Raw genomic sequence first — 57,671 nt, forward strand, 5'->3', positions numbered from 1 at the left:
GCAAATGATTCTCTGCGAGCGTTACCGGTGGGCTTTGCATCCATCAAACGGGCATTGGTCTTATCTTGCATGTAACCTTTTAAAATACCCTTTTCAATCAGTACATTATAACCTGCTGGCGTACCTTCATCATCTATATTTAAAGAACCTCGTCGGTTAGCCATGGTGCCATCGTCCACGACCGTGCATAGTGATGACGCCACTTGCTCACCCACTCGACCACTAAACGCAGATGCCCCCTTGCGGTTAAAATCACCTTCCAAACCATGTCCTACAGCTTCATGTAATAGTACTCCCGGCCAACCAGCGCCTAAGACCACAGGCATGGTACCAGCGGGAGCATCAATAGCTGTCAGGTTAACCTGTGCTTGTCTTACCGCTTCTTCGACATAACTCATCCAACGAGGCTTACCGTTTTCAAGCTCTTTAAAGTATCCGTAGTCCAAGCGCGCACCACCACCGGCACTTCCCCGCTCTCTGCGTCCATTGTTTTCCAATAACACAGAGCAATTTAAACGAACTAAAGGACGAATATCTGTGGCAAACGTACCATCACTCGCCGCTATCAATACTTCTTCATATACCGCCGCGATAGAGCAAACGACTTGCTCTGCATCCGGGGCCAAATCTCTAATTGCACTATCGACTTCTCTGAGCAATGAGATTTTCTCTTCATCACTCATACTCAATAACGGTTGAACTGGCTGAAATTGAACTGGTGCCTGTATATCAGTAAACACTTGCACATTTTGCGATTTGCCTTGTTGAGCAATCGATCTCGCCGCCTCAGCAGCTTGATTAATGGCTTCCAGATTGATGGCATCAGAATAACTAAACCCAGTCTGCTCTCCACTCACTGCTCGCACACCAACACCACGCTCAATGTTATAACTTCCCTCTTTGATCTTGCCATCTTCAAGTACCCAAGTTTCATGATAGCTAGATTGAAAGTACAGATCGGAATAATCCACATTGTGCTGGTGAATGTAGCTGAGTGTTTGCTCTAGCTGTTCTCTAGTTAACTGGCTATCAGCTAACAAGCTTTTTTCAACTTGATTCATATAATATTGCTCTTAAATCGATTGTGCTTGAACACAGGCATAGACAGCCTGATGTTGTCCAGCTCGGCTAAATTTAACCGTCTTTGTATTGGCTGCAAAGATAATTCACTATTATCTTGTACCTCTCCCCAAGGAGAAATTATCACGCTGTGACCAAATGTTGCTCGTCCATTTTGGTGCTCACCAACTTGCGCCGCGGCGATAACAAAACTCTGTGTTTCGATGGCCCTAGCTTGCAATAACGGTAACCAATGTGCCTTGCCCGTCACGGTAGTGAATGCGCTGGGGATCAGTAATATAGAGGCACCCTGCTCGCGCTGAACCTGATATAGTCCTGTAAAACGCATGTCATAGCACACACTTAAGCCTAGTCTACCAAAGGGACTATCTACAACTACAACTTCATTCCCAGCTTCGGTGTGTTGAGACTCTCTATACTGCTTTGATTTGTCATGTACATCAGCATCAAATAAATGGATTTTATTGTATTGAGCGACGAGCTCCCCTCGTTCGTTAAACAGGCAGCTCGCTGCATAGTATTTTTCAGAAGTGCACGGGATAGGAATAGTTCCTGCACTTAGCCATATCTTATTTCTCCTACATAGCTGCGAGATTTTCTCTATCCAATACTCGCTGCTACTTGCTATCTTGAAGGTATCAGCACCACTTTTGCAAAACGCCAACCAAGCTTCGGGTAAACACACTAAGGTCGGCCCCTCTATGGTGAGTGCTTCTAACTGTTGTGCGACATAGTCAAAGTTTTTTTCAGGATCTATGCCTGAACACATTGGGAGCACAACTACATTAGCATCATTTACAGTCATAAAATTCATATCACTTTAAGTCAAAGATGTACGGTGTTTCAGCTTTACCACTCGACAAACTGCCCTCATCAGCCGTGATACTTTGCTGTGCTTCGCTGTCAGACGATGTGATGGTTGGAGCTTCAACTACGCCATTACCAAGCTGTTTGAGCTTTTGTTCAGTCTCAGAGGGATTGGCTTTTGTATCTGAAGGGTTTTGTTGCTGGACAGGGGCCTGTATAGGCACGGTATTTTCCATATCCTTTTTAGGCCCTTCAGGATTTTCATTATCTGGCTGTTTTGTGTCGTTAGACTCAGTTGAAGCTGGAGGCTTTACACCAGGGAGTGTAACTTCCCTGCTCTTGCGGTCCACTTCGGTGACAATGGGCTCTTGCATTGTGCCGGTTACTTTAAAGTTAATTTCAGAGATCACTCGAGCAGAATGGATAACTTTATCAATTGCCAATGCGGCAAGACCGGTCACAGGATTAACCATCCAGCCCACAATAACCGGTAGGCTTGAAGTAACTTGGGGCGCAATTGCCAAATCATAATTGATTTCGTGAGTTTTTAAATTGGCATAACCTGAAATACTAAGATCGGCAGGCACACCATCCATTTTAGTGTCTTGGGTATAAGCAATGCCGTTATCTAATTGCAAGCTGCCTTCCATTTGATTGTAGAAAAACCCTTTTGCAAATACATCTCGAAAGTCGAGCTTCAATTTGCGTACCAAAGAGTCGAGACTCAGCAATGAAAAAACACGCGCGCCTTGATCACTGATGTCAGTTAAATGCCCCTCTCCTAATCGCCATTTAATATCTCCGCCTAATGTTGCCCACTGAAAATCATACGGCGCTGCTTGCCAGTTTAAATCAAAATCAATATTTGCTTGGGAATCCTTAACAGTAGAGGTGATATCAAACTCTTCCATCAAGTCACCAAAATCAGCGCTACTTAAATTACCACTTAATTGTGAGCGACCACTTTTCCAGCTGCCATTAGCTGTCAAAGAATGTGCGCCCTTATCAATGTTAAGATTGCTGATCGTCAGTTGCTCACCGTTACCAAGCATGGACAAGGTCACTCTATCTAATTGATATTGGTTCACACGGCAATCATCACAGCCAAATTCTATTGCCGGAATATTGGCCAGCCAGCTATCATCTTGTGGTGAATTAGTTTGGCCTTCCTCTTCTTGAGTTGGTTGTTTTGAGTTGAGCCTTAGATAATCTGCCTGCACTCTTATCGGCGAAGTTTGCTGCGTGGGAAACTGTACTTGTGCCCTGAGCTCCTTGCCATTTAAGCGCATTGACAAACCTTGATCATTCGGACGCATCACCATTTCAACATCGTTAAACAGTACATCTCCGACAGATAGCTCACTGAGATTAGCTCGGATTTCATTGAGTGCAGGTAATAGACTTTCAGCATCCCTGTCTGAGTTTTCGCTTTTTTCTATTATCCTATCTAAAAATGCAAACCACTCATCTAGTTGTAACTGAGCATGGTCGATAGTTACGTTAAATCCCGACTGCTCTAAACCACGATTTTGCTCGCTCACAATCAAATGTGCTTTGCTAAACTGGCCACTTTGGTTATCTAAAATGCCATTGAAGTAGAGTAAATCATTTACGTTTGCGGTGATCAGATTGGAAATATCATCACCTCTCACTTCGCCAATTAGCTTCCCTTTGGTACCAGTCTCTTGGCTATACGGCGCGGGTAACATGACAGACACATCACTTAAATCGGAGCTAAAACTCGCTAAATAGTTAAAACCTTGCTCAGCAAAATTTAACGTTAGCTGGGTTTCCAACGCCGCTTCACCTGCAATGAAACCATCCATTAAACCATGCCCATAGGGGAGTAAATGCTCACTTGATGCCAGTAAGTTAGTCGACACACTCACTTCATAACTGTCTTGATCGCCACTGCCATTGACAGAAAAATCCATTGGCATATTAAGCCAAGTTGCTTTGGCATTAAGGAGTGCTATTTCATCATCATGGAAGGTCAATTCTCCAAAAACACTGTTTAATTGCATACCCGGCTTACTCAGGAATACACCAATACCATTGAGGTCAACAACACCTTTGGCGACAACGTCGAGATTATTAAGGTCTATGTCGAGTTCAATATTGCCAGATACTTGACCTGAGCCTTGTACGATTTCAAATACATTGACGAGTGGATCTGCGATTGGCGTGGCCGCAAAAAATGACAGTAAACTTGCAGCCTCTGTTTGCTGTTTTATGTTGACATAAAGATTGTCGGCTTGCTCAAGATCGGGAAGACTTACCACCACTTCACCGGCTATCGATTGATTTGCTAATTGCCCTGAGCCCGCCGTAATATCCATACGTTCATTATGAAAATGCAATTCTACGCCCGCATTTTTCACACTAGGCCAATCCGGAGCAAATAAAAATTCAGCCTCATCAATGAGCGCAAGCACTTCAAATTGCCCTTGTTTATCTCGAAACGGAAACGCAGCCAAAGGCCCTGAAAACAGCACTTGAGCATTAACATGCTTACCAGCAATGATGCCGCGTTCAAGGTATTCCACTAAATTGCTATGCATAAGATCCAATGGAAAATATCGCCCTGCAATAGACGCGTCTTTACCGTAGGCCTCTGCGTATAAATCCAGCTCAGGCTGCTCAAATAGCCGAGTATGAAACTCTAACGCTACCGCAAGTTGTGAATTACTCAGCCATAAATTATCGGAATCGACATGCCACTTAGCATTACTGTCCTGCCAAAAGTGGATGTCACCGTTGAGCTCATCGATGTCAATCGGCGCTACAAAACGCGGCCCGGTAACCAGCTGACGTTGATGCGCACTGACGCTCACGACACCACGCTGCGCGTGCCAATTAAGCTCTAGGTTAAGCCCCTCTAAGCCAGGGGCTGCTTCGGTTTCTTGCCAACCAACATCCAGTAAGGAACCCCAAATACTTAAACCTTCCTGAGCACCCCATTGCAACCTTGCTTTGCTCAAAGTGCCTTGAAAATCACTTTTACCAACTTCCTTTGCCCAGTTATAGTGGGTAAGAGCAAGTGCATGTGCAAACGGCTCTAAGTTAAGTTGTTGAAGCCAAAGGGCTCCTTGATCGACAGACCATGACCCTTGAAAATGCGCGGGTTGATATACTTGCTCAGCGCTACGAAATATAAATTCCGAACTTGAAAGTGACCAGCCTTGACCTGACGGCTTGAGATAGAATTGGCCACTATCTAGACCCAGTTTATTAGGCTTATTTTCGGACAACCAAGTGATGTAACTCGGTTCAAATTGGACCAAAATATCTTTTAATTTGCCCAACTCTAAACTGGCCCACAATTGCCCGTTTATACTTGCACTTAAGTCGCGATGGTTAGTATTGAAATGCTCACCGATTAAGTCTAAAACATTGAGTTCACTGGCTTGCAGATAAATATCACCCTCAATGCTTTGTAGAGTTTCCCCTTTGAGTTTGACTCGTGTATTTAAGCTTCCCAGTGAGAGGCTTGGGAATATTAAGCGACCTTCACCGTGATGTGCACTGACGCTGTTCTGCCACACCATATCTTGAATAAGCACACTATGGTGTGGTCTATTTTCTTTGAATAAGTTTACTTCACTGTTTTGTACTGCAAAGTGCCCCGTTTCCCCCAAAAACAATCCTTCGATCAATGCTTGCTGCTCAAAATCTCCAGAGTCTCCCTGCAAATCGAGCCTATCAAGGTGAATATTTGCTTTGAAGCCATCTAACACGAAATAGTTTGACACCAACTGCCATTGCCTAAGAGATTGCACGACATTGACCTGTAAACTGGTGTTGTCAATGTGCAGAGAAATCGGTGCGTTTTGATTGTCTTCAAAACTGACATTTTCGAGTAGTAAGGCAGGCCCTGTTCCTTGCCAGCTGGCGCTGATAGAGCCGATACTCAATTCAACATTAAGTTGCCTGTAAATCAAAGATTCAATGCTATTTTTGTAATCATTGGCATATGGCAGGCTTAATTTTAGCAACGAAACCAATACCGCGATCATAACCAAAGTGACAGCAAAGATTTGCCACACTTTTCTGATACAAAAAAAGCAGATTGTTTTGGGGTGCATATTGGCCTACATCATTACCACATCAAACTGCTCTTGGCTGTACAAGTTCTCAGTTTGGATACTCACTTGCTTTCCGATGAACAGCTCAAGCTCTGCCAAATTATGATACTCATCATTCACCAACGCCTCACTGACTGCCGCAGATGCATACACCATAAACTTGTCAGCATCATAGGCCCTATTTACCCGCACTATCTCACGTAATATCTCATAACATACTGTTTCTACTGTTTTGAGTGAACCTCTGCCTGAGCACGATGGGCAAACATCACATAAAATATGCTCTAAGCTTTCTCTAGTGCGTTTACGCGTCATTTCTACAAGACCGAGTGCAGATAAACCATTAATATTTGCCTTAGCACGATCTTTTGCCAGCGCAGCTTCTAATGAATGCAATACGCGCCGCTTGTGTTCATCGGAAATCATATCGATAAAGTCAATAATAATAATACCGCCAAGGTTCCTTAACCTAAGCTGACGAGCGATTGCGGATGTCGCTTCAACATTGGTATTAAAGATCGTTTCTTCGAGGTTTCTATGGCCTACAAACGCACCGGTATTCACGTCTACAGTTGTCATTGCCTCTGTTTGGTCAATGATCAAATACCCGCCAGATTTTAACTCCACTTTACGATGCAGCGCCTTTTGAATTTCGGCTTCTACATCAAACAAGTCAAAGATAGGGCGTTCACCAGGATAATACTCAAGTGTTTCTGAGAGTTGCGGAACAAACTCTTCTGTAAAAGACTTTAGCTGTTGATATGTGAGCTTTGAATCCACTCTAATACGCTCCATATCTTCACCGACATAGTCGCGTAAAGTACGAAATGCGAGTGTTAAATCTTCGTGCAGTATGCTCGCTTTGCTGGTTTTTCTGCGCTTACTGACTATTTTTTGCCAGAGTTTTTTTAAAAATTCAGCATCGTGTTTCAATTCAGCCTCAGCTGCACCTTCAGCTGCTGTACGAACAATAAACCCGCCATTTTCATCGTTATACTGAGCGACAATGCGTTTTAAGCGATCGCGCTCTTCTTCTGTTTCAATTCTTTGGCTGACTCCAACATGGGTGGCATCAGGCATAAATACCAGATAGCGAGACGGAATGGTTATATCTGTGGTCAAACGTGCCCCCTTGGTACCTATAGGGTCTTTGACTACCTGAACCATAATAAACTGGCCCTGCTTAACCAGCTCTCTAATATCTTGTACTTTTTTTACCGGCTGTTCATCAACAGCCTCTTCTATAGACGCACTGCTGACAATATCGGAAGCATGTAAAAATGCAGCTTTTTCCAAGCCAATATCTACAAAAGCAGCCTGCATACCAGGTAAGACTCGACTCACTTTGCCCAAATATATATTGCCAACAATGCCTAAATTGCCAACACGTTCTACCTGAACTTCCTGCAATACGCCATTTTCAATTAGTGCGACGCGACTTTCGCTTGGTGTCACATTGATCAATAATTCGCTACTCATCTCGTTCCGCCATAAAAGATTGAATTAGTTCGTCTGTTTCGTACAAAGGCAGTCCCACTACAGCAAAATAGCTACCACTCAATTGCGTCACAAACCGACCGCCTAAGCCCTGAATTCCATAACCGCCAGCTTTGTCTAGCGGTTCACCGCTTGACCAATACTGTTCTATTTCTGCCGTAGAAAGTACTTTAAATGTTACGTCAGTTATCACTGTTTTGCTTATTACTGCATGCTTATCGGCCACTGCTATTGCCGTCATCACTTGATGAGTTTTACCTGAAAGTATTGTCATCATTGACATAAAGTCAGCTTTGTTCTGTGGCTTACCCAAGGCTTTTCCATCGGCCACAACAACAGTATCACTGCCTAGTACGGGACGGTCTTCATCACCAATACCAACTCCACTTTGTGCCTTCAAACGCGCGAGGCGCTCAACCAAGGCATGTGGCTCCTCATTTGGGTGTGCACTCTCATCGGCATCAACAGAAAATTGCTCAAAGGTGTATCCCAGTTGGCTCAATAGCGCTTTTCGGCGTGGAGAAGCCGAAGCCAAATATAATTTTACTGCCATTAACGGATCCTAAAGTGTCTACGGTATTTTCTCAGCAATAGAAATATCCAAGGCCAACATAACATGCCAATCAATGCTGGCCATAAGTATGCAGGGTTAAAATAAATATCTAATAGGAAATGATTTAACCAAAACTGCAATAAGTGGTATAGCGCTAAAAACAAGCCAATTAACATGGCTTGTTGCCACAGTGAGAAATTTCTTAGTTTCTGGAAATTACTGACCGTAATATAAATACATACAGAATAGGTCAATGAATTTATACCCAATGGCGAACCTACGGCCAAATCCATGATCAGTCCTGTACACCAAGCCCAGCCTATATTCACTCTATGCGGTAGCGCGATAGACCAATACATCAATACCAGTAAGACCCAATCAGGCCTAAAAGGTTCTAATGAGAAAGGTAATGGCATTAATGCCATGATAAGTGCCAAAAAAACACTAAAGGTAATAAAAGAAAAACTACGGCTCATCACTGACCTCTGTGGAGTTCTCTCCCAAAATTACCAGCAACCTAATCCTATCGAGCTGAGCAATTGGTTCAGCATAAACTTTGGCAAAAGGCAGTCCCTCATCTCTATCGATTTCTGTAACGACGGCGACAGGATAACCTTCAGGAAAACGACTACCGAGCCCTGAAGTGACCAAAATATCGCCGATGCGAATATCCAAGCTATGGGAAACATGTGCCAATTGAACTAGGTTAATTTTACCTATCCCTTCAACCACCATGCTGACATCATTTCTCAGTATTCTTACCGGTGTCGCATGGGTTGTATCTGTCATGAGTAAAACACGGGATGTCGTTGTGCCTACATGTGTTAGTTGACCTACTAGTCCTAACTCATCGATAACTGCTTGTCCCTCCGACACTCCATCAATGGTGCCCTTATTAATGACTACTTGGTGGTTATATCGATTGGAACGCACAGAAAGCACTTGCGCAATTTGTCGGTTATGGGATTGACGCGCAGACGCACCTAGCAGTGCCCTTAGTTCATTATTTTCTTTGAGCAGAAACTGGTACTGTTGAAGTTGCTCGCTTTGCAATAATTGCTTGGCCCTGAGCACTTCATTTTCATCGAGCAATCTATCTCTGGTATGCAAGCTTTTTGCCCCAACGTTAAATAACTCATAGGGTATATTTGCTGCATACAAAACAGGGCTTACTAACGTATTTAGCGTGGTTCTGACAAACGTGCCGCCAGAGGTGTATCTATCGCCTATGATCAGGACAATACTAAGCACAACTGCGACAGTAAGTCGCAGTTGTAAAGATATGCTTCGGCCAAACAGTAAATTCATCAGTCGTAACTAAATACGTCGCCACCATGCATGTCTATCATCTCTAATGCTTTACCACCGCCTCGTGCTACACAAGTGAGAGGGTCATCAGCAACCACAACTGGGATACCTGTTTCTTCCATTAATAGACGATCAAGGTCTTTCAGTAAAGCCCCACCACCAGTTAACACCATACCATGAGCAGAAATATCTGAAGCCAGTTCTGGTGGCGATTGCTCCAAGGCAACCATAACAGCACTCACAATGCCCATCAAAGGCTCTTGCAACGCTTCCAAAATTTCATGGGAATTCAAGGTAAACGAGCGCGGTACACCTTCAGCAAGGTTACGACCACGTACCTCTATCTCAATTGGTGTTTCACTCTTAAATGCGGAGCCGATTTCATGCTTAATATGTTCAGCAGTAGCTTCACCGATCAGACTACCGAAGTTACGTCTTACATAATTAATAATGGCTTCATCAAATTTATCACCACCTATGCGCACTGAGGACGAGTAAACCACACCATTGAGCGAGATAATTGCAACCTCAGTAGTACCACCACCGATATCAACAACCATCGAACCTGTCGCCTCAGATACCGGTAGGCCAGCTCCAATCGCTGCTGCCATTGGCTCTTCAATCAAATATACTTCGCGGGCGCCTGCACCCATTGCAGATTCACGGATCGCACGTTTTTCAACTTGTGTTGCACCACACGGTACACAAATCAAAACGCGAGGACTTGGGCGCATAAAGTTGTTATTGTGAACCTGTTTTATAAAGTGTTGAAGCATCTTTTCAGTAACATAGAAATCGGCAATAACACCATCTTTCATAGGTCTGATGGCTTTAATATTCCCAGGTGTTCTGCCTAGCATTTGTTTTGCAGCAGTACCTACTGAAGCAACACTCTTTGGCCCGCCGGCTCTCTCCTGACGAATTGCCACCACCGAGGGCTCGTTTAGTACGATACCTTCTTCTTTTACATAAATCAGTGTATTAGCCGTGCCTAAATCAATAGACAGGTCATTTGAAAATAATCCACGTAGCTTTTTAAACATGAGGCTGGGTAACCTTAAAGAATTCTTTTAACCAAGCCAAAGCAACTGTGCGCTAAGGCTGAAATATTTAAGTCTACAAAATGCAAACTGCACTTTGACTGAACGTGCCCTTATTTCAGGGCACGTTTTAGTTATCTTTCTCGAACCAATCTAAAACCAATGTAGTTGGCTCTAAAATCAGGCGCTAGCGCTAGGCGAGTCGACACTCGAGCCAAGCTAGGTGCAAAATTCCATGCACCACCGCGTACCGTTACATCCTCTTGTGAAGCTCGCTTTTGCGTCCACTCCCACACGTTGCCAACGGTATCATATAAACCATAGTTATTTGGTGAAAATTCACCTACAGGAGCAGGACTTTTATTTGACCACTCACTACCACACCAACCGCAGTTAGCGAGCCCTCTACCAATCTCATTGCCCCACGGGTACTCTGAACCAGTGCCAGCTCTCGCTGCGTATTCCCACTCAACTTCATTGGGTAGACGATATTGGATCCCCTGTTCGGCTGACAACCAGTTGGCATAAGCCTTTGCATCTTCGTATGTCACGCAAACAACAGGAAAGTTATCTGCCTGCTCAAAACCTGGGTTGCTCCAATTGTATTCACTTTCCCAAATCGGCTCACCATTTTTGTAGTGAGCACATCCAGCGCCTTTTTCTGCTTCAGTTTGAAATCCTGAGCTGGTGACAAACTGTCGAAATTCAGCAACCGTCACTTCATTACTTTGCATTGCATACGAATGACTGAGCACTTTTTCAACAACAGGGCGCTCATTGGCTAGTCCATTTCCCGTCAAATCCCCCATTTGGAAGGACCCTGCTGGGATAATGACCTCTTTGTTTTTAATCAAGTTAGGAGTCACCGATTTTTGTACCGCTGCTTGGCGCTCAACTTGCTCTCTTTTGGGTGTCGGTGCAGCAATCGACTCAGGCTTTTTTATGAGCTTCGCGTTAATCGTTCGAGCACGTCGTACATCGACTCTTGCCGTATATGACTCATAACCGAGCTTGCGAATTTCAATATCGTATGAGCCAAGTGGTACACTCACAACTAACTTGGTCGAGCCGTAGCTTACGCCATCAATAAACACTTCATCATCATAGACATTTGAACGTAATGTCAGATCAACTTGTCTGTCTTGTGGTGATTGCTGAATAATTTGTGATTTGATTTCAGCCTTTGGCTGCAATGTAGTAACACTAGGAATACTTGTTTCAGGTTTATCTAACTCATCTTTGAATGTGAGCTGGCTATCACTAAATGTTGTTGGATAACTTGCTTGATATCCAACTGACAGCGGTGTGCCATACTCACTACAAAAACGATTATCAAGTGTCAACAAGCCACACAGGCGACTGTTGTTCACGTCACCACGCATTGTGACACTTAAATTAACGCTGTAATTACCTTGACCGCTAAACGCACTGCCTATTACATGGCTACTGACAACCTGCACTTGAGCACCTGCTAGGTGCCTTTTTGGTTCGACAATACGCTGCTCGGTTAAGTTGGCAAAGATTTGATCGATAAAGCGCTTGGTCGCTTTTTGCAATCCTAGCTGTTGGCCCCTCTGTTCACACGCTGCCAGTGTCTCGGTGCGCTTACAGTTAATGGTATGCTCAACTTCCAATGTCCCCTCTCGAGTAAACTCATTGCGAAGTCGCTCAACGCGCGCCGTGCTCAGCTGGTCTTTTAAGCTAGCAAGTGTGTTAACTAAGGTGTGTTTGCTAACGCGAATTTGCTCAATATCTTTACGGTGCGATGCTATGGCCGCTAACTGCATCGCAATATCTTCTTTGTTAGACTTATGATCAGCCACTGATTGCTGATATCTCGTCTGTGCAGAGGAAATATCGATAGAAGGATCGTCGATAAGGCGACGATACAAGTCATTCATGGCATCTAGTGCCTGATTTTTTTCTTTGTCCAACTCTGTCGAGTTATTCCTCAACAGTTCAAGCTGTGATTGTAAACGGGCTTCTTCAGCCACGTGTTTGTCTAATACCTGAGTATATCTATCTAACTCAGCTTGTTTCTCGGAGCGCTCTGACTCGATAGCTGTCACAGTCGCAGTATCTTGTGCCCAAACACTTACAGACAATAAGGCGGCAGAGACAAAAAGAGATAAAGGAGCAATTCGCATATATTCCATTCCCAACAGCGGCAGTTGTTTTGGTCTTTGTTATTTTTAATGTTTTAATGCTTAATGCTATGTACTTACGAAGTAAAACACAAGCCTTGCACAATTAATATCTGAGTTTACAACTAATAGTCACGTCCTTACCAGTGTTCTGAGCACATTTTCATGAAATAATAACCTCAAAGCGCCTATTTATAGATAATTCGAAAATCATATGCTGACCTCAAGCCACACAGAATCGCCTCTTCAGACCATTAATCACCCATTATTGGTAGAAAAGAAAATCGACTTAATTATAAAAAGAGACGACCTACTTCACCCTACAGTACAAGGTAATAAATGGCGAAAACTGAAATACAACCTCCTAGAGCTAAAACGTCAGCAATACCAATCGCTCCTTACATTTGGTGGCGCATTTTCCAATCATTTATACGCCACAGCAATGGCGAGCAAGGTATTTCAGATACCTGCCCATTTCATTGTCAGAGGTCCAAACCTAGACCCCAAAAATCCAACACTTCGCTTTGCAAAAGCCTGTGGCGTTAATTTGCTTCCAGTTACCCGTGTCGAGTATCGCCAGCGCCATGAAACAGACTATTTGGCACAACTTCAGCGTCAATTTCCAACCGCGTACATCATTCCCGAAGGCGGCAGTAACAAATTCGCCCTACAAGGTTGTAAAGAGCTAGCCCAATCTCTCCCTAGAAGCGACTACCTTTGCTGTGCTGTCGGCAGTGGTGGAACACTCGCGGGGCTACTAAACGGTATTGATGATGCAACACACGTGCTGGGACTTGCGGTACTAAAAGGCGCTCACTATCTCAATGAAGAGGTCACTAAATTGAACCCCAGTGCTGCAACAAAACCAAACTGGCAGATACTTTCGCAGTTTCACGATGGAGGTTATGGCAAATTTTCAGCTGCTTTGTGGCAGTTTTGTCAGCACATGAAACGCCAATACCATCTCCCTCTAGAACCTATTTATAGTGGAAAAATGCTCTTTGGCCTTTGGCAACTCATTCAACAAGATTACTTCCCTCGCGGCAGCACCATCGTCGCCATACATACAGGTGGTTTGCAAGGGCTTGATGGTTTGCGTTATCGACAACTAATTTAAACTGTTTTCCAACTCTAACAGCGGAGCACTGAAGAAATAGCCTTGTGCTCCATCTACACCCAATCGCTTGATACAATTAAACTCATCCTGTGTTTCAACCCCCACTGCATAGACTGGGATCTGCAACTTTTTCGCTTGATTCACGATTTGTTTGACGACCGCCCTGCGTTTGGCACAACTGTTAATGTCATGAATTAATTCAAAGGCAAGTTTGATCCCCACCACATTATGCAATGTATGGAGCTGCACTATGTCTAGCGGTTTAATAACATGATCCAATACCACATTCGTTCCTAATGACGCCAGCGAGCTAAAAAACTGCTCAAAATAAGCCTTATGTTGGTAAAAATCATTAATCATTAATTCCAAGGTCACTTCGCTCGCTCGACCCGATTCTTTCAGCGTCACAATCAGCCAGTTTAAAAAATCACTATTGGACCAATTCACTACGTGTAAATTTACACTCACAGAAAACCCTCTAGGCTCTTTTGCCAGCACTTTTAACGCCTGTACAACGATGGCTTTATCAAGTTCAATTAAGTGTTCATTAAGATGTATTTTATGGATAAATTGACCAGCGGTGATCAGCCCCAAGGTTTTATGTCTTACACGCAACAGCGCTTCACTTTGGATCACATCCTGTGATTTAAAATCAAACAAGGGCTGGCAAAATAACACAAACCGACCTGCTCTAATGTCTTCCATGATGTTGATTTCAGCATCCAATAGGCTTTCGGCTAAGGTGTGATTGAGCGGTAACATATGAATATGCTGCCAAACGTGATTTTGCGCGACACTGAGGGACGACCTCGCAATTTGATATACTTGTGTTTGGTCTGCTCCTTCGCTGTAAAAGCATGCTCCACATTTTACCGCGCTGCGTGATAAATCCCCCCTGAAAGCTAGCAAAGCCTGATACACCACTTCATGCAATCGTTTAACAGTTTGCTCTACTTCATCTTTATTTAATACGCTGAGTGTGACGGTGAGTGTACCTGACGATAGATACTTGGCCGAACAGTACTTATATTTGTTAAAACACTTGGCCAATGTCACGCTAAAATGGCTTTGTGGCTCGATATGTTTGGGTAATTCACAACGCCACTTAAACATCGCAAACATGGTTACTTGCTGCTCTGTAGCAACATGCATTACATCTGGGCTGGCACTCATCGTTTTTTCGCCAATCAGTTTGCGCCTACGATCAGGGGACTTAGCCCGCTTCGACATAGCAATCCAGCCCAATACACCTGCGCTCACTAATACTGCATTGAGCCACAAACAGCACGTAACAGCCCAATTGATCATATTACTTGGATAGAGGCTCATTGAATGCTCACCAACTTTAAAATGATAAGGACTTGAAAGCCAAGCTATTAACACATCATTGCTGGGGAAAATACTAAACCCAAATTGCTGGACCAGCACACTTAACTCTTGAGCTGGAACGGGTACAATGTAGTACGCCAATTGAACATTTAGACGATTTGCTTCTTCTGCTATCCAAGTGCCGGTAAACTGGACTATCGCCAAGTTTAATACTATGAATAACACACACCACGCCCCCAAAAACACGTACTCACGTTTAACTGAGTGTTCTGTAAGCGCAAAGTGAAACATGATAAAGCTGCCATTAATGATTCTGATTAAAGTTTTGTTCAATCTAATACAAAACTCAAGGAGACCTGATTAAGAATCCTAAAAGCTGCTGATCTTGCGTGTATTATTTTTAGTGGGTTTGAACCTCATTACGTCTTAAGAGCCAAAAACAAAAAAGCCTCGTATCAAACGAGGCTTTTTCTGTTGTATCAACAGTCGATCTCAGATAACGCTTAGAACGGAATATCGTCGTCAAAGTCGATTGGTGGCTCCATTGGATTAGAAGCACTGCCTTGCTGCTGAGGTGCAAAACCGCCCTGTGGCTGACTGCCTTGAGCTGGTGCACTTTGAGACTGGCCACCAAAGTTGTTGTTTTGTGGTTGAGGTGCATTTTGTTGAGGTGCTTGTTGCTGAGGAGCAAAGCCACCTTGCTGAGCCGCAGGCTGCTGACCATATTGCTGTTGGTTGTTTTGCTGAGGTGCAAAACCGCCTTGCTGCTGACCATAACCACCTTGGTTACCACCAGACTGATATTGACCACCCTGCTCGTTGCGACCGCCTAACATTTGCATTTGGCCGCCCATATCAACGACAATCTCCGTGGTGTATTTATCTTGACCACTTTGATCAGTCCACTTACGCGTTTGCAAACGGCCTTCAATATAAACCTGAGAACCCTTGCGTAAGTATTCACCAGCCACTTCAGCTAATTTGCCAAACAACACCACTCGGTGCCATTCAGTACGCTCTTGCATCTGGCCTGTATTTTTGTCTTTCCAACTATCAGTGGTAGCAATACTAATATTCGCCACACCATTACCGTTGGGCATATATCGTACTTCAGGATCTTGGCCTAAGTTACCCACCAAGATTACTTTATTCACACCGCGTGCCATGGCACCCTCTCCTCACACAATTACAAGCATTGCTTAGTTATATTCTACAACACGATTGTATAACGATTGCGCTTCGAATTCGACTTCTCATCGCAACCAAGTACCCGTTACGCAGGATATAAAATTTGCTTAGCTTGGTTTAAATCAAATTTACTTTCGTCCACTTTTAGATAAGCGCGATTTTCTTCACTGACAACAGTCGCCTCTAACACGCCCGGTAATGTAACCAGTTTATCAGCAAGTGTTTGTGCATGCTGAGGTTTATCGAGTTCCGTTACAAAGCTCAGCGCCTTACTACGTGGAGGGACTTGCATGCGCCATGCAATAACCAGCCATATTACCCCAATTCCTGCCGCAGCGGCAAATACAGATTGCGTTTCGTAGTTTTGCGCGAGATACCCTCCCAGCACACCACCTAGAAAAGCCCCCAAGAATTGGCCGGAAGAAAACACGCCCATCGCTGAACCTTTTTGTGTAGCAGGCGATATTCTAGATACCAATGCTGGCATTGTGGCTTCTAGGAAGTTAAATGCGATGAAGTATAAAGTCATAGCCAGTGCAATGCCCCACAGTGAATGTGATAGCCAAATCAGCAGAAAAGTGCTTATGCTTAACATCGCAATTGCGCCCAAAAAGACCTGCTTTTCTTTTTGTTTTTTGATCGCAACAATCATCATTGGCGCCATCAACACAAAAGCTAAAATGAGTACTGGGATATATATTTGCCAATGAGACTGTGCGTCCAGACCATCGTCGATTAACTTGGCTGGTAACACCACAAACAGGGTTGTTAGCGTTAAATGTAGCATTAACACCCCAAGGTCAAGACGCAGCAGTTGTGGGTGTTTAATAAGGTTCTTGATATCTGACAAGGATGCCACCGTATCGCCTTTAGGTGCTTTGTGCACTGCATTTGGAACCACAAATAACACAATCAAGATGCCCACTAAAGCCAAAATTGCAGTTAACCAAAATACCCCCGCAATACCAAAAGCAGCTGCGACCATGGGGCCCACTAACATCGCCACCGCAAAGCTTAGCCCGATACACATACCTATTACGGCCATCACTTTTGGTCGCTGCTCATCACGGCTTAAATCAGACGCCAAGGCAAGTAGCGCACTGGCAATCGCCCCCATACCTTGAAGAGCCCTGCCGGCGGTTACCCAGTAAATAGACTCAGCCGTTGCCGCTATCACAGAGCCGATAGCAAAAACAACTAACCCACCAATAATAATGGGTTTACGCCCGTACTTATCCGATAGCCACCCCATTGGTATTTGCAATAGCGCTTGGGTCAAACCATACGCCCCAATGGCCAAACCAATCCAAAGCGGTGACACATCTTCGAAAGAATCACTATAAATCGCCAACACAGGCATGAGCATGAATAACCCGAGCATGCGAAATGCGAAGACACCCGCTAACGAAAATGCGGCGCGTTTTTCAATTTGGTTCAAAGATTGATTGGACATAAAGCAATGTAAAGTCAAACAGTAAAAAATCGCGAGCTAGTTTAGCAAAAACTCAGTCTAACTGATATTTTTTTAATATCTCACTTAAACGCCCAGATTTATTTAATGAACTAAAGGCTTCAGTCAACTGCTTTAATTGCTTCTCAGACACACTTTTTTTGCTAAATGCATAATAGACAGGAGACTGATTGATTATTAAAGGCGCGATCTTGATGGTCATAAAATCAGGGTGATTGGTTGACTGAAAAATGATGTTAAATTTTTCTTCCAAAAATCCGGCTATGCGCCCATGTTTTAGTAAACTTAGCTTAGTTTGATTATCGGGAACAAAAATAAATTGAGTACCTTTGTTTAATTGTTTTTCATACCGCTGTGTGAATCTAGGGCCATAAAATGCCCCCTGTTGAATAGCTACTGGCACAGGTAGAGAAAATAAGTCTTCCATTGTTTCCACATCAAATAACCGCTCTGCATTCATAGCAAATACAATAGTTTCCATCCGTTGTGGGCCAACAAAGTGGGCAAACTTGGTACGTTCTTCAGTTTGCGTAACACTCAGCACCAAATCAATATTACCTGCTTCGAGCATTTTCAAAGATCGGCCCCAAGGAATACTGACAAATTTATAACTACACCCAGCTTCATCAAGTAATGCCTTAGCAAAGTCTACATCCATGCCATGCCAGCCTTTTTCTTCATCCAAGCGCGATTGTGCGGCGTAATTTTCAAATCGCACCGTCATCTCACACGCCCACACTGGCGACAGAAAAAAAAGACTCAAAAGCAAAAAGCGCACACACACAACTCTGTTGCCAATACTCAAAAACAAGTTTAGTTGTTTATTTTTACAAAAGCTTAATTTTGTCTTTGCGATGCGATACCATGCAGGGCTTAATCCAGCTAGTTTTGCAATCTACCTCATTTGAGTGAGCCATCACAGCGCTTAGCACGTAGCAAAGGTAGAATAACCACAGCTTTTATGTATACTGTATGAGTATACAGCTACCCATAATTTAGTTTGCATACCCATTGAATGATCACTTAGCTTCAAATAGTGTCATGTAAGGTATACATATCTCAGCGCAGCGGTGAAATATTAAAAATAAGCGAATGTGATATACACTCCAAGAATTGGTTGCAAGCACATGAGATTCACAAAAGGCCACTATGGATAAAATAGAAGTAAGAGGTGCGCGAACGCATAACCTCAAAGACATCTCTTTGACCATCCCAAGAGACAAATTAATCGTCATTACAGGACTATCTGGTTCAGGGAAGTCATCGCTCGCTTTCGATACGCTATACGCTGAAGGCCAAAGACGCTATGTAGAATCTCTTTCCGCTTATGCCAGACAGTTTTTATCTCTGATGGAGAAGCCTGACGTTGACCACATTGAGGGGCTATCCCCTGCAATTTCTATCGAGCAAAAGTCAACTTCGCATAACCCGCGCTCAACAGTTGGTACCATCACTGAAATCTATGATTATTTGCGACTGTTATTCGCCCGTGTTGGAGAACCCCGCTGCCCGACCCACGATCTCCCTCTGAAAGCGCAAACTATCAGCCAAATGGTTGATACAGCTCTGGCTCAACCTGAAGGCAGTAAACTCATGTTACTCGCCCCGGTAGTTAAAAACCGTAAAGGTGAACATGTTAAGTTATTAGAGCAGTTGGCAAGCCAAGGTTTCATACGAGCACGGATCGATGGTGAAGTATGTGACCTGTCAGATCCTCCGACATTAGAACTGCATAAAAAGCACACGATAGAAGTTGTGGTCGACCGATTTAAAGTCAAAGATGGCCTGCAACAACGTTTAGCTGAATCCTTTGAAACTGCGCTGGATTTAGCAGATGGTATTGCACAAATTGCCAGTATGGATGACCCAGATGCTGAAGACATTATTTTTTCAGCCAATTTTGCCTGCCCAACCTGCGGCTACGCAATGGCGGAGTTGGAGCCTCGGCTGTTTTCGTTTAACAATCCAGCCGGTGCTTGTCAAAGCTGTGATGGTCTAGGTGTAAGGCAGTATTTCGATCCAAATCGAGTTGTACAGAATCCTGAGTTAAGTCTTGCTGGCGGTGCAATTAAAGGGTGGGACAAGCGTAGTTTCTATTACTTTCAGATGCTCAGCTCTGTTGCAGAGCACTACGACTTTGATTTAGAGCTTCCCTTTGGCGAGCTGCCCGAAGCGGCGCAAAAGGTTGTCTTAGAAGGCTCTGGCAACACCAAAATTGCCTTTAATTATCGCAATGATAGAGGTGATCTGATCACCCGAAATCACGAGTTTGAAGGCGTGTTAAATAATATGAACCGCCGCTATCATGAAACCGAATCCACTTCAGTTCGTGAAGAGCTCGCAAAATACCAAACCAGTCAAGCATGCCCAAGCTGTAATGGTTCACGCCTCAGAGAAGAAGCGAGACACGTCTTTATTGGCGATACTAATCTACCAGTCGTCACAACGATGAGTATTGGTGAAGCATGTCAGTTTTTTGAGTCGTTGACGCTCACGGGCCAAAAAGCACAAATCGCTGAAAAAGTATTAAAAGAAATCCGCGATAGACTGTCATTTTTAATCAATGTTGGACTCAACTACTTATCTCTCGAGCGCAGTGCTGACACTTTATCGGGTGGTGAAGCTCAACGGATCAGGCTGGCAAGCCAAATAGGAGCCGGGCTGGTAGGCGTTATGTATGTACTCGATGAACCCTCAATTGGCCTACACCAAAGGGATAACGATCGACTTCTTAGCACACTGACACATTTACGTGATCTCGGAAATACCGTTATTGTCGTCGAACATGATGAAGACGCAATACGCGCCGCGGATCACATTATTGATATAGGCCCTGGTGCAGGCGTTCATGGTGGCCATGTGGTAGCAGAGGGGAGTCGAGAAGACATTATTGCAAACCCAGACTCTCTAACAGGGCAGTATTTAGCAGGTAGTAAAGAAATCGCAGTACCAAAAGAGCGACACCAGTCAAATGATAAATGGTTAGAGCTGTTTGGAGCAACTGGTAACAACTTAAAAAATGTCGACTTAAGGATCCCATTTGGCTTGATGACGTGCATCACAGGTGTATCAGGTTCAGGTAAATCGACCCTGGTCAATGACACTTTATATAAACTGGCGCACCGTGCTTTAAATGGTGCTACAGTGTCAGAGCCTGCACCACATAAGGACATTAAAGGTCTGGATCACTTTGACAAAGTCATCGACATTGATCAAAGCCCAATAGGCAGAACTCCGCGTTCCAACCCCGCAACTTACACAGGTATCTTTACTGCGATCCGAGAACTATTTGCAGGTACTCAAGAGGCCCGCTCTCGTGGTTATAAAGTGGGTCGATTTAGTTTTAATGTCAAAGGTGGTCGCTGTGAGGCTTGTCAGGGTGACGGGGTACTCAAGGTAGAGATGCACTTTTTACCAGACGTCTATGTTCCCTGCGATGTATGTACAGGTAAACGTTATAATAGAGAAACTCTAGAGGTGTTATACAAAGGTAAGAATATCCATGAAGTTTTGGAGATGACCGTTGAAGATGCCAGAGAATTTTTCGATAAAATTCCCGCTATCAACCGCAAGCTACAAACTCTTATGGACGTTGGTTTATCATATATCCGTCTCGGTCAAGCAGCTACAACACTCTCTGGCGGTGAGGCACAACGAGTTAAGTTAGCTCGTGAGTTATCCAAGCGGGATACAGGTAAAACACTCTACATTTTGGATGAACCAACCACAGGCCTGCATTTTCACGATATTCAACAGCTACTAGTAGTACTGCATCGGCTTCGAGATCATGGCAACACGGTTGTGGTTATCGAGCACAACTTGGATGTCATTAAAACCGCAGACTGGATTGTCGACCTTGGCCCAGAAGGAGGCTCAGGCGGAGGTCAAATTTTGGTGTCAGGCACACCTGAAGAAGTGGCACAGCACCCGCAATCCCATACTGGTCGTTATCTTAAGCCTATGTTATAAATACTGAGGTGCAGCGGCGTATACTCGCCGCTGCAACTTGGTTTTAACAGTAGGGATGATAATAACAATGAACCACCCCGCTTGGATCGCAATGAAGCAAGCTGCGACAAAAATAAGCGCACCATTCGAACGCTTTTGGCATTCACTTAACACACCACAACGACTTTACTTTTCAGCTTTTTTTATTAGCATCTACGCAATAGTATTTGCAAATCAGGATAATACCGGCTGGGTGAATTTGGTTGCAGTACTTGTTCTGTGTGCCATGACCTATGAATTTTGGCCAAAATTTTTGGTGTTTTGGGAGAGTTTACCTGGTAAGGCAATTATTTTACTCTTTTATGCCTTTATCGCTAACTATGCATTGGTACAAGCCGCTGGCATGATCAATGACATTACAGGTGTCAGTTCAGATCCTTTGCCATATAGCCATAATCTCAGTGTCCTTCTCTCGCTGCCAACATGGTTTTTTCTTACCACCATTGTATTGTTGCTGCTCTTACAAATCATTCAGCCGTTATACTTATTAATGCTGATATTACTTAGGCCATTTGGCTTACACCGTATTTGGCAACCCATAGATTACAAATTCCCAGTGACCACTGGGCTGTTACGTTTTATCTTTAGCTTATTTATTCTGGTACAAGTAGCCAATCTGTTATCGCACACAGGCTTGTCTGGTGGCGTGAATCAGTTTTTCAAAGGGTGGTTTGAGATTATCGCCAATCAACCTATCAATGTGACAACTGCAAATAATGAAGGACCGCAAACTAGCACAGTGAATGTATTAAAACTTGAGCCCGCAGATCAACAAAAAGTATCGGCAGAGCAAGACCCTGACTTTGAAGATTTTAAAATGAGAATTTCTACAGTCAGTGAAAATTCGGTTAAGTACGAAACCCACTTAAAACGTATATTGGCACATTTTATCTATGAGTATGAAGCTGACTCACGCTCACGTTGTGAACATGCATCAGGAACACGAGTAATTGAATTGAATGATTACGAGATTTTACAAATCACCAAACTCGATGACTCCAATACTTTATCAAGCTACAAATACGATGTCCTCCCCTGCATCTCCGCAGCGCTAGGACATCAATTTAAGACTCGGGTAATGACCAAATAACCAATACTAGATGGCGCTGTATATACAGCGCCTTATTGCTACTTTACGAGATACTCTGACAACGCAGTTCGCTCACGTTCATCAAGAGATTGCGATGCTTTCGCTGCAAAGTCATAACGTACCATGGTAGTTCGCCCCTCAGCGCAGCACTCTGCGTGCTGCCAGGCTTGCTGTAAAATAACAAAGGAGCTATTGCCCACTTTTTCAATCATGGTCTTGATCTCCACTTCCTGACCGTAAAATAGCTCTCCTTTAAAAGTGACTTCCACCTTAGCAACAATCAACTTCCAGTTGCGTGGATTTAAATCTGGTGTAAAAATTTTGAAAATAGGTGCCCTTGCCGCTTCAAACCAAACGGGGAGTACGGTATTGTTTATATGGCCTAGCACGTCAGTTTCACTAAAACGTGGCATGATTTTTTCTGTAAGCATAATAATTCTAACAACCTTTGAGGATTGAGATGACTGATTTTATTCGCGTTTATGACAATGCACTCAGTGCAGAGTTTTGCAACAAATTTATGCAAACCTTTGATAAAAGTCCACATTTAGCTCAAGGGCAAACTTCTGGCGGCGTCGACCTTAGCAAAAAAGTCAGCCAAGATTTATATCTCAACAATCACCCTGAATATCAAAATCAATTGCGAGAAATTGAACAAGTCACATCAAAGTATCTATTTCAATACATCGAAGAACACTTTTTTATGATGCTAGGGGCGTTTGGTCTCAATGTCTACCATCCGCAAACAGGTGAACCAGTAAACCTAACTGTAGAAAACTTTGAAGAAGTAGGTAAGCCCCAACTTCACGTATTAACTCAACAACTGTTTAGACTTGGCCCCATTCAAGCGCAAAAGTATCCAGTAAATAAAGGCGGCTATCCATACTGGCACAGTGAGGTATACCCTCAACTTCATCACAATGAAGCGCTACACCGCGTGTTGTTATTTATGTTTTACCTCAATGATGTTGAAGAAGGCGGAGAAACTGAGTTTTTCTATCAAAACAAAAAGCTAGCACCAAAGCAGGGCAGTATGGTGATCGCCCCTAGTTATTTCACCCATACTCACAGGGGCAACATGCCGCGCTCCAATGATAAATATATTCTCACCTCTTGGGTGCTATTCCAAAGAGCCGAACGTTTATACGGCGCACCGCCTCAACAAGCAACAGCTTAAACGACAATTACCTGCGGCCCTGAGTAAATGCTTGCCAGTCAAGCATCAGGGCTTGAAAATCTTCAAACCCACACCCTGCCATTAATCCATCTTCGTCTAATTCTAAAAAATCATCTTCATAGCGAGATAGATCAACCTCATTTTGATACAGCGTGTGCGCTTCAAATAATGCTTCATCTTTTGATAGCGTAAGACGTACTTCTTTGCCTTCTAAGCGTATTTCTTCCTGACCTTGGCCTATCATATCCATTTGTTGTACAAACTGTTTCACATCGGCAATTGCCAATTCTTCGTTCAGCCAACGACCTACCAGCGCATGCTCTTGCGACATACGAACACGATAGCCGGTGATTGGATCTCTAATAAACTGATATTCCATACTACTTTCATTTCTTCTGGACAGTCTTTAATTATATCCTTAACTCACAATAAAAGGGTAATCCGGTTAATAATATAAGCCTCATTAAGACAGTGAAAATATTTGTGTAATTCGTATAATACTGCTCCTTAACGCGTAAACAGTATGCTTATGACACCCGTTGAAATTCTTTTTCCTTTGATTTTTTTAGTACTCACCGGGTTTGTATGCGGTAAGAGTGGCTTTATTGCAACCAATCAACTAGAAGGGCTTAGGCGCTTTATTTTTTATCTCGCCATTCCCGTATTTTTATTCTTAAACATGTATCGTGCCGATCTGTCTCAGGTTGCTTCAGCTGAGATTATGCTCGCATTCTACTTACCCGTGGCTGCCTGCTACTTTTTAACCCTTGCAGCAAAGTGGCTCGTTCATCGAGAGGCTTTAAGTGACGCTGCTATGTGGGGACTTGGGGGAACCTATTCTAATACGGTTTTGGTTGGCCTTCCGGTGATCATCGCAGCCCTAGGCAATGATGCTGGTGCAATGGTATTTATGATTATTACCTTTCATAGTGCATTGCTGTTTGCGTTGAGCTTTTTGTTCTCAAGTACAGCTCAACAATCTCTTATAACTACACTGAAACCTTTATTTATCAACCCGATTGTATTGAGTATCAGCTTAGGACTGCTCCTTAACGCAGTTGAATTTTCTATTCCCACTCTAGTGCTTTCTGGATTAGATTGGTTGGCTAAACCCGCTATTGCAGGTGCTCTTTTTGTACTGGGAGTCAGTTTAGTGCAATACTCATTGAAACAAGCATGGCAGAGTGCACTACTGCTAAGCCTAGTGAAACTCATGCTATTGCCTGCAATAGTTTGGGGGTTTGCATCGATGTTGGGCTTACCCTCGGTGCATATTTCTGTATTGACGTTAATGGCCGCATCCCCACTTGGTGTGAATGCTTACCTTGTAGCTAGGCAGCAAAAATGTGCGCAAGCAACGCTGGCAAGTAGCGTTGTCATGTCCACACTTCTAAGCCCACTAACTATGAGTCTGTGGCTGTACTGGCTTGTTCTTTAAGATATTTTAAAAAATAAGGTTGCAAAATGTATCTTTGCAACCCTCGTAACTTTAGAGTTGAATTTGGTTATCAATACGACCCTTTTGAACAGCTATCAACACTTATTCAAGTACAAGATCAAATTCACCTTCAAGCTGTTCACTCACACCCGTTGAACTAGGTAAAGTTAAATCGAATGTACCTTTAATATTTAGATCAGTATTACCAAAGTCTAACTTTAATAGTCCGCGTGTAGCTTCACCGTTAAGCTCCGCATAGCTAACTGATTGAACTGATGCTTTATTTTCAGCGCCAGCTATACCACCCAGTGAAACAAGGAAATCATCGGTCGTCCCTTCAAAGCCAAACATAACCTCAAAGTTATTACCTTCATATTCAGTAATTAGACGGAACGCAGTCGCCTCAACAGAGGCCAGCACTTCATTCTCTGTGCTAATTGATTCACCTACCGTTGATACAATGACACCACATGCGCTGTTTTCAAGCTTAGGGTAATTAGCAAAATTAATTGTTAAACTACCAAAATTGGTGACAGATTCTGCACTTTTTTGTTTGAATGTGCTTTGACCAATTACAGTGTCATCACATTTTTCAACAACAGAGAAACTGCCATCTTTTTGGAAAAACTGTCGTGTTCTGTTACCTGAATCACAACTTACGCTGGCAAACACAGAAGCCAGATCAACAGAAGTAACATCTTTGAAACCACAGTAATTTGTTTCAATCGTCTGATTATTTTGATCAACCGATCCCATAATAAAAGAACGCGTAAGCTGAACATTCAATGCCGTATGTGCGTTATCTAGCTGTGTTTCTTTTGAATATACGTTTTGTGTCTCTATCCAAGTACTACCTGCCGTCATCGCAGACATGTCGACTTCTGTTACGACATTGCCCAGATCACTTTCTGGACTTACAGTCGGTCCTGTAGGCGTTAAATCAGCAACATTGACCGTTAAATTCTGATCTTGAAAGCCAAATGTATTAGCGGCACTACTTTCCGACAATGACACTCTTACTTGAACTGTGCGACGACCGTCTACTTCAGGTGCTATGAAAGAAATAGAATCAGAACCTTGCCCAGTGATTGTCAAAGGCTGATTATCAAATGTTACCTTCCAATCAAACTTTAAATCTGACGCACCGCTTCCCGTTGTATTAAGCGATAAACGTACTTGTTCGCCTTCATTAGCGTCGACAAAATGAGGTAATGCTTGGTAAGTAATTGTTTGTGTAGCTGCTACCTGCGGGGTGTCATTTGACCCCCCAGAACCACCACCACATGCACTAAGAGATAGCGCAACAGCAGCGGTTAAGGCGAGCTTTTTAGTCATCATGACCTGTTTTTCAATTTGAGACTGCATTGAAATTTCCAGTTTATTAAAATCCAGCCGCATGGTATTGCAAGGTGCTTTATAAAACAACACTATAAGCAGACTAAACTCGCTGATTTGCAAATAGCTTTAAACGAGAATTTTCAAAAGAACATTGAAAGTAAAAAGGGGCCATTCATTGTAAATGGTAGGCTTAGCCGACAACTAATATGTCAAGCTCAGTGGTATGACTCTGTCCATACAACTGAGCTAGCTATTTTATATATCTAGCTATCAAAGCTAATCCCGTGAAGAGTACTTTGCTGCGTCAATGATTGCCCAAAGGTGTACAACGGCAGCAATGATAGCGGGCACGACTAAAAACCACAGTGCATAACCACCAACCGTAATAATGGCAAATATAATGGCTGCCAACAAACGGCCTTGAACTAACTGCCCTAAACCAGGAAAAAATACGTTACATATTGCCGCAATAACATTACCGCCAGAACCTTGTCCTGCCATAAATACCTCTCTTTGTTGTATGTCTATTCCAAAAACATCAAATTTTGACAGAGTGTACAGAAGCTCCTTGCTTCATTCACTATATTTAATACTAATCACAATATATGCCAACATTTAACTTGTTAAGTATCAACAAGTTAAAAACAAAGAGTTCAAATTAAAGAATTGAGATTAGTCTAATTAACTAACTATTAGTCCTTTTATTAGTTACATTGTTCAATATCACCACTATTGTTTAGCACATTGTTTCATATACACTTCACTATGTGACAAAAAGCCATGCTGGCCTACATAATAACAACAGGACTTTATCCATGCTAAACACCATTACACGGCCACTGAGTCGACTTGTCGAGCGCTATCTGCCAGATCCCTTTGTTTTTGTCATTATACTAACCTTGTTTGTTATGTTTATGGCAACCCTATTCACACCAACCACCCCGATTGAAACCGTACAAATCTGGGGAAGTGGATTGTGGAATTTACTGACATTTGCGATGCAGATGTTACTTGTTTTGATTGCAGGCTTTATGCTGGCAAATACCCCCTTTTGTGGCAGGCTGCTCAATAAACTTGCACGCTGTGCCAAGTCTCCAAAGCAAGCTATTTTACTAGTCACATTGATCTCGATGCTCGCAAGCTGGTTAAACTGGGGCTTTGGCCTAGTGGTCGGTGCGCTCTTTGCCAAAGCTTTGGCCAGACACATCAATGTAGATTACCGGGTGCTGGTCGCCAGCGCTTATTCTGGCTTTATTGTATGGCATGGCGGGCTTGCAGGCTCAGTGCCCCTCACCATTGCATCAGATGGTCACTTTGCCGAGTCACAAATTGGTATTCTAAACACCGGACAAACCATTTTTTCATACTTTAATTTAATCTTGCTCGGTGCAATGCTGGTGGTGCTACCGCTGCTAAATCGCGCTATGTTACCACCTGAAAAAGAGCAAGTTTTAATTGATAAAACGAAGCTGAAAACATCAGAGCCAGAAAAGACGGTAAATATATTAACGCCCGCAGAACGGTTAGAGCACACACCGTTACTTGGCAGGGCTATAGGCTTACTAGGCTGTTGCTACTTAGGCTACTATTTTATTGCTACCGGAGGTGGACTAAACCTCAATATCATCATTGCACTCTTTTTGTTCTTGGCAATTCTGTTTCATGGTTCGGCCACCCTTATTCTCAACTCTTTGCAAGAGGCAATTAAAGGGGGCGCCGGTATTGTGATCCAATTTCCATTTTATGCTGGGATCATGGCGATTATGGTTCAAACAGGTCTTGCAGAGCAGATTTCAGCGGAATTCGTCTCAATCAGTGACGCACAAAGCCTGCCCTTTTGGAGCTTTCTGAGTGCAGGTTTAGTGAATATTTTTGTGCCTTCAGGGGGTGGGCAGTGGGCTGTGCAGGCGCCAATTGTGATCCCGGCGGCCCAGGCCTTAGAAGCCGATATTGCCCGTGTAGCCATGGCGGTCGCCTGGGGAGATGCGTGGACAAACCTTATCCAACCATTTTGGGCCTTGCCTGTGCTCGCAATTGCAGGGCTAAAAGCAAGAGATATTATGGGATTTTGCCTGCTACAACTTCTAGTAACAGGCATTATCATTGCGGCTATCTTAACCTTTGTTTAGCTAGACAAAATTTTCACAGGCAGGCTCAGGATCACATTGTCTGAGTCTGCAAAATGCCACATCACGGCAATATGCCCGACAGCGACAAGCGCATACAATACAGCGGAGACAACCTGTCCATAACGGTCTAAGGGCAGCATGTGGGTTTGATGACGAGTACGCCATTCCAATAAAATTTCAATGCTGCCAATAAAGATGAAAAATGCCAACAACATCAAACCAAAGCTGAAGCTGATCCAGAGCCCAAGCCCTAACCCTGCAAGGCAAGCGAGCAAACCTACCCAAGAACGCATTGAAAAACTAATACTTTTAAGTACATGCCCGCCATCCAGCGGCAAAATAGGTAGTAAGTTAAATAAATTTAACAGTGCACTGAGTACCGCAACACCTGCGAATATTTCCGCACCGGTCGCATAATAAAGCACCACACCCAGCACCGATGTAAACAAGCCAAACGCGGGTCCCATCAAAGAAATAATGACATCCTGCCAACGGGTGGTCATCTTATCTTCACTCATAGCCAAGCCACCGACAAAAGGGATCAGATAAAAACCTTTGGTTTTCAACCCAAAGTATTTCATAGCGCGCACATGCCCATATTCATGGACCACAAGACAAGCCACCAGCATCAATGCAAATTGCCAAGAAAACAACCACGCATACCCGGCTACCGATGCACCAAGCAATGCCGCTTTGACTACTTTGGCACTTTTAAATAGCTTAAAACCCAGTGCCGCTAAGCCCAACCAGTTGCCCCGTCGCTCTTCTATGGCATGAGGTACTTCAATCCATTGCCACGGTGATTGATCAATTGATACAGCAAGCGCATTGGTTTGTAATTGTGTGGTATCCAACATCAAAACATGTGTCCCTAAATCCACACTAAACTGATGTTCACTGTGCTCCTCAATGGGGACTGACTGCTGCTCTTTGTACACCTGTACCACCGTATGCTGACTTACCATAATCGATATAGCCATGCCACCGATAGGAAGCTCAATTCTTGTCATCGTATTCACTACTTTGCGAAATTTTCACTATTATCCTCAATTCATAGTCTCTATTGAAGAGACAATGAGTGAATTCTTACCAAGTTGTACTACGCTTAGGATGTCGAATTCACCCGAGTCTTTCGACCTCTTTGAAATATTTTTGTCATCTAATTAATGATATGAAAGAGATTAGAGCAGCCTAACTTTAACGAGCACATAGAGACAGTCAGCCCTAGGGACAGGAAATTATGAACAATCGTAGCCGACGTATACTTGTTGTAGATGATTCTCACGCGATCCTTGTAGTGATGCAAGCCATTCTATCTGAACTCGATATTGAACATGTCACCGCCGTAGACAGTGCGCCAAAAGCTCTGGAAAAAATACGTCAGTCCCCCTACCCTTATGATGCCATCTTCACCGATCTCAACATGCCTGAAATGGATGGTATGGAATTTATTCGCCATTTAGGTGAAATACATTATCCCGGCGGGATCATTATCATTTCAGAGATGGAAAATCGCATCATTGATTTAGCGGCCAATTTGGCGCGCCAACACTGTACACACTTAATTGGCAATATCGCAAAGCCAGTGCAGCTCATTGATGTTGAAAGAAACTTAAAAAAATTAGACAGCTTTGTCGGAACAGAAGAAGAGTATGAACAGCCCATCACTGAAGAAAAGCTGTTAGAGGCAATTAGCCAACATGAGATCACACCTTTTTATCAACCCAAGGTGCACCGTGGTACCAAACAAATTAAAAGTATTGAAGTACTCGCGCGTATTGTGTCTAAAGAGCACGGTCAAGTCATGCTGCCAAAACGCTTTATCGGCGTTGCAGAAGATCTAGATTTGATAAACTTGCTTACTTTTCAGCTTTTTGAAAAAGCAGCAACCGAGTTTCAACTCATCCGAAATGAATTAAACTACCCGTTCAAGTTGGCCTTTAACCTTTCACCCATTCAACTCAATGATACCAGCTGCCCAGATAAGCTTGCGCTAATTTTGGAGCTTAATCGTTTAAAACCTCAAGAGGTCATTGTCGAAATCACCGAGCATCAACCAATTGTCACCAGTTTACAACTGGAAACCATCAACCGCCTCAGGTTACGTGGCTTTGATCTTGCTCTTGATGATTTTGGTACTGGATTTACTAATATCCACCAGCTGAAAACGCTGCCGTTTACAGAAATTAAAATCGACCGCTCTTTGATCACCTATATCGAGTCAGATCGGTTTTCACAAGTTTTGGTCGATAGTTTGATAGACATAGCCCAAAATGAACAACTCGATATTGTTGCCGAAGGCATTGAGCGTATTGAAGAGCTTCAATACTTAGAAAGGTATAAATTCAGCCTGCTAATGCAGGGCTATTTGATCAGCCGACCAAAAGCCCTCTCTGAATTTGTGCGCTGGATACACTCATGGGAAAGAATGATTAACTCAAACCCTTAACTTTCCAGCGCAGCACGTCTGAGACTACTTTTTATCTTGTCCTTCAGGCTCATTTTCAGTGACAATTAAATGGCTATGATTGTCTATACGTTGTTGCCATTTTTGTTTCGCCGCCGCCTGCATATCGCTAGTTTGCTCACGTTCATCGACGATATCCATGCCCATCAGGGACTCCAACAAGTCTTCCAACGTGACGATACCTTGAATATCTCCATATTCGTCGACCACCAGGGCAATATGAATACGTTTTTCTAACAGGGTTTGAAATAAAGTCGGGGCAGCCAAGGTTTCTGGCACTGTGTACAGTGGCTTCATTAGCTTGCTGATCTTATAATCTTCACCAAGTCGGTGATAAGCCAGCATAATGTCATTTTTGTGCACAAACCCAACAATATCGTCGCTGTTTTGGTCAAAAACCAACACGCGCGAGAAAGACACTGAACCGTGATCTGCAAGATAATCATGCACCGTCATATCTTTATGCACCTTAAATAACACCGTTCTTGGTGTCATTAAGTTTTCTAGCTTTGCATGTCTAAACTGGAGCAAGCTGCGTATGGTTGCTGATTCTTCAGCTTGTAATGCGCCTGCTTGAGAGCCCATTTCCGCCATGGCCTCTATTTCCTGACGAATATAAATAGACTCATCACCTTTTTTACCTATGAGCTTGGTTAACTGATCAGACATCCACACAAATGGCTTCAATAGGCGTACCATCCACACCAAAGCGAAACTCACACTCGGCGTGAGTCCACGCCAATAAGTCGCACCTAACGTTTTTGGAATAATTTCAGACAGCACGAGTACTAACAAGGTCATCACCGCGGAAGCCATACCAACGGCCGCGTCTCCAAATACTACGGCAGCTTGAGCACCAACCCCCGCTGCACCTGCGGTATGAGCAACCGTATTGAGCGTCAATATAGCGGCTAGAGGTTTATCAATATTGTCTTTCAACTTTTGCACACGTGATGCCAAAGTTGGGTTTTGTTGCTTCATCATCCCAACATGGCTAGGCGTGATACTCAGTAGTACCGCCTCCATAACCGAGCATAAAAAAGAAATCGCGATAGCTAAAAACATGTAGCTAATTAACAAAAACAAGGTCTACTCCTCACGTAACAACCGTTCTCTTATATCTTAGCTGTACAGCACTTAATCGCACAGCCCATAGTAATCTTTATGAATATGTTATATTAACGCATATTATTTACCTACAATAGGCGCATACTATGAAATTTAAGTCAGCGGTAACTTTACTATTTTCCGCAATAGCTACGCAACTCAGCGCAGCGCCAATCGATAGCCAGCACATTCAATTTATTGGTCCAATTGGTCAAAACATTCAAACTAAACCGCACCATACCGGCCACCAAACGGCAATTGTGAACACGCTCGTTAGCAAGTTAAGTGAAGACAATAGCTCATTAGAAGTCTTTGGCGAACAGATCAAGTGGCAACCACTGGCTGACGTCAATGCATTAACAATGGGTGGCTTACAGGCACTAAAACTTGAGTTTTCTGCAGCGCGCTTTGTACAAGGTAAACTGAACCTGACTGGTATAGAGAAAGCCCATGTCTTTTTGAATGGCCAACAAATTGAAGGCAAAGATAGCTATTCATTGAACGCCGTCACTGGCGATCACCAACTATTAATTGTCGCTGAGCAAGTCAGTGATTGGAAAAAAGTAGTCGTAGACTATACTCCAAATGCTGAGCATGATGCCCTGGTATTTACCCAAAAAAGCACCAAAGCGTTGTCCGCAAAGCAGCTTTTCGACTCTCCGACTATCAGCGCAATTTCACTATCTCCTGATGCAAACCACTACGTTGCCACCAAGCAGCAATATCAAGACAATAAAGGCAACTCTGCGCTACGTGATACTGTACTTTATAACGAAGACGGTGAAGTCGTATATCGTTTAAATGGCGTTAATGCAAATGGGGTTAGTTGGAGAGAAGATTCTAAAGCTGTGGTCTTTGTTCAAAACAAACAGCTTAAAACGCTCAATATCAAAACGCTTAAAGAAACAGTCATCGCTGAAGATTTAACCGGCGCAAGTGGGTTCAAATTCTTTGATAACAATACTTTGATCTTCTCTTGGACCAAAACAGCTCCAGAAGGCGACAAGATAGTTAAACACTATAAAGGCCTAGAAGATCGCTGGTCTTATGCGCGCAATATCAGCCAAGTATATTTAATGGACATCAGCACAGGTCTAATTCAAGCAGTGACTGAACATGACCTTAGCCATTCTCTTGAAGATTTCGACGCCAAAAATAAGCGTATCCTAGCGACTCGCTCACCACAGCATTACGATGCACCATATCATGGCATAACTGAATTGGTAGAGTTTGATCTAACAAACAATAGCAGTAAAGTTTTGGGCCAGTACGGTACATTCAATGATGCCCGCTATGGTAATGATGGCATCTATGTCACAGCAGGTGCAGAGTTCGGCAACGGAGCTGGTCGTACACTCGCTCAAGGTGTGCTAGCCAACAACTATGACACACAGTTGTTCTGGATGAATACACAAGGCAAAGAAATTAAAGCCCTAAGTAAGCAATTTGATCCTTCGATTGATTCATTCAAAGTATTAAATAACGGTGATCTAGTACTAAGAGTGACTGATGAAGATCGCAAGAAGCTATATTTATTCGATGAGAGTAAAAATAAATTTAAGCCACTTAAAGCTAAATTAGACGTTGTAGAGAGATACAGTGTTGCCGACAAGCGCAGCCCTATTATTATTGCCACTGGAACAACAGCTTCAACGCCACAAAAGCTGGTTCAACTCAATGCAAAGAACAACCGTGTCAGCACACTGTGGGACTCAAAACCTCTAGCATACAAAAATGCAGAAATAGCCGCACTGGAAGAGTTTAACTTTACCAATTCCGCTGGTACTGAAATAAAAGGCCGCGTATATATCCCACACGGCTTAGATAAAAACAAAAAGCACCCTGCACTGATTTACTATTACGGTGGTACATCGCCAGTTTCACGCGGTTTTACAGGCCGTTACCCATTTAACTTTTGGGCAACTAATGGCTACGTTGTCTATGTGTTGCAACCATCAGGCGCAACAGGGTTTGGTCAAGAATTCTCGGCAAAACATGTCAATGATTGGGGCAACCGTGCAGCTGACGATATCATTGAAGGCACTAATGCATTCTTAAGTGCGTACCAGTTTGTCGATAAGGACCGTTTAGGTAATTTAGGCGCATCTTATGGTGGCTTCATGACAATGACATTGGCCACCAAAACAGATATGTTCAGCGCTTCAATTTCACACGCGGGGATCTCTAACCTAACTTCATACTGGGGTCATGGCTGGTGGGGGTACCTATACTCATCTGAGGCATCTAAGCATAGCTACCCGTGGAATAACAGCAAGCTGTACAGTCAGCAAAGTCCTGTGTTCAATGCCGATAAAGTTAAAACCCCTCTGCTATTAGTTCATGGCGATGCTGATGTGAACGTACCAGTCGGAGAAAGCCACATTATGTACACCGCCTTAAAAATGCTCAATCAAGACGTCGAGCTTATTGAATATAAAGGTGCAGATCACCAAATATTTGCCAGAGACCGTCGTTTCCAGTGGTGGGATACTATGCTTGCTTATTTCGATAAGCATCTAAAAGACGAGCCACAATGGTGGCAACACATGTATGGTAAATAAAACCTTGTAGCAGCACTTTAGTGCTGCTATTTTTTTATGTGCAAGTAATAAAAAGCTAGAACTATTTCATGATTTTTAAAAAGTGACCAAATAGCGTACTAATTAATGTCGCTTTTCATTAGAGTTTTTATATAAAAATAGATAACTTAGGGTTCTCAGCCGAGAATTCTCGGTGCTAAGATTAAGATTAATTGTTGAATAAGTTTCGAGACCATGAGCATAAACGTATTATTAGTCGAGGACGATGAGTTACTGGCTAAAAGAGTTGAAAGTCACTTTGCGCAAACGGAGTTTCAAATCACCGTTGATAATACCGGTGCTCGGACCCTAGAGCACGTGCAGGAGCAAGCCCAAACAGGCACTCCTTTTATGATGGCTATCATAGATATTGTATTGCCTGCCACAGATGGGTTGCAGCTAGCTAAGGAACTTAATACATTAACCGATCTCGGTGTGATTATGCTATCAAGTCGCGACTCACAAGCTGACCGCATCGCTGGACTTGCACAAGGTGCAGATGATTACGTCTGTAAACCCGTTGATTTACTAGAGCTTGAGCTGCGTATGCGCGCACTGTACAAACGTTTAGCAGGCGCTCGCAACGAAGATGAATCAGAAGAATTCATCGAGTACGCTGACTTTAAATTGCACCCAGATAACCGCACTTTAATTAACCCAAATGGCGATGAAGCTAGGTTAACTGAAGCAGAGCACAAGGTTTTGATCTGCTTAATTGCCAATGCGGGCAAAGCGACATCACGCGCAAAAATTTCAGAAGATATCGGCCAACCAGATTGGAGCCCTAGCGATCGCACTGTCGATGTATTAATCGGTCGATTACGTAAAAAACTCGGTGATGAAAAAGATCAAAAACGCATTGTCACTGTCCGTGGCAAAGGGTACATGCTTTCTGCTTAACGGATTAGCTGGGAGAGCAAGCGCTCAAACGCGCGGTAACTAAGTGCTTCTTTAATATCTGGCAGCGCTATATTATCGCGTTTACTGAGATCGGCTATCGTTCTTGCGACTTTAACCACTCGATGATAGGAACGCGGCGATAAATGCAGCTTTTCTGTGGCATTCGCTAAATAATCGGCCACGCCTTGAGGCAAGCCGCAATACTTCTCCAGCTCTTTGCTAGATAGCAAGGCATTCTCTTTACCTTGACGATGCATTGCTACTAACCTCGCGTTTTCAACACGAGTACGAATGGAGGCGCTGCTTTCAGACTCAGTACCCGACTGCAATTCAGCAGTACTCAATCTTGGTAATTCAATTTGAAGATCAATTCTGTCCACAAAGGGACCCGACACCTTACTGAGGTAACGTAACACTTGCTCGGGAGTGGAGCGCTTGTCATGGTGGCACCCTGTTGGACTCGGGTTGAGTGCTGCAATAAGTTGAAATCGAGCTGGAAAGTCAACCTGTTGCGCCGCCCGTGAAATATTCACCATACCTGTTTCCATTGGCTCTCTAAGAGAATCTAGCACCTTACGTTCATATTCTGGAAGTTCATCCAAAAAAAGAATGCCATTGTGTGCAAGAGAGATCTCCCCTGGCCTAGGTGTTGAAGAGCCACCCACTAGTGCTACAGCTGAACATGTATGATGTGGGGAGCGAAATGGACGTTGACGCCATTTATGAGGATCGATTTCTTTCCCTATTAGCGAATACACTGCTGCCGTTTCCAATGCTTGTTTCAACTGCATTGGTGGCATAATCGTAGGCATGCGCTGCGCCAGCATAGATTTACCTGTACCAGGAGGACCTAAAAATAACACATTATGTGCCCCTGCGGCGGCTATTTCTAGTACCCTTTTAGCTGCGGTTTGACCTTTCACCTCGCTCATATCCACATGAGCATTCAATTGTGTCTCTTCAGGGCAAGACATTACCTCGTCATAAGGCAGCGCATTTTGCCCGCCTAAATCAGCCCAAACATCCCGCAAGCTCACGACGGACTTACGTACGCCACTGGACACTAAGCTCGCCATCATTTGATTTGGTTTTGGAATGTAACAACAGCGCCCAGCTGCAGCGGCTGCCATTAATGCAGGGATCACCGCTGTTACTTCGCGAACTTCGCCCGTAAGCGCTAACTCCCCATAAAACTCATAGTCGCCTATTTGGCGGTTTTGCACTTGCCCAGATGCCAGTAATATTCCCACGGCAATGGCCAAGTCATAGCGTCCACCTTGTTTCGGTAGATCTGCCGGTGCTAAATTCACCGTAATACGCTGCTCTGGAAATAAAAAATGGCAATGTGCTAAAGCACAGCGAACGCGTTCCTTAGACTCTTTTACCGACGCTTCAGGCAAACCAACAATATTGAATGCCGGTAAACCATTGCTTAAATGCACTTCTACTGTCACAAGCGGCGCATTAACACCAACTTGTGCACGTGTATAAGTTTTTGCTAGTGACATCCTTTGTCCCAGTTTATCTCAATGTAAGGTGTCAATGACCCGCTGAGTTCGATTTAGTTTGACACAACTTTAAGCCGTACAGGATGGTTAGCTAAGTCTTGTACCTAAATACATGCAATACAAGATGCCAACGTATCGCAGCCAAGCGCAACAATAAAATAGATAGCATCGACACGACCATAGTAATTTCAAGTGACACACCGAGGTGTGTTAGCTGCGTATATACTACGCCCCCTAAAATACAGGTGATGGCATATAACTCTCCTTTTAATAACATTGGCATGTCATCCGCCAGTACATCTCGGATCACGCCACCAAAACACCCTGTCAGTACACCCATAATAATCACAGTGGTATCAGGCATATCTAAACTCATTGCTTTTTGCATACCCATAACAGCAAAAAATGCGAGACCAAATGCGTCTGCCAACAATAATCGTTGTTTAGGCACCGTCTTTTGACGATTAAGCCACCAAATACACAGCAGTACAGCACTAAAAATGGCCACAAAATAACTGCTATCATGTAACCAAAACACTGGTGTATCCAAAATTATATCTCGCATGGTACCGCCTCCAATCCCTGTCACCGTGGCCAGCACCACCACGCCAAAACCATCCATATGCTTACGATGTGCCAACAAAGTACCTGAAATTGCGAAGACCATAACACCCAACAAATCAAACCAGTGATACAGTTCTGTCATACATATTATTCATCAATAGAGTAAAATCTAAATGTTAACTGACATCTCTAAATGGCGCCAAATATTATTACTTTGCCTGCAAGTATGATTCATATTTATTTAGCATCCTTGCGTATCGCTCTTATCTTCGCTCTCCATCGCGTCGATCGAATTTAAAATGGGTCACCCATTTACGGACAGTTTGGCCACCCTCCCGTTCCCATACAATTCACCCCAAAACCGGCTCAAGTAAAAATAAAAAATAGGGAAGAGCGATACTCTCAGCAAGCGCGTGTTGCATTTCTTTATATGAAACAAAAGAATATAAAACAGCCTTAGTAGGTGTTAACACTTCCTCGCTTACTGGCGAACAAAGTATCAGGTGGATTGAGAATTTTTCTTGCCACAAAAAGTTAGAATAAATCCAGATAAATAATTAAATTAATAAGTTAAAACAAAAGCGAAGGCGTGTGGCAGTGGAATTAAATTATTAATTTAAAGTTTATTTTAAGTTAAAATCAAAAAGCTTATAAGAGATGGCAGGAAGCTTGTGCTTCCTGCATCGCGCAATCTATTCATCTCCTGAATAAAATAACGCCACGGGTTCTGAGTAATTAGGCACATCATCGTAACTAAATACTGCGTAATACTTGCTTAACTTGGCGTTGCCAAAATTATCCAACGTATACGCATCTTTTCCACCGTATAATTTCACGCCATCAAAGGGAGAGCGAGGCGGATGGAAGCGATTTCGCACCACAAAACACCCAACAAAGTCCTCATCCTCAGGATTTTCCCAAGTCAGCTTAACAACGCCACCCTCAATTTGTGCAGCCAAATTTTGGGGTGCTTTTAATGCATTTTTTCGCCGCTCTATATAGTGTATTTTTAATTGGGCGGGATGCTGATCTTGGCATGCAGCCCAGTTTACCAATGCGTTAGTCGCTTGAGACTCCGAGGTGGCACGAATAATGAAGTAAAAGGGCGTATGTGCCTGATGCAAACGTTCTAAGGCCTGTAGGCTATAACTATCAAAGATAAAGTGGTGTTCAGCGCGTTCACGCAGCTGTTCGTTACTGACTTCGTAGCCTATATATTCTATTTTTTGCCTTTGTTTAACCGCTTGAAAATCCACATCTTGTAATTCCACCAGCTCAATGGTGAAGCGTACATCTTTAGCACTGGCAATGCTGTTGCTACTTCGCAACGTCAAGCAAGCTTGGGTAAAAACTGTTTTCTCCACCGGGAGATCGGCATTAAGCGCAAAAGCCATTTGGCCATACACAATTTCTCCTTGCTCATCAAAGCCTGAGGCCAGCCTATCTGCGACTACCGCGTTTTTGTAGATGGTATTGCACCTAGTTGGACTTAACGACAATTGCTGCTCTGGGACCTGATAAACAAGCTCTAGGTTTGGACGATAATGTAACCCGCTACCAAAAGGCCCATAGCCTATATCAAATTGCATAACCTGAGAATCGTTACCTATTGGTAACGCTTTAGGACCCTGTAAACGCAGTAACAAGCGATTTTGCGCTATCAAAGAATTCAACAACGCGCGCTCTACACCATTGAGCTGCCATTTCATCCAAATCCCTTGTGTCATTTTATCCGACTCAAATGTTTGTCCGAGTGTATGTAAAGGCTTTGCTTCACTCACAGCTTGATAATCATAGATATCGGTCAGACTATCGGGGTCAATGATGGAAACTGACCACTCGCCGTATTTTTCAATTTTTGCGGCGACGCGATTCATAGGATAAAGAGAAAATTCAGCCCGCTCAATGTTGGCGCCACTCGGTAAGCTGCTCAAATCAAATTGCACTAGACCAAGACTCACTCCCCGTTTTTTATCCACACCAATAAACATTGAGTTATAACCAAAGTGCTCTTTATTTTTCGAGGTGAAATTCTCTGAAAGATAACCTACGTACTCTTTTGCTGGAAACAAAGTGCGTGCACTTTGATGTCTCGCCAAATGCGTTTTCAATCTTAGTTCAGGGCTAAAAGGCGACTTGATCTTGGTGACCTTATCCACTGCACGAATATTGTAAAAGTAGCTTTGCCCACTGCGTAGCTGAGAATCACGAAATGACAGCGATTTGGTAATGGCAATTAAGCTCTCTTCACCACAGGGACTTTTGTTACTTTCGCTACGATACAACTCAAAATATATGTCATCTCGATTTTCATATTGCCACTCCAGCTCGACCCCTTCATGATCGACTGCTTTGATAGTAAAATCAGCCACACGTAGCGGTGCCAGAGGCGAATAGTTAATAGCCTCACCAAGTGCATGCAAAATTGCAGGAATGTTCTCTGCCACGCTTTCTGACATATTCTTCATATAGTCAGGTATGTTTCTAGTGCCCACCTCAACAACAGTCGCGATGATCCCTTTGCGATAGTAATACTCTCTACCACTGCCGTGTATTAATTGAGCTGGTGGCTTGCCACGATGAATTCCATACTGCCTGCCGGTCACTTTTTTTATCTCATGATTCATGTTGGCACATAAGATGTTTAAGTCAGCCCCTTCAACCTCAACTTCATGGTTAAACTTATGCGCAGGGAAAAAAACATTGCCTTGAGAGTGGTAGTCTAGCGCGATGCGAATATTCTCATGCTGCTCTACAAAGTCACGGATAGCACAAGTTTCAGGCTCTGAAAAAGCATGAGGACCCCCATATGTGTTTGAACCTGTGTTTTGATTACGCATAAATTTGGCATCAAAATTACGATTAAGATCGACACCAAATGTACCATCTCCATTGTTGCGACGATTCTTACGCCAAAATGAAAAGTGATTGCGAGAATACTCGAACCCATCGGGGTTCAAACAGGGCACCATATACAATGTGTTGCGTGTCAGCGCAGTTTGTAGCTTTGGGTTGAAGCGGTAATTTTCTGTCACATATTGAATAAATTTAAGTGCCAATTCATTGCCGATCCACTCCCTCGCATGAATCGATCCTGTGTACAGTAGGGCTGGTTTATCATCGGCATAGGTCACATCTAAAGAAACTGTTACCAACATGATTGGACGTCCCTCCCATGTTTTGCCAATACTTTGCAGTCGAATTAAATGGGGGTGTTCATTCATTGCACTTTGCAGCGCATCTATCGTATCTTGATAGGAAGCATATTGAATTTTCATAGCACAGATTTACTCATTGGGCGAAATGAGACGACAGTTGCCACTGTCGCCATTTGGTACAATCAATATAAAAACCAGAGAATTTACCCGGCATGGTTTTGCCAATGCTCAACAATTTTTTCGAGCTTTTTTTCCTTGAGGTTTTTAACCACACAGAGTTTTGTCGGATCGGTATTTAGTGCTTCCACAACACCATGAGCACCGAATGTCGTCATGATATCTTCTACCATTTTTTCACCGATACCACGCACTTGGTTCAACAGTGCCCTCACCTGCGCTTCGTCAAACTGCGGCGCTTCATAGTTATTGAGGTCCTCAGTTATTTCGTCGCTGGCAGGGATCGGCTGCATAGCTTTGGCATCTACCGCTTTCGCTCCAAACACAAAGTTATCTTGGAGGTTCCAGACTTCACTTGGCCACTCTTCGCCAAATTTAAACTCAGTATCTAAAATCGGAAAAGCTTGTTCATCAAATGCGCTGAACAACTCGCCACTATCTTGGCTGGGGGCATACTGAGAAAACCCAATATGACGCATAGTACGTAACAAACGAGAATCTATTTTGCCTAACTCTTCCCAGTTGTATAACGGGATATTGGGCTTTCTAAAGTAGCCACTGGAGAGTAACCACATTAAATATTGCCCGATCCAATCACGGATATATGGAAATGCAGCAAATGCGGTCGCACACTCTAAGATCCGCAGCTTACCATCCTTACCGAGTGCTATGTCACATGCCCAATACTCCGCATTTGCAGCCTTGGAGGCGGCAGTCGCCAGTTTTAACACAGACTTGGGTACCGCTTGGTAATCCATGCTGCCACCTTGGCTAGTATTAGTCAGCCACTCTCCTTCTGGCGGACGACGCCAAAACGCGCAAACGGGTTTGTGCCCAATTAACATCACCCGGATATCCGCTTCCATGGGCACAAAATCTTGAATATAAAGCGGATAGTACTTCTTTTCGCTCAGTAGAGCCTGAGCCTCTTGTGCATTGTCGACCTTGTGCACAAAATATCCGCCATAGTTAGAAGGTCCATAAGAGCGCTTGATGATTTTTGGATACTGAGCATTGGCAAGATATTGCTGTGCTCTGTCAGGGATATAAAATATCTCTGTATGAGGTGCCGGTAATTTATATTTGCGGCAAAAGTGAGTCACATTTTCCTTTGATTTATTGGAAAACTGGCTATCCAAGGAGGGCAAGAATCGCACCTCTGGCAGTGCTCTTGCGATCTCTCTAAATGTCTCATACGCGGTTGCGGGAATATTACCGATCAATACATCAATTTTTTTACGCTTCACTTCGGCGATAAAGCGCGCTTTGTCGTTGCCCCAGTGATAAACCACAGTTTCAATTTTGTCTGGCCAACCTTTAAAATTAGACTTGTCGAAAAAGCGCAAGACATAGTCCAGATATAGCAGTCCAATTTTTGGTAGTTGCGTTTTGTTTGTCATGAGATTAGGCCACCTTGGCTGATTGGTATGAAGTTTTGTTGGCAACCGTTTTTTCGATCAAACCAACCATTGCTTGGATCTTTGCTTGATTGAATGTCAGTCCAAGCTGCTCTTGTTCAGGAGTTGCAAACGCAGGAATGGTATTGACCTCCAAAACCACATATTGCTCTTTTTCGCGGTCATAAATCAGATCCACCCCCGCGATTTCAAGCCCTAATGCTTTGGTCGCTTTCAACGCTAGCTCTATCACGTCGTCATTGGCCTCTCGCACGAATACACTGCCACCGCTAGTTACATTGGTTTTCCAATCGTCCTTCGGGGCCTTTCTGCCATAACACCCAACAAACTGCCCATCGACAATGTCGACTCGGTAATCTGTATTGTCATAGTTAATAAAACGTTCGACGTAAAAGTAACGAAGATCTGTACGGGTCAAAAATGGCAAAATCATATCTAACGCCTGTTCACCTTCGATCTTGACAATGCCCACACCGCCCCATCCATCTGTCGGCTTATAAACTAACTTGCCACCAAAATCATGCAGTGCAGCACGTAGGCCATCCATATCATTTTTATGACATAGGCGATAATCTGGTGTGCAGATCCCATGACTATTGAGTAAATGAGACGTACGGAACTTATCTTCCGCTAAAGCGAACGCGCGATAGTTGTTGAGTGTTGGTACGGTTTCATTCAGTGTTTCATAGAGATAAAGCTGATATTGCGTTTGTTGTCCCGCGTTGTAACTCAAAAAGGCATCCAACTGCTCCATTGCAACACCATTGCACTCGATACCACCATCTCGCGCTCTGGCATCACGTAAATTGAGGCCCGTACTCGCTAGGATCCCGCGCTCTGCTAACGCGTGAACCAACTGTTGTTCAATTTCTTTTCCTCCGCCATTTTCGTACATCCAAATCCCGACATGAGGCGCCCGCGATACGGCTGTCATAAAGTATCTCCTTGGTTAAAAATAGGTGCTGAAATAGAGCGATGTTTTACTAGTTAAGACCATCTGTATGACAAATTTTTGATCCTTTTAATGATCTAAAAACTGTTCATAAAAGCTTCACCGAACTGCAACTGAAAAACGCCACGATGAGCCAAACCTTCACAGGGAGAAGATTAGGATGAATCTGGACTATGCAGAACTAGCAGACTTAATACGCTGCAACTCGCACAGTAAAAACAAAGCCGGAGTGGATAGACACGGTGAGCAAATGGTTGCTTTGGCAGAACCTTTAGGGTTTTCACTCACCCGCTATCAACGAGAGCTGATCGGCGATCATTTGCTGTTTCGCTCCGCACGTAACACAGGTAAACGGGTTTTGCTGCTGGGCCATTTAGATACGGTGTTTCCTGACGGGTCATTCACTGAGTTTCATGAGGATGATAACTATGTTTATGGCCCCGGCGTGTGTGACATGAAGGGCGGGAACTGGGTCGCACTCAATGCGCTGCGACAGTTGAAGCAGCAATTTGGTCAGCTGCTGAACATAGATTGGCTGCTAGTCAGTGACGAAGAAATTGGCAGTGATGATAGTCAAGCACTGACAACTAAAATAGCCAAGCAATACGATGCATGTTTTGTATTTGAAGCCGCCGGTAAATCCCATGAGTTGGTCGTCGCGCGAAAAGGGATCGCAACTTATCACATTACTGTCACAGGTAAACCTGCACATGCAGGCAACCACTATCGAGACGGAATCGACGCTAATTTTGCCATGGCAAATATGTTGTTAGAAATGACTTCGCTCACAGATCTCAAAGCGGGTAGCACAGTCAACGTTGGTAAAGTACAAGGTGGGATAGGTGCCAATACCATCTCTGGCAAGGCGACATTACAAGTAGAAGCACGCTTTACTAATCAAGCAGAGCAACAAAGATTGCTAGAAGGCATAGAAAACATTTGTATGGCCATTGAAATTACTGGTGTAGAAGTGGATATACAAGGAGGCTTGCAACGTGGCGTTATGGCGCCAACGTCAGCACAGCAAGCTTTACTTGAGCAAATCAATGAGATCTTAGGTGAGGAACAACCGATTGAGCACCGAGGCGGCGTATCCGATGCCAATACGGCAGCAGCGACTGGTACACCAACTTTGGATGGCTTTGGTCCATATGGTGACGGCGATCATACCCGCAATGAACGCGCACTCAAACGTAGCTTTGAGCTTCGCATCGCACAGATGACGGCGATCCTCTCGCAGTTATGTTATCGTACACAGGCTGCTGAATCTGCCGTATACCAAGCATAACAATCACTTTGGTCAGCGTTGGCACTTAGTACAATAAACTGTGCTGCGCTGCCCTAAACGGATCTCTTGTAAGGTCGTTTCACAGCGTACACACGGCTCACCTTTACGGCCATAAACCAATAACTCCTGAGCAAAGTAACCCGGTTTTCCATCACTTTGTGCAAAATCTTTTAAAGTCGTCCCACCTTGCTCAATAGCTGCGGCTAAGGTGTCTTTAATTATTGGCGTGAGCTTTTGATAACGCGCCAAAGATATTTTGCCAGCTTCACGTTTTGGGTGTATCCCAGCTTTAAACAATGACTCATTGGCGTAGATATTACCGACCCCCACGACTACATGGTTGTCCATGATAAACTGCTTTACTGCAACTTTTTTTCCACGGCTGGCTTGATACAAGTGTTTGGCATCAAATAGATCGGTTAGAGGCTCGGGGCCTAATTTAGCAAATACACTGTGCTGTTGCTGTGGGTTTTGCCATAAAAAAGCACCAAAGCGACGCGGGTCGTTCAAACGCAATGCCAACCCATTGGCAAACACGAGTTCAATATGGTCGTGCTTCTTTAACGGCTCGCTTTGACACACGACCCGTAAATTACCTGACATGCCCAAATGCAAAATTGCAGTCCCTACATCACTTTCCAACAGTAAATATTTGGCCCTACGCTTCACAGCCGTAATTTCAGTGTTTTCCAACAATGAGACTTCTTCTGGCACAGGCCAGCGCAGTCGACCATTATGGACACGAACATGATTAACAACTTGCCCTTTGACATGAGGCTCTATACCCATGCGACTGACTTCAACTTCAGGTAATTCTGGCATAACTATATATCTATCGGTTTAAATAATTGTTTAGCTTGGTCTGCGCTCAGTTCCAACCAATGCTGTTGACGTTGAGCAAACAACAGGTATGTGTCGGATCCGCGATACAACTGGTAACTCAAAGGTAGCTCTTCACCCGCCAACCAAAAAGTTGCTACAGATATCGCTGACTCTGGATTAACCTTTTTCTTTTCAACAGCCTGTAACTCCAAATTTTGCCACATCTGTACAATCTGAACTAAGTCTTGGGCGCTATAAGACGACGAAGTGCCATCCACAAGTTTATTGTCTATGCGCCACGTTGTACCTATACGCTCAATTTTGACACCAGGATACGCCATGGCGAGTACAAAGCTCTGCTCCGGCAAAACCATAACACGTGTTAATTCAGCTTGTTGTGGGTTTAATTTGTGATGTAACCCGTTGAGAAAAAAAATCATGATCAACATGGAAAAAATAACCACATTGTTCCACGCTTTACGGCTCAGTCCCATGTCAGTTCCATCAATACTGATTATTTCATTGCTTAGATCACTGTACTATACCCTGCTGTTGAGCGCAGCTGTACATTTAATTCACCGATCCATAGGATTTCATAATCTCAGCTTAGACTATTTTCTAGGTCCAAAACCTTTCCGACACTGTATTAATGTGGTTAATTTTTGCTAAAATAAGCGACAAAATTTTTTAGGAGTCCGTCAATGGCAATGTATGTAGTGGGTCATAAAATCCCTGATTCTGATTCAATTTGTGGTGCAATTGCACTTTCTTACCTCAAAAACCAAATTGGAGAAGAAGCTATCCCTACACGTTTAGGTGATGTATCACCTGAAACACAGTTTATTCTCGATCGCTTTGGTTTCGAAGCCCCTGAGCTTAAATTAAGCTATGCGGGTGAAGAAGTTTATATCGTTGATCACACAGAAAAAACACAAGCACCAGATGACATTGACGAAGCGACAGTAGTAGGTGTTGTAGATCACCACAAACTAGGTGACCTAACCACTTCAACACCACTTGAGTGTTGGATCCGCCCAGTAGGCTGTAGTAATACCATTATTAAAATGATGTATGACTTTTATGGCGTTGAGATCCCTAAAGGTATCGCAGGCCTGATGTTAGGTGCAATTTTATCTGACACAGTTATCTTCAAATCACCAACCTGTACAACTGCTGATATTAAATGTGTTGAAGTACTTGCAGAGATTGCTGGTATTGAGGACTTCAAAGCATTTGGCATGGAAATGTTCAAAGTCAAATCAGCAGTTGAAGGCACGCCAGCACGTGATCTTGTAATGCGTGACTTTAAAGACTTCAACATGAACGGCAACCTAGTTGGTATTGGTCAGTTAGAAGTGATTGACCTATCGGTATTTGACGATATCAAAGCAGATCTTGAAGCTGATATTGCAAAACTAAAAGAAGAAGGCGGTCGCCACTCTGTATTGCTACTTCTTACTGACATCATGAAAGAAGGCTCACAAATGCTGATCGCATCAAACGATGAAGGCATTATTGAAAAAGCATATGGCCAGGCACCTGAGCAAAGCCGTGTATGGCTTGATGGTGTATTAAGCCGTAAAAAGCAAGTTGTGCCACCGCTACAAGAAGCGTTTGCATAACCTCTTTTTACACTAAAAAAACCGAAGCAACCGCTTCGGTTTTTTTGTTCATTCGCCTTACTGAGCTCGATGTCTTGCTAAAACCACTTCAATTACTGATTCAGGATATTCAAAGAAAAGTTGATGACTTGCATTAATTAAAGGGTAATAAATACCGCCTGTTTTATAAGCGAGCCGTTGGCTCCATGCCACTCCCTCTTGACGCCACTGTATCAAAGCCGATTTTTCATCTTCGTGGGCGAGGTCAATATTATGACTTTCAAAAATCACCACCAATGATACTTACAGGTATGGTGATCGCGCTCTCAAGCATTCTTACCGTATTTAAATCATCGTAATAACTCATTACTCCTTTAATACGTATCACCTGATTACCCACCTTTATGCGCTGCCAAACGGTCAATCACATTTACTCGGCTTTACTGCGCCAGCAAAATCCCCGGGAAAAATTTATTAGTACTAGGGAGGATAACGTATCTCCCACAGCATAGTGGTGGAAATTAAATTATTTACAGCAACAAACAAGGTGACTGGCAACTTTGGTTATTTGATCGCAGTACAAAGCAGTATTCACAATTAACTCACGCAGGTAGATACAGCGGCTTTTACTATCAAGCTAAGTTGTACTATGCCAAACGGCACATCAGTGGCGTGTGGACTTTGAGTGAAGGGCAAGAGCTGCTCGTGCTACCAAATGTAGGAAACATCAATTCGCTCAACTGGCGCATATCAGCCGGGCGCATTTATTTTTATCAGTTTGAGGAAGGCATTTTCAATTTGACTTAGATACCGAGCAAACACAGCGCCTGCTTGCGCAGCCCAATGGTTTTTTGCACCAGTATGCAATCAGTAATAGTCCAAAGACAATTGCCTATGTCGAGTTAAAGCTAACGCCGGGTGATATACATGCGTTGACACTGTAAATCCCGAGCAATTACTAAATTTCAGGCAACAAAAAACCCAGTACGAGACTGGGTTTTTCAATTCTTAAAGCAAAATTACTTGATTTTTGCTTCTTTGAAGATCACGTGCTTACGTACTTTAGGATCGTACTTTTTGATCTCCATTTTTTCAGGCATGTTACGCTTGTTCTTGTCGGTAGTGTAGAAATAACCAGTACCAGCAGTTGAAACTAAACGGATCTTATCACGCATGATTTAGCTCCTTATACTTTTTCGCCGCGAGCACGGATATCTACTAATACCGCGTCGATGCCTTTTTTATCAATAATACGCATACCTTTAGTAGTAGTACGTAGAGTAACGAAACGCTTTTCACTTTCAACCCAGAAACGGTGTGTTTGTAGGTTAGGTAGGAAACGACGCTTAGTTGCGTTGCGCGCGTGTGAACGGTTGTTACCAACAACCGGGCGCTTACCTGTAACTTGACAGACTTTAGACATGTCTATGTATCTCCAATAACTTCGCTCGAGCTTAATTTCCCCTTAGGCCTTACACTGGTGTGCCCCGGGTAAAATCAAAGGGCGCTCTTTATACAGCATCTGCAGGCAGAGATCAAGGATCTGATGATATCCTAGTCAGCTCATGGGTAAAATTTGATAGCGGCCAATTATAATGATCATAGGCCGCTGTGGAAAGTAAAAACTGCATTTAAATTAAACTATTTTATAAAATTTAAGCGAAATAACGGTTTGCAGCCAAAAAATGGTCAATAAAAGCTCATAACAAGCCTCTATCTGCGAAAGATATACAGCGATTTCCTGCCACAAGGACATGATCTAACACTTTGATATCCATAAGTGCCAATGCTTTTCGTAATTTTTCGGTCAAAACTTTATCTGCATGGCTCGGTTCACACACACCCGAAGGATGGTTGTGAGCAAAAATAATTGCAGCTGCATTATGTTTCAATGCCGCTTTTACCACTTCCCTTGGGTAAACAGACGCAGTATTAATCGTGCCACGAAATAACACTTCGTCCTTTATTAGCTGATTTTGGCTATCTAAATATAGAACCATAAATACTTCATGCTCTAGCCCTTTGAGTTGAAAGCTCAAATAGTTATGCACCTGTACAGGGCTTTCAAATTTAAACGCCCGCTCACACCCCTCCTTTAAATAGCGCCGGCATAACTCAAGCACAGCTTGAAAGAGAACATATTTCGCTTCACCCATTCCCTTAAGGGCTAGGAAATCTTCAAGGGACGTATTAAATAAGCTCTGTAATGTTTGTCGCTGTGATAACAAAGAATCTGCCAGCTCAATGGCATTCATGCCTTTGACTCCTGTGCGCAAAAAAATAGCCAATAGCTCTGCATCACTGAGCGTGTCCGGGCCATCAGATAGTAACTTTTCTCTTGGCCTGGTGTGTTTCGGTAATTGTGTCAATTGCATATCCTTTCCCTGATATAACATTCATTGAAGCTGATAACGACTCATTATTTAACACGTAAGAGAATAAAAAAAACGCCCAAAGATTATCCTTTGTTCAGTTAATGACTGACTTTTCATGAGAAGATTCAAAACAGCCCGAAGGCTGTGATATCTTTAACTCAGTTTGAGTTGTGAGAATGTAAAGATGAACTTATCTGGCAAAAAAATAGTATTGGGTATAAGTGGCGGTATTGCAGCGTATAAATGCGCAGAACTTGTAAGGCGTTTAAAAGAGCAACAATGCGAAGTGAAAGTGGTTATGACTGAATCGGCAAAACACTTTATTACGCCACTCACCATGCAAGCTGTTTCAGGTGAACCCGTATCAGATTCACTCCTTGATCCTCAAGCTGAAGCTGCAATGGGGCACATCGAATTTGCCAAATGGGCTGATCTCATTTTAATTGCACCGGCTACATGCAACACTATCGCAAAAATGGCCAATGGAATAGCCGATGACCTATTAACCACATTGGTGCTTGCAACACCCGCCAAGGTCGCTATTGCACCAGCCATGAATCAACAGATGTATGCCCATCCCGCAACTCAACAAAACATTGCCACTTTAGCATCATTTGGAGTTTCAATATGGGGGCCGGGCAGCGGTGAGCAAGCTTGTGGCGATGTTGGCAAGGGAAGAATGTTAGAACCCATGGAGCTCCTAGAACACTGCACAGCACAACTAAGCCCTGTTCCTCAGGTACTCGATGGTAAAGTCTTTACTGTTACCGCAGGCCCGACAAGAGAAGCACTTGACCCAGTGCGCTATATCACCAATCACAGCTCAGGGAAAATGGGCTATGCCCTTGCTCAAGCTGCGTGTGCCTTGGGGGCACGCGTAAATTTAATCTCAGGTCCAGTCAATATACCTGCACCTCAAGGCGTAGACGTCACCTATGTCAACAGTGCAGTAGAGATGCGTGATGCAGCCATAACGCTTGCTGCAAAATCAGATGTCTTTATTGGCTGTGCTGCTGTTGCCGATTATCGCGCCGCGGATATCTCTGAGCAAAAAATTAAAAAACAAGGTGACGAAATGACCATTGCCTTAGTTAAAAACCCCGACATCATTGCTGAGGTTGCCGCACTCACACAAAATAGACCATATACCGTTGGGTTTGCAGCAGAAACCCAAGATGTCAAAAAGTATGCATTGGGCAAGCTGAAAAACAAGCACCTTAATATGATCTGTGCCAATGATGTTTCACAAGAAGGACTTGGATTTAACTCAGATAACAATGCTTTAACGTTATTTTGGGAAAATGATCAACAATCTTTGCCTGCATCCAACAAAAAAGAGTTAGCACTCACTGTCGTTAAAGCAATTGCTGGTAAACTTGGTTTACCTAGTGTTAAAAGGCTGGAAAGAAGCTGAATAAAACATTAACATAGGTCTTTACTAAGTATGGACCTAATAAAAATACACCATACAGACCAGAATAACGATAATTATTAAAGGAAAGTTCATGCCAGCGACTAAACGCAGTAATCGCAAAGAGCAAATTCTTCAATCTCTTGCGCAAATGCTTGAAACTAGCCCAGGTCAACGGATCACAACTGCTAAGCTCGCAGCTGAAGTCGGCGTCTCTGAAGCTGCTCTCTATCGCCACTTCCCAAGCAAAGCTAGAATGTTTGAGGGGCTGATTGAATTTATTGAAGACACACTACTTTCGCGTATCAATATTATTTTAGAAAACGAAAAGGATACACAAAGCCGTATCTATAATATCCTCCACTTGCTATTAACCTTTTCAGAGAAAAACCCAGGGATCACACGGATCTTGACTGGGGATGCACTACAAGGAGAGCAAGAGCGTCTGAGAGAGCGCGTGCAAAGCTTGTTTGAAAAGCTTGAAACGCAATTCAAGCAAGTATTAAGAGAAAGAAAGTTGCGAGAAGGCAAAGCGTTCAACAGCGATGAAGCTGCACTGGCCAATTTATTTTTAGCTCATGTAGAAGGCAAAATGAATCAGTTTGTACGCAGCGACTTTAAAGCGAAGCCGACTGCGACATTCAATAATCATTGGCAAGAATTACAACGCATCTGGTTGTAACAAGAAGCGGTACAAAACCGCTTCCAACGACTTTTCACTTCCACACAACGCACCATGATTTTGTTTGACCGCTAAAAGTGTTACAAAGATACAAATAATTAATCAAACAGACAGAATTATGAAGTTTACTTACTCGCTCATTGCAGCCGCTTTATTGTCTGGCCAAGCTGTGGCCAATAAAGCCCCACTCGAATTTTCCGATGTCTTTGACTTTAAATATGCGAAGACGACTCAGCTTGCTGAAGACGGCAAGTTCCTTGCCCTCAGTGCGAAACCATACCGCGGTAACACACAAGGACAAGTCTATAACTTAGAAACCAATAAGCTTATTGCAACGGTAGAACGCGGTACAAAGGCACATCTAAATAAGTCATCTACATGGGCCGCATTTACACAAGTCCCAACCTTGCTAGAGTCGGAAACGGCCAGTAAAAAAGAAAAAAAATCTCTAAAAAATAATTTGGTACTGGTAAACACACAATCAGCAAAGCAATACGTGTTTAACCAAGTGAAGGACTATCAATTAAGTGATGATGGACGCTGGCTTGCTTATCGTGAGGACAGTAAAGCTGCGCAAAAAGATAAAGACGTCGAGGCAGATACGCCTAAAATCAATGCAGATAAAAAAGATAAACCACTCACGTTGGTTGTTGTTGATCTGACGTCTCAACAAACTCAGCGCTTCGAAAACGTCATCAACTACGGACTAAGCCCCGCAGAATACGGGGTATTGTTTAGCCAACATGACAGTACTGGCGCCAAGAACCAAGTTCAATATCTAGATTTAAACAACAAGACAACGAGTCCATTATTTAGCGAACCAGGTGTCACGGTCAGTGCCATTGCATGGCATCCTTACTCCAGTATTGTGGCCTTTAATTTAGGCAACTACGTCAATGAAGATAAACGCCGCCGCAGCTATGATGTGACCCTTTGGGATGCAACAACAGACAAGCTGAGCAAGATAGAAAACCCAAGTGGGTGGTATAGTTCAAAAACGGCTAAACTAAAGTGGTCTGAACAAGGCGAACGACTCTATTTCGATAACCGTCCACTGCTCAATGACAAAGTCGAAAAGCTAAAATATGACGACTCAACTTCGCTACGTGACTTCAATACTATTCGCCAGCAATCAGGCATCAATATTTGGCATAACAACGATCCCGAAATCAAAACTCGAGAGCAAAATACTTGGAAAAAAACCAATCGAGAACGTCAGTATCAAGCGGTTTACCACATTGAATCACAAAAAGTGGTGCAGCTTGCTGACGAAACCGTTCGCGATATCACACTCAATACTGAAGCTGACTACTTACTAGGTAAAAATGACCAGCCTTATTTAGAAAAAATCATGTATGACGGGTTTTATGCTGATTACTATGCAGTCAAAGTAAGCACCGGTGCAAAAGGGTATATCGTTAAGGACTCACCAAACAAGCCCAGCCTTTCTCCTTCTGGCAGACATGCAGCTTACTTTCTAAATGACCAAATTTGGTTAAAAGATTTACACCAACAAAAAGAGCATGCGGTCAGCAAAGCTGTACGAACAGCAATTTTTGCCGATGACCAACATGATTATCCGGAGCCTAACCCAGGCTACGGCTTTGCTGGATGGCAAAAAGATGGCAGTACCCTATATGCATACAGTAAATATGATATTTGGGCTTTTGACAGCGTCACAGGCCAAGCCAAAAGGCTCACATCGGGTAAAGAGAGTAATACCCGTTACAGAGTGGTCAAACTCGATAAGAAGCAAGTGGGTTTTGCTGCGGATGAAACGCTCTTTTTGTCTGCTCACAATTTACAAAATAAACAAACCCATATTGCAAAGCTTAACCTACAAACTGGTGCGCTCGAGACCGTCTTAGAAGGAGCTGCGCGTTTTGATTTAGTGAAAAAAGCAAAACACGCAGATAAAGTCATCTTCACGCAGCAAAGCTACCACCAGTTCCCTGACTACTGGCAGTCAAACAGTGATTTTAATACACCAAAACAAGTCACCAATCTAAACCCACAAGTTAAAAACTTTGCCTGGGGACAAAAACCAGAGTTAATTCAATACAAAGGCTTTAACGGCGAACAAATGCAAGGCGTGCTCATAAAACCGGCTGATTATCAGCCAGGTCAAAAGCTCCCTGTCGTCATCTATTTTTACCGCTATATGAGCCAGCGCATGTACGACTTCCCGAAGATGGAGCTAAACCATAGACCAAACTTCCCAATGTTTACTTCGAATGGCTACGCAGTATTTTTACCAGATATCCGCTTTGAGATTGGTAAGCCAGGTCCATCATCAACGCAAACCCTTATCAACGCAGCACAAAAGCTCATTGACTTAGGGATAGCTGATAAACATAAGATTGGCCTACAAGGTCACTCTTGGGCTGGATACCAAAGTGCATTTGCCGTCACTCAAACAGACATGTTTAAGGCTGTTGTGTCAGGTGCTCCTGTGTCAAATATGACTTCAGCGTATAGCGGTATTCGTCTCAAATCCGGGTTGGCACGTCAATTCCAGTATGAAACAGGACAAAGCCGCATTGGTAAACCTTTAACCGAAGCGCCTGAGCTGTACATTGAAAACTCTCCAGTCTTTTTTGCCGATAAAGTAAATACACCTATTTTACTAATGTTTGGCGATAAAGATGGCGCTGTACCTTGGCAAGAAGGGATCCAGTACTATCTGGCACTGCGCCGCCATAACAAAGACGCTATTTTCTTGCAGTACGAAGGCGAACCACATCATTTAAAGCAGTTCCCAAATCAAGTGGACTTCTCAGTCCGTATGATGGAGTACTTTGATCATTACCTGCGTGGCATGCCTGCACCGCAGTGGATCACATCAGGTAAACCACATCGTCCTGAAGAATAAGTTCAATTTCGCAATTTAAGTCGTAAAAAAAGCCGCATCACGCGGCTTTTTTTAATGATGAGTTGGTTTGCTCTTATTTGGTTTGCGTTTGTTTTTACCGACTCTCGGCTTGGTGTTTGCCTGATTAAACTGACTAAAGCCAGTGTGCTTAGTAAGCGCTTTATTGCCTCGCTTGTGTCCCGGTTTAGACGACTTACCCCGGCTGTTTTCATCAGGCACCAAACACTCTGGGCCGCGACCAATTAAATGTGCTTTGCCCATACTCTTCAGTGCTTCGCGAATTTGTGGCCACCCAGCAGGATCATGATAACGCAGAATAGCCTTGTGTAAGCGGCGTTGCCTTGCTCCTTTTGGAACTGCTACCTCTTCATGATTATTTTTGATATTTCGCAGCGAATTCATCTCGGTATGGTAAATGGTCGTAGCATTGGCCATCGGAGAAGGGTAAAAGTTTTGCACCTGATCCAGCTTAAAGTCATGCGCTTTTAACCACAGCGCCATATTCACCATATCTTCGTCCGTTGTCCCTGGGTGTGCTGAGATGAAATAAGGGATCAGATATTGCTTTTTACCGGCTTCTTTAGAGTACTTATCAAACAGCTCTTTGAACTTGTCGTAAGTGCCCATACCCGGCTTCATCATTTTAGAAAGCGGGCCACTCTCAGTATGCTCAGGAGCAATTTTTAAGTATCCACCCACATGGTGAGACACCAGCTCCTTTACATAACGGGGATCTTCAATAGCCAGATCGTAACGAACACCTGACGCGATGAGAATCTTTTTGACTCCTTCGACATCACGGGCTTTGCGATAAAGCTCTATTGTTGGCGTATGGTCAGTATCCATATGCTTGCAAATATCAGGGTACACACAAGATAAACGACGGCATGTACTCTCGGCTTTTTTACTTTTACAGCGTAATTTATACATATTCGCCGTTGGCCCGCCGAGATCTGAAATCACACCTGTAAAGCCCGGAACCTTGTCGCGTATTTGCTCAATTTCTTCGATAATTGACTCTTCTGAACGACTTTGAATGATGCGCCCTTCATGCTCTGTGATTGAGCAAAAACTACACCCACCAAAACAACCACGCATAATGTTAACCGATGTCTTGATCATATCGTATGCTGGGATCTTGTCATCTCCATATGCCGGATGAGGAATACGCTGATATGGCAAACCAAAGACATGATCCATCTCTTCCGTTTCTAGCGGAAAAGCGGGCGGATTAACCCACACAGAGCGATCTCCGTGACGTTGGAACAAGGCCCTTGCGCATCCCGGGTTCGTTTCTTGGTGCAAGATCCTAGATGCATGAGCATAGAGAGGTTTATTGACACTCACCTGTTCAAAAGCAGGCAATTTTACGTACACTTTTTCCCAAGGTTTAAGCCTTGGCGGCTGCACTGTAATGGGCTTGGCCATATCACTCTGAAGGTCAACACCAGCTTTGGCAAATTCAGATTTACTACAGCCCATATCATCCGCACCATAGGGATTCGGAATAGGATCAATTTTGCCAACTTTATCAATTGCAGTTGAATCACTACCACGCCAGCCTGCTATCGGCGTCTTACGAATAACCGCTGTGCCGCGCACATCCTGAATCGTGTCCATTGACTCGCCATTGGCTATGCGATGCGCTACTTCGACCAGCGGGCGCTCTGCATTTCCATAGATTAGAATATCCGCTTTGGCGTCGAAAATAACACTACGGCGTACCTTTTCCTGCCAGTAATCATAATGTGCAATACGACGTAAACTCGCTTCAATACCTCCGATCACAACTGGCACATCTTTATACGCTTCTCGACAGCGCTGGCTATATACTACAACAGCGCGGTCTGGCCGTTTGCCACCGATATTACCCGGCGTGTATGCATCATCGTGACGAATACGCTTTTCCGCAGTATAACGATTGATCATTGAATCCATATTGCCAGCCGTCACACCAAAAAATAAATTTGGTTTACCCAATGACTCAAACGCAGTTTTATCTGACCAGTCAGGTTGTGCAATAATTCCAACACGAAACCCCTGTGCTTCCAACACCCGGCCAATCACAGCCATGCCAAAACTAGGATGGTCAACATAGGCATCGCCTGTAACAATAATAATGTCACAGCTATCCCATCCTAATGCATCCATTTCAGCACGGCACGTAGGTAAGAATGGCGCAGGACCAAAACATTCTGCCCAGTATTTGGGATATGAAAAAAGCGAACGCTCAGCTTGAAGCCCTGAGGGCTTTGATGTATTCATAGAGTGACGGCTCATAAAATTTGCAAGGCATCTATTATACCTCAGCGACACTCCATACCGTACTATATCTGGCGTGAATATAAGCTAAGAACACTAAACCTTTGTAATTATTAATCTAAAATTTAGCCATAAATGAGAATAGAATAACGAAAAGAGGCTTATTTGCCATTTCTAGCTATACAACACTAAATAGCACTCATCCACGCTCAGTGTTGTTAGTAGCACCCAAAAACTCTAACAGTTCATTTTTAGGCATCGGTTTTGCTAATAAAAATCCTTGAACCTCATCACAGCCAAGCTTTTTAAGCACCTGCGCCTGCTCTTGTGTTTCCACACCTTCTGCAATTGTTTTTAAGCCTAAATGACGCCCCAATGAAATCACCAACTCAGCAATTGCACCACTATCAGAATCAGGGATGTCTTTTACAAAAGCTCGGTCGATTTTTAATCTCGCTAACGGCAACTGCTGTAAATAACTCAAAGAAGAAAAGCCTGTACCGAAGTCATCAATTGCCACTTCGACACCAAATGACTTCAATTCGCCCAGCGTTTCTATCACTGTCTTGATTTCATCCATTACCACACTTTCAGTTACTTCAAGCTCGATTTTCTCCGGCGCTACCTGATGGCTGAGAATGGTATTTTTAACTTGTTCAGCATAATTATTGACTTTGAACTGGGGCACAGACACATTCACCGCGACACTGATATCTATATTTTGAGCAC

At 43.5% G+C, this 57,671-nt stretch carries 46 protein-coding genes (2 of these 46 only partly in view); 14 read left to right on the plus strand and 32 right to left on the minus strand.

The features are described from left to right. From tldD to MHN81_RS05075, 9 genes are all read right to left on the minus strand, one after another. Nucleotides 1–1,061, minus strand: partial view of a metalloprotease TldD gene (gene tldD, locus MHN81_RS05035; protein WP_023397251.1) — the 5' portion only. The gene continues 379 nt to the left of window position 1, outside the view; only the first 1,061 of its 1,440 coding nucleotides appear in the window; its start codon is at nucleotides 1,059–1,061; the stop codon falls past the left edge of the window. Then, the gene (locus tag MHN81_RS05040; RefSeq protein ID WP_155250702.1) at nucleotides 1,058–1,885 is read right to left on the minus strand and encodes a carbon-nitrogen hydrolase family protein; all 828 of its coding nucleotides are present in this window, start codon (nucleotides 1,883–1,885) and stop codon (nucleotides 1,058–1,060) included. Before MHN81_RS05040 ends, tldD begins: the two co-directional genes overlap by 4 nt. A 10-nt stretch (nucleotides 1,886–1,895) precedes the next feature. Beyond that, on the minus strand, nucleotides 1,896–5,972 hold the full coding sequence (locus tag MHN81_RS05045; protein ID WP_239425167.1) for a YhdP family protein: 4,077 nt from the start codon (nucleotides 5,970–5,972) through the stop codon (nucleotides 1,896–1,898). Nucleotides 5,973–5,978: 6 nt separating this feature from the next. Continuing rightward, entirely contained in the window at nucleotides 5,979–7,451 is a 1,473-nt protein-coding gene (gene rng / locus MHN81_RS05050) for a ribonuclease G (protein WP_023397254.1), read from the minus strand. After that, nucleotides 7,444–8,022 (minus strand): Maf family protein, encoded by a 579-nt coding sequence (locus MHN81_RS05055; protein WP_239425168.1) that lies wholly within the window; start codon nucleotides 8,020–8,022, stop codon nucleotides 7,444–7,446. The genes rng and MHN81_RS05055 overlap by 8 nt, the downstream gene beginning before the upstream one ends. Then, nucleotides 8,022–8,498 (minus strand): rod shape-determining protein MreD, encoded by a 477-nt coding sequence (gene mreD, locus MHN81_RS05060; protein ID WP_023397256.1) that lies wholly within the window; start codon nucleotides 8,496–8,498, stop codon nucleotides 8,022–8,024. Before mreD ends, MHN81_RS05055 begins: the two co-directional genes overlap by 1 nt. After that, on the minus strand, nucleotides 8,488–9,330 hold the full coding sequence (gene mreC, locus MHN81_RS05065; protein ID WP_239425169.1) for a rod shape-determining protein MreC: 843 nt from the start codon (nucleotides 9,328–9,330) through the stop codon (nucleotides 8,488–8,490). Before mreC ends, mreD begins: the two co-directional genes overlap by 11 nt. Beyond that, nucleotides 9,330–10,373, minus strand: a complete 1,044-nt coding sequence (locus MHN81_RS05070; protein ID WP_010376642.1) for a rod shape-determining protein — start codon at nucleotides 10,371–10,373, stop codon at nucleotides 9,330–9,332. The genes mreC and MHN81_RS05070 overlap by 1 nt, the downstream gene beginning before the upstream one ends. 131 nt (nucleotides 10,374–10,504) lie before the next feature. Then, entirely contained in the window at nucleotides 10,505–12,517 is a 2,013-nt protein-coding gene (locus MHN81_RS05075; RefSeq protein ID WP_023397258.1) for a formylglycine-generating enzyme family protein, read from the minus strand. A 211-nt stretch (nucleotides 12,518–12,728) separates the two neighbouring features. Here MHN81_RS05075 and MHN81_RS05080 point away from each other — a divergent pair, with 211 nt between their 5' ends. Next, nucleotides 12,729–13,631: a pyridoxal-phosphate dependent enzyme gene (locus MHN81_RS05080; protein ID WP_023397259.1), complete on the plus strand. Its 903-nt coding sequence runs from the start codon at nucleotides 12,729–12,731 to the stop codon at nucleotides 13,629–13,631. Here MHN81_RS05080 and MHN81_RS28220 read toward each other — a convergent pair. The 4 genes from MHN81_RS28220 to MHN81_RS05100 form a co-directional block, all read right to left on the minus strand. Next, nucleotides 13,623–15,185 (minus strand): EAL domain-containing protein, encoded by a 1,563-nt coding sequence (locus tag MHN81_RS28220; RefSeq protein ID WP_239425170.1) that lies wholly within the window; start codon nucleotides 15,183–15,185, stop codon nucleotides 13,623–13,625. The two genes, MHN81_RS05080 and MHN81_RS28220, sit on opposite strands and share 9 nt — an antisense overlap. Before the next feature lie 278 nt (nucleotides 15,186–15,463). Then, nucleotides 15,464–16,126, minus strand: a complete 663-nt coding sequence (ssb, locus tag MHN81_RS05090; RefSeq protein WP_239425171.1) for a single-stranded DNA-binding protein — start codon at nucleotides 16,124–16,126, stop codon at nucleotides 15,464–15,466. Nucleotides 16,127–16,233: 107 nt separating this feature from the next. Next, complete coding sequence (locus MHN81_RS05095; protein WP_023397262.1) at nucleotides 16,234–17,601, minus strand: MFS transporter; 1,368 nt, start codon at nucleotides 17,599–17,601, stop codon at nucleotides 16,234–16,236. Nucleotides 17,602–17,653: 52 nt separating this feature from the next. Continuing rightward, nucleotides 17,654–18,343 carry a transporter substrate-binding domain-containing protein gene (locus MHN81_RS05100; protein ID WP_052027324.1) on the minus strand — a complete coding sequence of 230 codons (690 nt, stop codon included), beginning with the start codon at nucleotides 18,341–18,343 and terminating at the stop codon, nucleotides 17,654–17,656. Nucleotides 18,344–18,768: 425 nt separating this feature from the next. On the opposite strand from MHN81_RS05100, the gene uvrA reads away from it, so the two are divergent. Next, nucleotides 18,769–21,588 (plus strand): excinuclease ABC subunit UvrA, encoded by a 2,820-nt coding sequence (gene uvrA / locus MHN81_RS05105; RefSeq protein ID WP_023397264.1) that lies wholly within the window; start codon nucleotides 18,769–18,771, stop codon nucleotides 21,586–21,588. Nucleotides 21,589–21,655: 67 nt separating this feature from the next. After that, nucleotides 21,656–22,717 (plus strand): hypothetical protein, encoded by a 1,062-nt coding sequence (locus MHN81_RS05110; protein ID WP_239425172.1) that lies wholly within the window; start codon nucleotides 21,656–21,658, stop codon nucleotides 22,715–22,717. A 38-nt stretch (nucleotides 22,718–22,755) separates the two neighbouring features. On the opposite strand, the gene MHN81_RS05115 is transcribed toward MHN81_RS05110, so the two are convergent. Continuing rightward, nucleotides 22,756–23,148 (minus strand): thioesterase family protein, encoded by a 393-nt coding sequence (locus MHN81_RS05115; protein ID WP_023397266.1) that lies wholly within the window; start codon nucleotides 23,146–23,148, stop codon nucleotides 22,756–22,758. 29 nt (nucleotides 23,149–23,177) lie between these two features. Here MHN81_RS05115 and MHN81_RS05120 point away from each other — a divergent pair, with 29 nt between their 5' ends. Then, nucleotides 23,178–23,894, plus strand: a complete 717-nt coding sequence (locus tag MHN81_RS05120; RefSeq protein WP_023397267.1) for a 2OG-Fe(II) oxygenase — start codon at nucleotides 23,178–23,180, stop codon at nucleotides 23,892–23,894. A 7-nt stretch (nucleotides 23,895–23,901) separates the two neighbouring features. On the opposite strand, the gene MHN81_RS05125 is transcribed toward MHN81_RS05120, so the two are convergent. Next, nucleotides 23,902–24,273 carry a YacL family protein gene (locus MHN81_RS05125; RefSeq protein ID WP_239425173.1) on the minus strand — a complete coding sequence of 124 codons (372 nt, stop codon included), beginning with the start codon at nucleotides 24,271–24,273 and terminating at the stop codon, nucleotides 23,902–23,904. 150 nt (nucleotides 24,274–24,423) lie between these two features. On the opposite strand from MHN81_RS05125, the gene MHN81_RS05130 reads away from it, so the two are divergent. After that, nucleotides 24,424–25,332: an AEC family transporter gene (locus MHN81_RS05130; protein ID WP_036974879.1), complete on the plus strand. Its 909-nt coding sequence runs from the start codon at nucleotides 24,424–24,426 to the stop codon at nucleotides 25,330–25,332. A 102-nt stretch (nucleotides 25,333–25,434) separates the two neighbouring features. On the opposite strand, the gene MHN81_RS05135 is transcribed toward MHN81_RS05130, so the two are convergent. After that, nucleotides 25,435–26,697: a hypothetical protein gene (locus tag MHN81_RS05135; protein WP_239425174.1), complete on the minus strand. Its 1,263-nt coding sequence runs from the start codon at nucleotides 26,695–26,697 to the stop codon at nucleotides 25,435–25,437. A 249-nt stretch (nucleotides 26,698–26,946) separates the two neighbouring features. Next, nucleotides 26,947–27,171 carry a hypothetical protein gene (locus MHN81_RS05140; RefSeq protein ID WP_023397272.1) on the minus strand — a complete coding sequence of 75 codons (225 nt, stop codon included), beginning with the start codon at nucleotides 27,169–27,171 and terminating at the stop codon, nucleotides 26,947–26,949. Between the two features lie 314 nt (nucleotides 27,172–27,485). Here MHN81_RS05140 and MHN81_RS05145 point away from each other — a divergent pair, with 314 nt between their 5' ends. After that, the gene (locus MHN81_RS05145) at nucleotides 27,486–28,799 is read left to right on the plus strand and encodes a TIGR00366 family protein (RefSeq protein WP_239425175.1); all 1,314 of its coding nucleotides are present in this window, start codon (nucleotides 27,486–27,488) and stop codon (nucleotides 28,797–28,799) included. Here MHN81_RS05145 and MHN81_RS05150 read toward each other — a convergent pair. Beyond that, the gene (locus MHN81_RS05150; protein ID WP_023397274.1) at nucleotides 28,796–29,809 is read right to left on the minus strand and encodes a site-2 protease family protein; all 1,014 of its coding nucleotides are present in this window, start codon (nucleotides 29,807–29,809) and stop codon (nucleotides 28,796–28,798) included. The genes MHN81_RS05145 and MHN81_RS05150 overlap by 4 nt on opposite strands. 230 nt (nucleotides 29,810–30,039) lie before the next feature. Here MHN81_RS05150 and MHN81_RS05155 point away from each other — a divergent pair, with 230 nt between their 5' ends. Then, nucleotides 30,040–31,248 carry an EAL domain-containing response regulator gene (locus MHN81_RS05155; protein ID WP_023397275.1) on the plus strand — a complete coding sequence of 403 codons (1,209 nt, stop codon included), beginning with the start codon at nucleotides 30,040–30,042 and terminating at the stop codon, nucleotides 31,246–31,248. Nucleotides 31,249–31,272: 24 nt separating this feature from the next. On the opposite strand, the gene MHN81_RS05160 is transcribed toward MHN81_RS05155, so the two are convergent. Next, nucleotides 31,273–32,352, minus strand: a complete 1,080-nt coding sequence (locus MHN81_RS05160) for a hemolysin family protein (protein ID WP_023397276.1) — start codon at nucleotides 32,350–32,352, stop codon at nucleotides 31,273–31,275. 128 nt (nucleotides 32,353–32,480) lie between these two features. On the opposite strand from MHN81_RS05160, the gene MHN81_RS05165 reads away from it, so the two are divergent. Next, nucleotides 32,481–34,934 carry a prolyl oligopeptidase family serine peptidase gene (locus MHN81_RS05165; protein WP_239425176.1) on the plus strand — a complete coding sequence of 818 codons (2,454 nt, stop codon included), beginning with the start codon at nucleotides 32,481–32,483 and terminating at the stop codon, nucleotides 34,932–34,934. Nucleotides 34,935–35,147: 213 nt separating this feature from the next. Continuing rightward, nucleotides 35,148–35,852: a response regulator transcription factor gene (locus tag MHN81_RS05170; protein ID WP_023397278.1), complete on the plus strand. Its 705-nt coding sequence runs from the start codon at nucleotides 35,148–35,150 to the stop codon at nucleotides 35,850–35,852. Here the strand turns inward: MHN81_RS05170 and MHN81_RS05175 are convergent. The 5 genes from MHN81_RS05175 to MHN81_RS05195 form a co-directional block, all read right to left on the minus strand. Beyond that, nucleotides 35,849–37,360, minus strand: coding sequence for a YifB family Mg chelatase-like AAA ATPase (locus MHN81_RS05175; RefSeq protein WP_239425177.1), 1,512 nt, complete (start codon nucleotides 37,358–37,360; stop codon nucleotides 35,849–35,851). The genes MHN81_RS05170 and MHN81_RS05175 overlap by 4 nt on opposite strands. A gap of 91 nt (nucleotides 37,361–37,451) precedes the next feature. Next, nucleotides 37,452–38,066: a trimeric intracellular cation channel family protein gene (locus MHN81_RS05180; protein ID WP_023397280.1), complete on the minus strand. Its 615-nt coding sequence runs from the start codon at nucleotides 38,064–38,066 to the stop codon at nucleotides 37,452–37,454. A gap of 550 nt (nucleotides 38,067–38,616) precedes the next feature. Continuing rightward, entirely contained in the window at nucleotides 38,617–41,202 is a 2,586-nt protein-coding gene (locus MHN81_RS05185) for a M14 family zinc carboxypeptidase (RefSeq protein ID WP_239425178.1), read from the minus strand. 83 nt (nucleotides 41,203–41,285) lie between these two features. Next, entirely contained in the window at nucleotides 41,286–42,659 is a 1,374-nt protein-coding gene (locus tag MHN81_RS05190; protein WP_023397282.1) for a RimK-like ATP-grasp domain protein, read from the minus strand. Nucleotides 42,660–42,663: 4 nt separating this feature from the next. Then, nucleotides 42,664–43,611 (minus strand): ATP-grasp domain-containing protein, encoded by a 948-nt coding sequence (locus MHN81_RS05195; RefSeq protein ID WP_023397283.1) that lies wholly within the window; start codon nucleotides 43,609–43,611, stop codon nucleotides 42,664–42,666. A gap of 178 nt (nucleotides 43,612–43,789) precedes the next feature. On the opposite strand from MHN81_RS05195, the gene MHN81_RS05200 reads away from it, so the two are divergent. Then, on the plus strand, nucleotides 43,790–44,917 hold the full coding sequence (locus MHN81_RS05200) for a M20 family metallopeptidase (RefSeq protein WP_023397284.1): 1,128 nt from the start codon (nucleotides 43,790–43,792) through the stop codon (nucleotides 44,915–44,917). A gap of 12 nt (nucleotides 44,918–44,929) precedes the next feature. On the opposite strand, the gene mutM is transcribed toward MHN81_RS05200, so the two are convergent. Continuing rightward, nucleotides 44,930–45,739, minus strand: a complete 810-nt coding sequence (gene mutM, locus MHN81_RS05205; RefSeq protein WP_239425179.1) for a bifunctional DNA-formamidopyrimidine glycosylase/DNA-(apurinic or apyrimidinic site) lyase — start codon at nucleotides 45,737–45,739, stop codon at nucleotides 44,930–44,932. Between the two features lie 2 nt (nucleotides 45,740–45,741). After that, a complete protein-coding gene (locus tag MHN81_RS05210) occupies nucleotides 45,742–46,233 on the minus strand; it encodes a hypothetical protein (protein WP_239425180.1) in 492 nt (163 codons plus the stop codon). 207 nt (nucleotides 46,234–46,440) lie between these two features. Between MHN81_RS05210 and MHN81_RS05215 the strand changes: the two genes are divergently transcribed. Beyond that, on the plus strand, nucleotides 46,441–47,361 hold the full coding sequence (locus MHN81_RS05215) for a manganese-dependent inorganic pyrophosphatase (RefSeq protein WP_023397287.1): 921 nt from the start codon (nucleotides 46,441–46,443) through the stop codon (nucleotides 47,359–47,361). A gap of 57 nt (nucleotides 47,362–47,418) precedes the next feature. Here the strand turns inward: MHN81_RS05215 and MHN81_RS05220 are convergent, their stop codons facing one another. The 4 genes from MHN81_RS05220 to radC form a co-directional block, all read right to left on the minus strand. Further along, entirely contained in the window at nucleotides 47,419–47,634 is a 216-nt protein-coding gene (locus MHN81_RS05220) for a hypothetical protein (RefSeq protein ID WP_239425181.1), read from the minus strand. Nucleotides 47,635–48,359: 725 nt separating this feature from the next. Further along, the gene (gene rpmG / locus MHN81_RS05225; protein ID WP_005493124.1) at nucleotides 48,360–48,515 is read right to left on the minus strand and encodes a 50S ribosomal protein L33; all 156 of its coding nucleotides are present in this window, start codon (nucleotides 48,513–48,515) and stop codon (nucleotides 48,360–48,362) included. Between the two features lie 11 nt (nucleotides 48,516–48,526). Further along, on the minus strand, nucleotides 48,527–48,763 hold the full coding sequence (gene rpmB, locus MHN81_RS05230; protein ID WP_023397288.1) for a 50S ribosomal protein L28: 237 nt from the start codon (nucleotides 48,761–48,763) through the stop codon (nucleotides 48,527–48,529). 277 nt (nucleotides 48,764–49,040) lie between these two features. Beyond that, on the minus strand, nucleotides 49,041–49,715 hold the full coding sequence (gene radC, locus MHN81_RS05235; RefSeq protein ID WP_023397289.1) for a DNA repair protein RadC: 675 nt from the start codon (nucleotides 49,713–49,715) through the stop codon (nucleotides 49,041–49,043). Nucleotides 49,716–49,899: 184 nt separating this feature from the next. Here radC and coaBC point away from each other — a divergent pair, with 184 nt between their 5' ends. The 3 genes from coaBC to MHN81_RS05250 all read left to right on the plus strand — a co-directional run bounded on the left by coaBC (nucleotide 49,900) and on the right by MHN81_RS05250 (nucleotide 54,680). Continuing rightward, nucleotides 49,900–51,129, plus strand: coding sequence for a bifunctional phosphopantothenoylcysteine decarboxylase/phosphopantothenate--cysteine ligase CoaBC (coaBC, locus tag MHN81_RS05240; RefSeq protein ID WP_063383312.1), 1,230 nt, complete (start codon nucleotides 49,900–49,902; stop codon nucleotides 51,127–51,129). Between the two features lie 91 nt (nucleotides 51,130–51,220). Beyond that, a complete protein-coding gene (gene slmA / locus MHN81_RS05245) occupies nucleotides 51,221–51,808 on the plus strand; it encodes a nucleoid occlusion factor SlmA (RefSeq protein ID WP_023400737.1) in 588 nt (195 codons plus the stop codon). Nucleotides 51,809–51,926: 118 nt separating this feature from the next. Then, the gene (locus tag MHN81_RS05250; RefSeq protein ID WP_023400738.1) at nucleotides 51,927–54,680 is read left to right on the plus strand and encodes a prolyl oligopeptidase family serine peptidase; all 2,754 of its coding nucleotides are present in this window, start codon (nucleotides 51,927–51,929) and stop codon (nucleotides 54,678–54,680) included. 51 nt (nucleotides 54,681–54,731) lie between these two features. On the opposite strand, the gene MHN81_RS05255 is transcribed toward MHN81_RS05250, so the two are convergent. Next, a complete protein-coding gene (locus MHN81_RS05255; RefSeq protein WP_023400739.1) occupies nucleotides 54,732–56,945 on the minus strand; it encodes a YgiQ family radical SAM protein in 2,214 nt (737 codons plus the stop codon). Nucleotides 56,946–57,141: 196 nt separating this feature from the next. Beyond that, a protein-coding gene (locus MHN81_RS05260) for a sensor domain-containing phosphodiesterase (RefSeq protein WP_239425194.1) crosses the window boundary here: on the minus strand, nucleotides 57,142–57,671 show its 3' portion. Its footprint extends 1,678 nt past the window's final position; the window shows 530 of its 2,208 coding nt (coding positions 1,679–2,208); its start codon lies beyond the right edge, outside the window; it ends in the stop codon at nucleotides 57,142–57,144.

The organism is Pseudoalteromonas sp. Of7M-16 (genome assembly GCF_022347805.1).
GTDB lineage: Bacteria > Pseudomonadota > Gammaproteobacteria > Enterobacterales > Alteromonadaceae > Pseudoalteromonas > Pseudoalteromonas luteoviolacea_F.

Bases quoted from the DNA above. Each gene is read 5' to 3' on its own strand.
- MHN81_RS05040 (WP_155250702.1), bottom strand. From the start codon at position 1,885: ATGACTGTAAATGATGCTAATGTAGTTGTGCTCCCAATGTGTTCAGGC.
- MHN81_RS05045 (WP_239425167.1), bottom strand. From the start codon at position 5,972: ATGCACCCCAAAACAATCTGCTTTTTTTGTATCAGAAAAGTGTGGCAA.
- rng (WP_023397254.1), bottom strand. From the start codon at position 7,451: ATGAGTAGCGAATTATTGATCAATGTGACACCAAGCGAAAGTCGCGTC.
- MHN81_RS05055 (WP_239425168.1), bottom strand. From the start codon at position 8,022: ATGGCAGTAAAATTATATTTGGCTTCGGCTTCTCCACGCCGAAAAGCG.
- mreD (WP_023397256.1), bottom strand. From the start codon at position 8,498: ATGAGCCGTAGTTTTTCTTTTATTACCTTTAGTGTTTTTTTGGCACTT.
- mreC (WP_239425169.1), bottom strand. From the start codon at position 9,330: ATGAATTTACTGTTTGGCCGAAGCATATCTTTACAACTGCGACTTACT.
- MHN81_RS05070 (WP_010376642.1), bottom strand. From the start codon at position 10,373: ATGTTTAAAAAGCTACGTGGATTATTTTCAAATGACCTGTCTATTGAT.
- MHN81_RS05075 (WP_023397258.1), bottom strand. From the start codon at position 12,517: ATGCGAATTGCTCCTTTATCTCTTTTTGTCTCTGCCGCCTTATTGTCT.
- MHN81_RS05080 (WP_023397259.1), top strand. From the start codon at position 12,729: ATGCTGACCTCAAGCCACACAGAATCGCCTCTTCAGACCATTAATCAC.
- ssb (WP_239425171.1), bottom strand. From the start codon at position 16,126: ATGGCACGCGGTGTGAATAAAGTAATCTTGGTGGGTAACTTAGGCCAA.
- MHN81_RS05095 (WP_023397262.1), bottom strand. From the start codon at position 17,601: ATGTCCAATCAATCTTTGAACCAAATTGAAAAACGCGCCGCATTTTCG.
- MHN81_RS05100 (WP_052027324.1), bottom strand. From the start codon at position 18,343: ATGACGGTGCGATTTGAAAATTACGCCGCACAATCGCGCTTGGATGAA.
- uvrA (WP_023397264.1), top strand. From the start codon at position 18,769: ATGGATAAAATAGAAGTAAGAGGTGCGCGAACGCATAACCTCAAAGAC.
- MHN81_RS05110 (WP_239425172.1), top strand. From the start codon at position 21,656: ATGAACCACCCCGCTTGGATCGCAATGAAGCAAGCTGCGACAAAAATA.
- MHN81_RS05115 (WP_023397266.1), bottom strand. From the start codon at position 23,148: ATGCTTACAGAAAAAATCATGCCACGTTTTAGTGAAACTGACGTGCTA.
- MHN81_RS05120 (WP_023397267.1), top strand. From the start codon at position 23,178: ATGACTGATTTTATTCGCGTTTATGACAATGCACTCAGTGCAGAGTTT.
- MHN81_RS05125 (WP_239425173.1), bottom strand. From the start codon at position 24,273: ATGGAATATCAGTTTATTAGAGATCCAATCACCGGCTATCGTGTTCGT.
- MHN81_RS05130 (WP_036974879.1), top strand. From the start codon at position 24,424: ATGACACCCGTTGAAATTCTTTTTCCTTTGATTTTTTTAGTACTCACC.
- MHN81_RS05135 (WP_239425174.1), bottom strand. From the start codon at position 26,697: ATGCAGTCTCAAATTGAAAAACAGGTCATGATGACTAAAAAGCTCGCC.
- MHN81_RS05140 (WP_023397272.1), bottom strand. From the start codon at position 27,171: ATGGCAGGACAAGGTTCTGGCGGTAATGTTATTGCGGCAATATGTAAC.
- MHN81_RS05145 (WP_239425175.1), top strand. From the start codon at position 27,486: ATGCTAAACACCATTACACGGCCACTGAGTCGACTTGTCGAGCGCTAT.
- MHN81_RS05150 (WP_023397274.1), bottom strand. From the start codon at position 29,809: ATGACAAGAATTGAGCTTCCTATCGGTGGCATGGCTATATCGATTATG.
- MHN81_RS05155 (WP_023397275.1), top strand. From the start codon at position 30,040: ATGAACAATCGTAGCCGACGTATACTTGTTGTAGATGATTCTCACGCG.
- MHN81_RS05165 (WP_239425176.1), top strand. From the start codon at position 32,481: ATGAAATTTAAGTCAGCGGTAACTTTACTATTTTCCGCAATAGCTACG.
- MHN81_RS05170 (WP_023397278.1), top strand. From the start codon at position 35,148: ATGAGCATAAACGTATTATTAGTCGAGGACGATGAGTTACTGGCTAAA.
- MHN81_RS05175 (WP_239425177.1), bottom strand. From the start codon at position 37,360: ATGTCACTAGCAAAAACTTATACACGTGCACAAGTTGGTGTTAATGCG.
- MHN81_RS05180 (WP_023397280.1), bottom strand. From the start codon at position 38,066: ATGACAGAACTGTATCACTGGTTTGATTTGTTGGGTGTTATGGTCTTC.
- MHN81_RS05185 (WP_239425178.1), bottom strand. From the start codon at position 41,202: ATGAAAATTCAATATGCTTCCTATCAAGATACGATAGATGCGCTGCAA.
- MHN81_RS05190 (WP_023397282.1), bottom strand. From the start codon at position 42,659: ATGACAAACAAAACGCAACTACCAAAAATTGGACTGCTATATCTGGAC.
- MHN81_RS05195 (WP_023397283.1), bottom strand. From the start codon at position 43,611: ATGACAGCCGTATCGCGGGCGCCTCATGTCGGGATTTGGATGTACGAA.
- MHN81_RS05200 (WP_023397284.1), top strand. From the start codon at position 43,790: ATGAATCTGGACTATGCAGAACTAGCAGACTTAATACGCTGCAACTCG.
- mutM (WP_239425179.1), bottom strand. From the start codon at position 45,739: ATGCCAGAATTACCTGAAGTTGAAGTCAGTCGCATGGGTATAGAGCCT.
- MHN81_RS05210 (WP_239425180.1), bottom strand. From the start codon at position 46,233: ATGGGACTGAGCCGTAAAGCGTGGAACAATGTGGTTATTTTTTCCATG.
- MHN81_RS05215 (WP_023397287.1), top strand. From the start codon at position 46,441: ATGGCAATGTATGTAGTGGGTCATAAAATCCCTGATTCTGATTCAATT.
- rpmG (WP_005493124.1), bottom strand. From the start codon at position 48,515: ATGCGTGATAAGATCCGTTTAGTTTCAACTGCTGGTACTGGTTATTTC.
- rpmB (WP_023397288.1), bottom strand. From the start codon at position 48,763: ATGTCTAAAGTCTGTCAAGTTACAGGTAAGCGCCCGGTTGTTGGTAAC.
- radC (WP_023397289.1), bottom strand. From the start codon at position 49,715: ATGCAATTGACACAATTACCGAAACACACCAGGCCAAGAGAAAAGTTA.
- coaBC (WP_063383312.1), top strand. From the start codon at position 49,900: ATGAACTTATCTGGCAAAAAAATAGTATTGGGTATAAGTGGCGGTATT.
- slmA (WP_023400737.1), top strand. From the start codon at position 51,221: ATGCCAGCGACTAAACGCAGTAATCGCAAAGAGCAAATTCTTCAATCT.
- MHN81_RS05250 (WP_023400738.1), top strand. From the start codon at position 51,927: ATGAAGTTTACTTACTCGCTCATTGCAGCCGCTTTATTGTCTGGCCAA.
- MHN81_RS05255 (WP_023400739.1), bottom strand. From the start codon at position 56,945: ATGAATACATCAAAGCCCTCAGGGCTTCAAGCTGAGCGTTCGCTTTTT.